The sequence below is a fragment of the Vibrio sp. GLN_1 genome (genome assembly GCF_043106015.1).
GTDB classification, from domain to species: Bacteria; Pseudomonadota; Gammaproteobacteria; order Enterobacterales; family Vibrionaceae; genus Vibrio; species Vibrio parahaemolyticus.
Map to the genome: position 1 here is coordinate 115343 of NZ_JBICMD010000035.1, position 57011 is coordinate 172353.

At 46.7% G+C, this 57011-nt stretch carries 59 protein-coding genes (2 of these 59 running past the window's edge); 43 read left to right on the top strand and 16 right to left on the bottom strand.

The genetic code is table 11. The annotated features are described in order from the left end of the window. A protein-coding gene (locus tag ACF8OV_RS15620) for a citrate synthase (protein WP_005455487.1) crosses the window boundary here: on the bottom strand, window positions 1-406 show its 5' end (the start). The gene continues 884 nt to the left of window position 1, outside the view; only the first 406 of its 1290 coding nucleotides appear in the window; the start codon lies at window positions 404-406; its stop codon lies off the left edge, out of view. Window positions 407-801: 395 nt separating this feature from the next. Here ACF8OV_RS15620 and sdhC point away from each other — a divergent pair, with 395 nt between their 5' ends. From sdhC to sucD, 8 genes are all read left to right on the top strand, one after another. Beyond that, window positions 802-1194, top strand: a complete 393-nt coding sequence (sdhC, locus tag ACF8OV_RS15625) for a succinate dehydrogenase cytochrome b556 subunit (RefSeq protein WP_005496079.1) — start codon at window positions 802-804, stop codon at window positions 1192-1194. Next, a complete protein-coding gene (gene sdhD / locus ACF8OV_RS15630) occupies window positions 1188-1532 on the top strand; it encodes a succinate dehydrogenase, hydrophobic membrane anchor protein (protein WP_005455480.1) in 345 nt (114 codons plus the stop codon). Before sdhC ends, sdhD begins: the two co-directional genes overlap by 7 nt. Further along, window positions 1533-3299, top strand: coding sequence for a succinate dehydrogenase flavoprotein subunit (sdhA, locus tag ACF8OV_RS15635; protein ID WP_005455465.1), 1767 nt, complete (start codon window positions 1533-1535; stop codon window positions 3297-3299). A 14-nt stretch (window positions 3300-3313) separates the two neighbouring features. Then, window positions 3314-4024: a succinate dehydrogenase iron-sulfur subunit gene (locus ACF8OV_RS15640; RefSeq protein WP_005455467.1), complete on the top strand. Its 711-nt coding sequence runs from the start codon at window positions 3314-3316 to the stop codon at window positions 4022-4024. A 169-nt stretch (window positions 4025-4193) separates the two neighbouring features. Beyond that, window positions 4194-7019, top strand: coding sequence for a 2-oxoglutarate dehydrogenase E1 component (gene sucA / locus ACF8OV_RS15645; RefSeq protein ID WP_392404384.1), 2826 nt, complete (start codon window positions 4194-4196; stop codon window positions 7017-7019). Window positions 7020-7047: 28 nt separating this feature from the next. Continuing rightward, window positions 7048-8253, top strand: a complete 1206-nt coding sequence (gene odhB / locus ACF8OV_RS15650; RefSeq protein ID WP_005455502.1) for a 2-oxoglutarate dehydrogenase complex dihydrolipoyllysine-residue succinyltransferase — start codon at window positions 7048-7050, stop codon at window positions 8251-8253. A 194-nt stretch (window positions 8254-8447) separates the two neighbouring features. Further along, the gene (gene sucC / locus ACF8OV_RS15655) at window positions 8448-9614 is read left to right on the top strand and encodes an ADP-forming succinate--CoA ligase subunit beta (protein ID WP_005496074.1); all 1167 of its coding nucleotides are present in this window, start codon (window positions 8448-8450) and stop codon (window positions 9612-9614) included. Continuing rightward, the gene (sucD, locus tag ACF8OV_RS15660) at window positions 9614-10486 is read left to right on the top strand and encodes a succinate--CoA ligase subunit alpha (RefSeq protein WP_005486020.1); all 873 of its coding nucleotides are present in this window, start codon (window positions 9614-9616) and stop codon (window positions 10484-10486) included. Before sucC ends, sucD begins: the two co-directional genes overlap by 1 nt. A gap of 59 nt (window positions 10487-10545) precedes the next feature. On the opposite strand, the gene purN is transcribed toward sucD, so the two are convergent. Both purN and purM read right to left on the bottom strand, forming a co-directional pair. Next, window positions 10546-11193, bottom strand: coding sequence for a phosphoribosylglycinamide formyltransferase (gene purN / locus ACF8OV_RS15665; protein ID WP_053315620.1), 648 nt, complete (start codon window positions 11191-11193; stop codon window positions 10546-10548). A 130-nt stretch (window positions 11194-11323) separates the two neighbouring features. Further along, entirely contained in the window at window positions 11324-12364 is a 1041-nt protein-coding gene (purM, locus tag ACF8OV_RS15670) for a phosphoribosylformylglycinamidine cyclo-ligase (RefSeq protein ID WP_025632486.1), read from the bottom strand. 180 nt (window positions 12365-12544) lie between these two features. On the opposite strand from purM, the gene upp reads away from it, so the two are divergent. Then, entirely contained in the window at window positions 12545-13171 is a 627-nt protein-coding gene (upp, locus tag ACF8OV_RS15675; protein WP_005457783.1) for a uracil phosphoribosyltransferase, read from the top strand. 107 nt (window positions 13172-13278) lie between these two features. Here upp and ACF8OV_RS15680 read toward each other — a convergent pair whose 3' ends face one another. Then, the gene (locus ACF8OV_RS15680; RefSeq protein WP_005457676.1) at window positions 13279-14532 is read right to left on the bottom strand and encodes a uracil-xanthine permease family protein; all 1254 of its coding nucleotides are present in this window, start codon (window positions 14530-14532) and stop codon (window positions 13279-13281) included. A 429-nt stretch (window positions 14533-14961) separates the two neighbouring features. Between ACF8OV_RS15680 and ACF8OV_RS15685 the strand changes: the two genes are divergently transcribed. Next, entirely contained in the window at window positions 14962-16164 is a 1203-nt protein-coding gene (locus ACF8OV_RS15685) for a DUF2066 domain-containing protein (RefSeq protein ID WP_015297127.1), read from the top strand. Between the two features lie 68 nt (window positions 16165-16232). On the opposite strand, the gene ACF8OV_RS15690 is transcribed toward ACF8OV_RS15685, so the two are convergent. From ACF8OV_RS15690 to ACF8OV_RS15705, 4 genes are read right to left on the bottom strand one after another with little or no spacing between them, the layout of a single operon-like run. Further along, the gene (locus ACF8OV_RS15690; RefSeq protein WP_005457718.1) at window positions 16233-16676 is read right to left on the bottom strand and encodes a DUF2069 domain-containing protein; all 444 of its coding nucleotides are present in this window, start codon (window positions 16674-16676) and stop codon (window positions 16233-16235) included. 52 nt (window positions 16677-16728) lie between these two features. Beyond that, window positions 16729-17301 (bottom strand): NAD(P)H:quinone oxidoreductase, encoded by a 573-nt coding sequence (gene wrbA / locus ACF8OV_RS15695; protein WP_005457725.1) that lies wholly within the window; start codon window positions 17299-17301, stop codon window positions 16729-16731. Next, window positions 17302-17652, bottom strand: a complete 351-nt coding sequence (gene arsC / locus ACF8OV_RS15700) for an arsenate reductase (glutaredoxin) (RefSeq protein WP_060657366.1) — start codon at window positions 17650-17652, stop codon at window positions 17302-17304. Between the two features lie 16 nt (window positions 17653-17668). Continuing rightward, the gene (locus tag ACF8OV_RS15705; protein ID WP_015297125.1) at window positions 17669-19120 is read right to left on the bottom strand and encodes a M48 family metallopeptidase; all 1452 of its coding nucleotides are present in this window, start codon (window positions 19118-19120) and stop codon (window positions 17669-17671) included. A gap of 260 nt (window positions 19121-19380) precedes the next feature. On the opposite strand from ACF8OV_RS15705, the gene ACF8OV_RS15710 reads away from it, so the two are divergent. After that, the gene (locus tag ACF8OV_RS15710; RefSeq protein WP_023624344.1) at window positions 19381-19617 is read left to right on the top strand and encodes a sulfurtransferase TusA family protein; all 237 of its coding nucleotides are present in this window, start codon (window positions 19381-19383) and stop codon (window positions 19615-19617) included. Between the two features lies 1 nt (window position 19618). Next, entirely contained in the window at window positions 19619-20689 is a 1071-nt protein-coding gene (locus ACF8OV_RS15715) for an AI-2E family transporter (protein WP_005457764.1), read from the top strand. Window positions 20690-20812: 123 nt separating this feature from the next. On the opposite strand, the gene bcp is transcribed toward ACF8OV_RS15715, so the two are convergent. Further along, window positions 20813-21283: a thioredoxin-dependent thiol peroxidase gene (gene bcp / locus ACF8OV_RS15720; protein ID WP_005481097.1), complete on the bottom strand. Its 471-nt coding sequence runs from the start codon at window positions 21281-21283 to the stop codon at window positions 20813-20815. 16 nt (window positions 21284-21299) lie between these two features. After that, window positions 21300-21842: a glycine cleavage system protein R gene (locus tag ACF8OV_RS15725; protein WP_005465166.1), complete on the bottom strand. Its 543-nt coding sequence runs from the start codon at window positions 21840-21842 to the stop codon at window positions 21300-21302. Window positions 21843-22453: 611 nt separating this feature from the next. On the opposite strand from ACF8OV_RS15725, the gene dapA reads away from it, so the two are divergent. Next, entirely contained in the window at window positions 22454-23332 is an 879-nt protein-coding gene (gene dapA, locus ACF8OV_RS15730; RefSeq protein WP_005457716.1) for a 4-hydroxy-tetrahydrodipicolinate synthase, read from the top strand. A gap of 52 nt (window positions 23333-23384) precedes the next feature. Beyond that, window positions 23385-24404, top strand: coding sequence for an outer membrane protein assembly factor BamC (gene bamC / locus ACF8OV_RS15735; RefSeq protein WP_005494324.1), 1020 nt, complete (start codon window positions 23385-23387; stop codon window positions 24402-24404). Between the two features lie 134 nt (window positions 24405-24538). Here bamC and ACF8OV_RS15740 read toward each other — a convergent pair whose 3' ends face one another. The 4 genes from ACF8OV_RS15740 to ACF8OV_RS15755 are packed head-to-tail and all read right to left on the bottom strand — an operon-like array spanning window position 24539 to window position 26979. Then, entirely contained in the window at window positions 24539-24742 is a 204-nt protein-coding gene (locus ACF8OV_RS15740; protein WP_025592195.1) for a DUF2897 family protein, read from the bottom strand. Beyond that, complete coding sequence (locus ACF8OV_RS15745; RefSeq protein ID WP_258495831.1) at window positions 24739-25440, bottom strand: M15 family metallopeptidase; 702 nt, start codon at window positions 25438-25440, stop codon at window positions 24739-24741. The genes ACF8OV_RS15740 and ACF8OV_RS15745 overlap by 4 nt, the downstream gene beginning before the upstream one ends. Window positions 25441-25472: 32 nt before the next feature. Further along, a complete protein-coding gene (gene dapE / locus ACF8OV_RS15750; protein WP_258495833.1) occupies window positions 25473-26609 on the bottom strand; it encodes a succinyl-diaminopimelate desuccinylase in 1137 nt (378 codons plus the stop codon). Between the two features lie 19 nt (window positions 26610-26628). Further along, window positions 26629-26979, bottom strand: coding sequence for an ArsC family reductase (locus tag ACF8OV_RS15755; RefSeq protein ID WP_005484501.1), 351 nt, complete (start codon window positions 26977-26979; stop codon window positions 26629-26631). Window positions 26980-27274: 295 nt separating this feature from the next. On the opposite strand from ACF8OV_RS15755, the gene ACF8OV_RS15760 reads away from it, so the two are divergent. Then, on the top strand, window positions 27275-27562 hold the full coding sequence (locus ACF8OV_RS15760) for a helix-turn-helix domain-containing protein (protein WP_005494336.1): 288 nt from the start codon (window positions 27275-27277) through the stop codon (window positions 27560-27562). Between the two features lie 34 nt (window positions 27563-27596). Here the strand turns inward: ACF8OV_RS15760 and ACF8OV_RS15765 are convergent, their stop codons facing one another. Further along, window positions 27597-27929, bottom strand: coding sequence for a DUF4156 domain-containing protein (locus tag ACF8OV_RS15765; protein ID WP_025637365.1), 333 nt, complete (start codon window positions 27927-27929; stop codon window positions 27597-27599). A 3-nt stretch (window positions 27930-27932) separates the two neighbouring features. Further along, window positions 27933-28289, bottom strand: a complete 357-nt coding sequence (locus ACF8OV_RS15770) for a DUF2956 domain-containing protein (protein WP_020838654.1) — start codon at window positions 28287-28289, stop codon at window positions 27933-27935. 144 nt (window positions 28290-28433) lie between these two features. Here ACF8OV_RS15770 and ACF8OV_RS15775 point away from each other — a divergent pair, with 144 nt between their 5' ends. From ACF8OV_RS15775 to flhA, 28 genes are all read left to right on the top strand, one after another. Beyond that, a complete protein-coding gene (locus ACF8OV_RS15775) occupies window positions 28434-28919 on the top strand; it encodes a DUF2919 domain-containing protein (RefSeq protein ID WP_029839121.1) in 486 nt (161 codons plus the stop codon). Between the two features lie 45 nt (window positions 28920-28964). Then, window positions 28965-29867, top strand: a complete 903-nt coding sequence (locus tag ACF8OV_RS15780; RefSeq protein WP_005457759.1) for a Dyp-type peroxidase — start codon at window positions 28965-28967, stop codon at window positions 29865-29867. A gap of 149 nt (window positions 29868-30016) precedes the next feature. Next, complete coding sequence (locus ACF8OV_RS15785) at window positions 30017-31150, top strand: flagellin (protein ID WP_025610744.1); 1134 nt, start codon at window positions 30017-30019, stop codon at window positions 31148-31150. Window positions 31151-31413: 263 nt separating this feature from the next. Beyond that, window positions 31414-32550 (top strand): flagellin, encoded by a 1137-nt coding sequence (locus ACF8OV_RS15790; RefSeq protein ID WP_005481079.1) that lies wholly within the window; start codon window positions 31414-31416, stop codon window positions 32548-32550. A gap of 287 nt (window positions 32551-32837) precedes the next feature. Continuing rightward, entirely contained in the window at window positions 32838-33968 is a 1131-nt protein-coding gene (locus ACF8OV_RS15795) for a flagellin (RefSeq protein WP_005457770.1), read from the top strand. A gap of 80 nt (window positions 33969-34048) precedes the next feature. Further along, window positions 34049-34483, top strand: a complete 435-nt coding sequence (flaG, locus tag ACF8OV_RS15800; protein ID WP_025623306.1) for a flagellar protein FlaG — start codon at window positions 34049-34051, stop codon at window positions 34481-34483. A gap of 20 nt (window positions 34484-34503) precedes the next feature. After that, a complete protein-coding gene (gene fliD, locus ACF8OV_RS15805; RefSeq protein WP_021822575.1) occupies window positions 34504-36504 on the top strand; it encodes a flagellar filament capping protein FliD in 2001 nt (666 codons plus the stop codon). 3 nt (window positions 36505-36507) lie between these two features. Continuing rightward, a complete protein-coding gene (locus ACF8OV_RS15810) occupies window positions 36508-36813 on the top strand; it encodes a flagellar protein FliT (RefSeq protein ID WP_005457717.1) in 306 nt (101 codons plus the stop codon). Window positions 36814-36825: 12 nt separating this feature from the next. Next, the gene (fliS, locus tag ACF8OV_RS15815) at window positions 36826-37236 is read left to right on the top strand and encodes a flagellar export chaperone FliS (protein ID WP_005433081.1); all 411 of its coding nucleotides are present in this window, start codon (window positions 36826-36828) and stop codon (window positions 37234-37236) included. A gap of 288 nt (window positions 37237-37524) precedes the next feature. Further along, window positions 37525-38991 (top strand): sigma-54 dependent transcriptional regulator, encoded by a 1467-nt coding sequence (locus ACF8OV_RS15820; RefSeq protein ID WP_005481102.1) that lies wholly within the window; start codon window positions 37525-37527, stop codon window positions 38989-38991. A 176-nt stretch (window positions 38992-39167) separates the two neighbouring features. Beyond that, the gene (locus ACF8OV_RS15825; protein ID WP_005457625.1) at window positions 39168-40199 is read left to right on the top strand and encodes a PAS domain-containing sensor histidine kinase; all 1032 of its coding nucleotides are present in this window, start codon (window positions 39168-39170) and stop codon (window positions 40197-40199) included. A gap of 36 nt (window positions 40200-40235) precedes the next feature. Further along, window positions 40236-41645 carry a sigma-54 dependent transcriptional regulator gene (locus ACF8OV_RS15830; RefSeq protein ID WP_258496249.1) on the top strand — a complete coding sequence of 470 codons (1410 nt, stop codon included), beginning with the start codon at window positions 40236-40238 and terminating at the stop codon, window positions 41643-41645. 126 nt (window positions 41646-41771) lie between these two features. Continuing rightward, on the top strand, window positions 41772-42083 hold the full coding sequence (gene fliE, locus ACF8OV_RS15835; protein ID WP_005457685.1) for a flagellar hook-basal body complex protein FliE: 312 nt from the start codon (window positions 41772-41774) through the stop codon (window positions 42081-42083). A 14-nt stretch (window positions 42084-42097) separates the two neighbouring features. Further along, window positions 42098-43840, top strand: a complete 1743-nt coding sequence (gene fliF, locus ACF8OV_RS15840) for a flagellar basal-body MS-ring/collar protein FliF (protein WP_005457713.1) — start codon at window positions 42098-42100, stop codon at window positions 43838-43840. After that, on the top strand, window positions 43833-44888 hold the full coding sequence (gene fliG, locus ACF8OV_RS15845) for a flagellar motor switch protein FliG (protein ID WP_005457745.1): 1056 nt from the start codon (window positions 43833-43835) through the stop codon (window positions 44886-44888). The genes fliF and fliG overlap by 8 nt, the downstream gene beginning before the upstream one ends. Before the next feature lie 70 nt (window positions 44889-44958). Then, the gene (gene fliH / locus ACF8OV_RS15850) at window positions 44959-45759 is read left to right on the top strand and encodes a flagellar assembly protein FliH (RefSeq protein ID WP_005457705.1); all 801 of its coding nucleotides are present in this window, start codon (window positions 44959-44961) and stop codon (window positions 45757-45759) included. Between the two features lie 3 nt (window positions 45760-45762). Next, window positions 45763-47082, top strand: coding sequence for a flagellar protein export ATPase FliI (gene fliI, locus ACF8OV_RS15855; protein WP_005457757.1), 1320 nt, complete (start codon window positions 45763-45765; stop codon window positions 47080-47082). 6 nt (window positions 47083-47088) lie between these two features. Next, complete coding sequence (gene fliJ, locus ACF8OV_RS15860) at window positions 47089-47532, top strand: flagellar export protein FliJ (protein ID WP_005457733.1); 444 nt, start codon at window positions 47089-47091, stop codon at window positions 47530-47532. 174 nt (window positions 47533-47706) lie between these two features. After that, window positions 47707-49638, top strand: a complete 1932-nt coding sequence (locus tag ACF8OV_RS15865) for a flagellar hook-length control protein FliK (protein ID WP_258496248.1) — start codon at window positions 47707-47709, stop codon at window positions 49636-49638. Window positions 49639-49687: 49 nt separating this feature from the next. Next, window positions 49688-50191 (top strand): flagellar basal body-associated protein FliL, encoded by a 504-nt coding sequence (fliL, locus tag ACF8OV_RS15870; protein WP_005457696.1) that lies wholly within the window; start codon window positions 49688-49690, stop codon window positions 50189-50191. 7 nt (window positions 50192-50198) lie between these two features. Further along, entirely contained in the window at window positions 50199-51245 is a 1047-nt protein-coding gene (gene fliM / locus ACF8OV_RS15875; RefSeq protein ID WP_005457756.1) for a flagellar motor switch protein FliM, read from the top strand. A 51-nt stretch (window positions 51246-51296) separates the two neighbouring features. Further along, a complete protein-coding gene (gene fliN / locus ACF8OV_RS15880) occupies window positions 51297-51707 on the top strand; it encodes a flagellar motor switch protein FliN (protein ID WP_005457660.1) in 411 nt (136 codons plus the stop codon). Between the two features lies 1 nt (window position 51708). Next, window positions 51709-52122, top strand: a complete 414-nt coding sequence (fliO, locus tag ACF8OV_RS15885) for a flagellar biosynthetic protein FliO (protein ID WP_005457659.1) — start codon at window positions 51709-51711, stop codon at window positions 52120-52122. Beyond that, the gene (gene fliP / locus ACF8OV_RS15890) at window positions 52109-52978 is read left to right on the top strand and encodes a flagellar type III secretion system pore protein FliP (RefSeq protein ID WP_005481091.1); all 870 of its coding nucleotides are present in this window, start codon (window positions 52109-52111) and stop codon (window positions 52976-52978) included. Before fliO ends, fliP begins: the two co-directional genes overlap by 14 nt. 26 nt (window positions 52979-53004) lie before the next feature. Next, entirely contained in the window at window positions 53005-53274 is a 270-nt protein-coding gene (gene fliQ / locus ACF8OV_RS15895; RefSeq protein ID WP_005457784.1) for a flagellar biosynthesis protein FliQ, read from the top strand. Between the two features lie 8 nt (window positions 53275-53282). Beyond that, a complete protein-coding gene (fliR, locus tag ACF8OV_RS15900) occupies window positions 53283-54065 on the top strand; it encodes a flagellar biosynthetic protein FliR (protein ID WP_005481059.1) in 783 nt (260 codons plus the stop codon). A 9-nt stretch (window positions 54066-54074) separates the two neighbouring features. Further along, window positions 54075-55205: a flagellar biosynthesis protein FlhB gene (gene flhB / locus ACF8OV_RS15905; protein WP_005457645.1), complete on the top strand. Its 1131-nt coding sequence runs from the start codon at window positions 54075-54077 to the stop codon at window positions 55203-55205. A 229-nt stretch (window positions 55206-55434) separates the two neighbouring features. Further along, window positions 55435-57011, top strand: the 5' portion of a protein-coding gene (flhA, locus tag ACF8OV_RS15910; RefSeq protein WP_258496245.1) for a flagellar biosynthesis protein FlhA. 523 nt of this gene lie beyond the right edge of the window; 1577 of the gene's 2100 nt are visible here — the first part of the coding sequence; the start codon lies at window positions 55435-55437; the stop codon falls past the right edge of the window.

A 57011-nucleotide genomic window follows, 5' to 3' on the forward strand; every position in this document is an offset into this window, starting at 1 on the left:
ACATTACTGCCATTGGGTGAGCATCACGACGGAAGCCATGGAAGAAGCTTGCGATTTGCTCGTGTACCATTGTGTGACGAGTAACAGTCGTTTTGAATTGCTCGTATTGTTCTCGGGTAGGGGCTTCACCGTAAAGAAGGATGTAACATACTTCTAGGTAATCTGCGTTATTGGCTAATTGATCAATCGGGTAACCGCGGTGCAAAAGAATACCTTTGCCGCCATCGATGTAAGTGATTGATGATTCACAAGATGCAGTGGCAAGAAAACCTGGGTCAAAAGTAAAGTAACCATTGGCTCCCAGTTTACGAACGTCAATTACAGGTGTACCTAGCGTACCGTCCATAATTGGCAGTTCGATTGGCGCTTGACCTTCAACATGAAGGGTCGCTTTCTTATCCGCCATAACAATCTCCTTTGTTTATTATTTAATCCGTCCAGGATGTTTATGTGCCATTTTTGTACTGTTGTTAAAGCTTAAAGTCAATTTTTCTCCATCTTTGTGTGCACTTGTTATGATTTTTCTCATGAAAATCGTTAAAAATCTGTTCTATGTAGCATAATTTGTTACACCAATTGTATTAGAATGTTGCTCGCCGTATATTGGCAAAGAAAATTTTAGTTAAATCCTTATAAATTCGGGGCTAGAAACAAAAGTGAGGTTTGTTTGTGGACTCCGATTGTTAACAAAGTGTTTACAATTATCTCTGAGCTTATTGTGATAATTTGTTAATCAAATGTTAACTTTTGTACGTTTGGAAGCTGAAATTGGTTATAACAATAAATGCTCAATGGAGCTGAGTGAGCAAGCCCGTGAAAGAAAGAAAGTCAAGACCTGTTAATTTAGATTTACAGACCATTCGCTTTCCTATCACAGCAATCGCATCGATCCTGCACCGTGTGTCTGGGGTAATTACGTTTGTTGCGGTGGGTATATTACTTTGGTTACTGTCCATTTCTCTGTCATCCCCTATGGGTTTTATGGAAGCCGCAGATATCGTTGATGGCTTCTTCGTAAAATTCATCCTGTGGGGTATCCTGACTGCACTTGCCTACCACATCGCTGGTGGTATTCGTCATTTGCTGATGGATCTAGGTCATTTTGAAGAACTAGATTCAGGCGCGATGAGCGCGAAAGTTGCCTTTGGTGCAACTGCAGTATTATCACTATTGGCGGGGATCTTGGTATGGTAAAACACGTATCTTCATTTGGTCGTAATGGTGTACACGATTTCCTACTGATTCGTGCAACAGCCATCATTATGACGCTATACACGATTTATCTGGTTAGCTTCTGTGCATTTTCAGATATCTCTTACGCATCATGGACCCAATTCTTTGGTGGTACTTTCACCAAAGTCTTCACCATGTTGGCGCTTGCATCTGTTCTGATTCATGCATGGATCGGTATGTGGCAAGTGTTCACCGACTACATTAAGTGCGCGAAACTTCGTGGTGCACTTCAACTTGGTGTAATTGCCGTTTTATTCGGTTATGTCTTCTCTGGTCTATTTATTCTGTGGGGTGCGTAAGTGTCTATTCCAGTTCGTGAGTTTGATGCCGTAGTAATCGGCGCTGGTGGTGCAGGTATGCGCGCTGCACTACAAATTTCGGAACAAGGCCTTTCTTGTGCTTTGTTGTCTAAAGTATTCCCAACCCGTTCTCATACTGTATCTGCTCAAGGCGGTATCACAGTTGCGCTTGGTAACTCGCATAAGGACGATTGGCAATGGCACATGTACGACACAGTAAAAGGTTCTGATTACATTGGTGACCAGAACGCGATTGAATACATGTGTAAAAATGGTCCTGAGTCAGTTATCGAGCTAGAAAAAATGGGTCTTCCATTCTCTCGTTTTGATAACGGTACAATCTACCAACGTCCATTCGGCGGTCAGTCAAAAGAGTTTGGTGGTGAGCAGGCGGCGCGCACAGCAGCTGCAGCAGACCGTACAGGTCACGCTCTTCTTCATACGCTTTACCAACAAAACGTCAAACATAAGACAACCATCTTTTCTGAATGGTACGCTTTGGATCTTGTGAAAAACCAAGATGGCGCAATCATGGGTTGTACTGCGATCTGTATGGAAACGGGTGAAATCTGTTACTTCAAATCGAAAGCAACAATTCTAGCTACTGGTGGTGCAGGTCGTATTTACGCATCGACAACTAACGCGCACATCAACACGGGTGATGGCGTTGGTATGGCACTTCGTGCAGGCGTTCCAATGCAAGACATGGAAATGTGGCAGTTCCACCCAACGGGTATTGCTGGCGCGGGTGTTCTTGTGACAGAAGGCTGTCGTGGTGAAGGTGGTTACCTTCTAAACAAAGACGGCGAACGCTTTATGGAACGTTACGCTCCAAACGCGAAAGACCTTGCTGGTCGCGACGTTGTTGCTCGCTCTATGATGATTGAAATCCGTGAAGGCCGCGGTTGTGATGGCCCTTGGGGTCCACATATCAAGTTGAAACTTGATCACCTTGGCAAAGAAGTACTTGAATCACGTTTGCCAGGTATCTGTGAACTGTCTCGTACATTCGCACACGTTGATCCAGTGAAAGAACCAATTCCAGTAATTCCAACTTGTCACTACATGATGGGTGGTGTTCCAACTCAAGTTTCTGGTCAAGCGATTAAGCAACTTGCGGATGGCAGCGAAGCGGAAGTTCAAGGTCTATACGCTTGTGGTGAAATTGCTTCTGTATCTGTACACGGTGCAAACCGTCTAGGTGGTAACTCACTACTAGACTTGGTGGTATTTGGTCGTGCAACAGGCCTACACCTAGGTGAGACTCTTGCTGCTCAAGTTGAAGCTCGCCCTGCAACTGAATCAGACATCGAAGCTTCTCTAGCGCGCACTATGCGTTGGGAAAACAGCACTGGTGGCGAAGATCCAGTACAAATCCGTAAAGACCTACAACGCTGTATGCAAAACAGCTTCTCGGTATTCCGCGAAGGTGATGCAATGGCGACGGGCCTAGAAGAGTTGAAGGTAATTCGTGAACGTTTGAAAGATGCTCACTTAGCCGACAAATCTTCTGAGTTCAACACGCAACGTATTGAGTGTCTAGAACTAGATAACCTGATGGAAACCGCGTTCTCAACAGCAGTTGCAGCAAACTACCGTACAGAAAGCCGTGGTGCTCATGCTCGCTTCGACTTCCCTGAGCGTGATGATGAGAACTGGCTATGCCACTCTATCTACAACCCGGAAACCGAAGCGATGACAAAGCGTGATGTAAACATGACGCCAGTACACCGTGACGCGTTCCCACCGAAAGTACGTACATACTAAGGGAGGATATGATTATGAAACTGAACTTCTCTTTGTACCGTTACAACCCGGACGTAGATACTAAGCCTTACATGAAAGAGTACACACTTGAGGTAGACGAAGGCTCAGACATGATGGTGCTTGATGCATTGATTCTGCTAAAAGAGCAAGATCCAAGCATCGCATTCCGTCGTTCTTGTCGTGAAGGTGTGTGTGGTTCTGATGGTTTGAACATGAACGGCAAAAATGGTCTGGCATGTATCACTCCATTATCGGCTCTACAAGGTGACAAGATCGTCATTCGTCCTCTACCGGGTCTACCTGTAGTGCGCGATCTTATCGTTGACATGACGCAGTTCTATGATAACTATGCGAAAGTTAAGCCTTTCTTAATTGATGACGGTGCTCTACCGCCATCACGCGAGAACCTGCAATCTCCAGATGAGCGTGCGCATTTGGATGGATTGTACGAATGTATCATGTGTGCATGTTGTACAACTTCTTGTCCGTCATTCTGGTGGAACCCAGATAAGTTTATTGGCCCTGCAGGCCTACTTGCGGCTTACCGCTGGTTGATTGATAGCCGAGATACGGCAACAGATGAACGTTTGTCTGATCTTGATGATGCATTTAGCGTTTTTCGTTGCCATGGCATCATGAATTGTGTAAGTGTTTGTCCTAAGGGACTAAATCCGACGAAAGCCATCGGTCACATTAAGTCGATGCTGGTGAATCGCTCGGTTTAATTACTCGCAAGCCATAAAGTTGCAGTAAAGTGAGCACGCAACGTACTGACTTTGCTGCGGCCTTCAAGCACGAGTAAAAGGATACTAAAATTGCCGGCTATTTCGGTCGGCTTTTATTAGCTCGGCGTAAGACCGAAGCAAACGTGAAAACTACTGGTTAAGGGAAAATATGCACAACGGCGTGATGAAGGCATGGCTCGAGTCTTCACACTTGGCTGGCGCCAATGCAACGTATGTAGAGGACCTCTACGAACTGTATCTAAGTGATCCCGATCTGGTAAGTGAGGAGTGGAAACGTGTTTTTGAGGGCTTGCCTAAGCCATCAGAAGAAGTGGCAGAACAGCCGCATTCACGTGTCCGTGACTACTTCCGACGACTCGCTAGAGAAACAAAGCATTACAATGTCCAAGTTAGTGACCCAGATGTCGATGCAAAACAAGTAAAAGTTCTACAGCTTATCAACGCATACCGCTTCCGCGGACACGAGGCTGCAGAATTGGATCCACTAGGTCTGTGGCAACGTCCACCTGTGGCGGAGCTAGACCCAGCATTTCATAATCTTACCGAAGACGACTTCGAAGAAACTTTCAACGTAGGTTCTTTTGCTGTTGGGCAAGAAACCATGAAGTTGAAAGACATCTACGCAGCCCTCAAGAAAACTTACTGCGGTTCCATCGGTGCTGAATACATGCACATGACTGACACAGAGCAAAAGCGTTGGATCCAACAACGTCTTGAGTCTGTCGTAGGCCAGCCATCATTCAACCAAGATGAAAAACGCACGTTCCTTGAAGAGTTGACTGCAGCGGAAGGCCTTGAGCGTTATTTAGGCGCAAAATTCCCTGGTGCGAAGCGATTCTCTCTAGAAGGTGGTGATGCGCTTATCCCAATGACGAAAGAACTGATTCGTCATGCGGGTAAGAGTGGCATGCGTGAAGTGGTTATTGGTATGGCTCACCGTGGTCGTTTGAACATGCTGGTGAACGTACTGGGTAAGAAACCACAAGATCTATTTGATGAGTTCGCGGGTAAGCACGATGAAACGTGGGGTACCGGTGACGTTAAATACCACCAAGGTTTCTCTGCAGACTTCGCAACTCCTGGTGGCGATGTTCACTTAGCGCTTGCGTTTAACCCATCTCACTTAGAAATCGTAAACCCAGTGGTTATCGGTTCCGTGCGTGCACGTCAAGACCGTTTGGGTGACAACCACTGCAGCAAAGTTCTTCCTATCACTATTCATGGTGACTCTGCGATTGCTGGCCAAGGTGTAGTGGCTGAAACGTTCAACATGTCACTTGCTCGTGGTTTCTGCGTTGGCGGTACGGTTCGTATTGTTGTAAACAACCAGGTTGGCTTTACAACGTCTAACCCGCGTGACACTCGATCAACCATGTATTGTACTGACATCGCTAAGATGGTTCAGGCGCCGATTTTCCACGTTAACGCCGATGATCCAGAAGCGGTTGCTTTTGTTACTCGCATTGCCTTGGATTACCGCAACGAGTTCAAGCGTGACGTCGTGATTGATTTGGTCTGTTACCGTCGTCATGGTCACAACGAAGCGGATGAACCGAATGCGACTCAGCCGTTGATGTACCAAAAAATCAAAAAGCACCCAACTCCTCGTAAACTGTACGCCGATGTTCTGATTGATAAGAATGAGTCGGATATTGAAACTGCAACGCAGTTGGTGAACGAGTATCGTGATGCACTTGACCGCGGTGAAGTCGTGGTGAAAGAGTGGCGTCCGATGGCATTGCATTCTGTAGACTGGTCTCCTTACTTGGGACACGAGTGGGATATGCAATGGGAGGCGACCTACGATAAGCAACGCCTTGTCGAGTTAGGTAATCGTTTATGTCAGTACCCGGAAAGCCACAAGCTGCAAAGCCGAGTAAACAAGCTGTACAACGATCGCTTAGCAATGATGACAGGTGAGAAGGCTATTGACTGGGGTATGGCTGAAACATTGGCTTACGCGACATTGGTAGACGATGGTAAGCGTATCCGTATTTCTGGTCAGGACTCAGGTCGTGGTACTTTCTTCCATCGTCACTCAGTTCTTCACAACCAATCAGATGCAAGCACTTACATCCCGCTAGCGAATATCCATGACAAGCAGGGGCCTTTCCAAGTTTTTGACTCTGTGTTGTCGGAAGAAGCTGTTCTTGCATTTGAGTACGGTTATGCAACAGCTGAACCTGGCGGTTTGACCATTTGGGAAGCGCAGTTTGGTGACTTCGCTAACGGCGCACAAGTGGTTATTGACCAATTCATTTCGTCTGGTGAGCAAAAGTGGGGACGTTTGTGCGGCCTGACGATGCTTCTGCCTCATGGTTACGAAGGCCAAGGTCCGGAGCACTCATCTGCTCGTCTAGAGCGTTACCTTCAATTGTGTGCTGAGCAAAACATGCAGGTCGTTGTACCATCAACGCCAGCTCAGGTGTACCACATGATTCGTCGTCAAGTAGTACGCCCAATGCGTCGACCATTGATTGTAATGTCTCCTAAATCATTGCTTCGTCATCCTCTTTGTACTTCGACTCTAGAAGACCTTGCAGAAGGTACGTTCCAAGCAGCGATCCCTGAAGTGGATAACTTGGAGCCAAGCAAAGTGAAACGCGTCGTGTTCTGTTCGGGTAAGGTGTATTTCGACCTTCTTGAGCAGCGTCGCAACAACGAGCAAGAAGACGTAGCAATCGTGCGTATTGAGCAGCTTTACCCATTCCCGATGGAAGAAGTACAAGCGGCTATTGCTCAATACACTAACGTTGAAGACTTCGTGTGGTGTCAGGAAGAGCCTCAGAACCAAGGTGCTTGGTACTGTAGCCAACATAACTTCCGTGCCGCTATTCCTGCAGGTGCAGATCTTAAATACGCAGGTCGCCCAGCTTCTGCTTCGCCAGCAGTTGGCTACATGTCGGTGCACTTGAAACAACAAAAAGCGTTGGTTGAAGACGCTCTGAACGTGAACTCAAAAACTTCGGACTAAGAACTAGAAGTTAAAGGAAGAAACAGATATGACAATTGAAATTCTGGTTCCAGATTTACCTGAATCAGTTGCTGATGCAACCGTGGCGACATGGCACAAACAACCAGGCGACACCGTAGAGCGTGATGAAGTTCTGGTTGATATTGAAACTGACAAAGTTGTACTAGAAGTGCCAGCTCCAGAAGCCGGCGTTTTAGAAGCCATTCTTGAAGTAGAAGGTGCAACAGTACTTTCAAAGCAACTTCTTGCTAAATTGAAAGCTGGCGCTGTTGCGGGCGAGCCAACCGCAGACAAAACAGAAGCAACAGAAGCTTCTCCAGATAAGCGTCACAAAGCGACACTGACTGAAGAAAGCAATGATGCACTTAGCCCTGCCGTTCGTCGTCTACTTGCGGAACATGGTCTAGAAGCACACCAAGTTAAAGGTACTGGTGTTGGCGGTCGTATTACTCGTGAAGATATCGAAGCGCATCTAGCAAACGCTAAAGCGGCTCCAAAAGCTGATGCTCCAGCAGTTGAAGCACCAGCAACCGCTCGTAGTGAGAAGCGTGTGCCAATGACTCGCCTACGTAAGACGGTTGCAAACCGCCTGCTGGAAGCGAAAAACAGCACCGCAATGCTAACGACGTTTAACGAAGTGAACATGAAGCCAATCATGGATCTTCGTAAGCAATACAAAGACCAGTTCGAAGAGCGTCACGGTATTCGTCTTGGCTTCATGTCTTTCTATGTGAAAGCAGTGACAGAAGCACTAAAACGTTACCCAGAAGTAAATGCATCAATCGATGGTGATGATATCGTTTACCACAATTACTTTGACATTAGCATGGCGGTATCAACGCCACGTGGTCTAGTAACTCCAGTGCTAAAAGATTGTGACAAGCTTGGTTTTGCAGATGTTGAAAAAGGCATCAAAGAGCTAGCGATCAAAGGTCGTGATGGCAAGTTAACAGTAGATGAGTTGATGGGGGGTAACTTCACTATCACTAACGGTGGTGTGTTCGGTTCTCTAATGTCTACGCCTATCATCAACCCACCGCAATCGGCAATCCTTGGTATGCATAAAATCCAAGAACGCCCGATGGCAGTAAACGGTAAAGTTGAAATCCTACCGATGATGTACCTAGCGCTATCTTACGACCACCGTTTGATCGATGGCCGTGAGTCAGTTGGCTTCCTAGTAACGATTAAAGAGCTACTAGAAGATCCAGCGCGTCTCCTATTAGACGTTTAATATCGCTAAAACGTCTAGTTACCTTGGGTGGCTAGACGTTGAAAATTTCAATGGCTAGACTAGCTCAACGTCTGGCCTTCATTTGAATCACTCAGTGATTTACTTGAGAAGACCCTACAGACGTACAAGCAGCCAAGACTGCAGCGTTATGGAAATAATAAATCCCTCAAGGGAAAAACAAACGGAATATCGAAATGAATTTGCATGAATACCAAGCCAAACAGCTGTTTGCAGAATTCGGTTTGCCTGTGCCAGAAGGCTACGCATGTGATACACCACAAGAAGCGTTTGAAGCAGCAGGCCGTATCAGCACAGCAAAGAAAGTAGTCAAGTGTCAGGTTCACGCTGGTGGCCGCGGTAAAGCGGGTGGCGTAGAGCTTCACGACACTAAAGAAGGTGTAAAAGAGTTTGCGCAAAAGTGGCTAGGTAAAAATCTAGTAACTTACCAAACAGATGCAAATGGTCAGCCAGTTACAAAAATCCTTGTTGAAGAAGCGTCAAACATTGCCAACGAACTTTACTTAGGTGCGGTAGTTGACCGTGCTAGCCGTAAGATCGTTTTCATGGCTTCTACAGAAGGCGGTGTGGAAATCGAAAAAGTTGCGGAAGAAACGCCGGAGCTAATCCACAAAGCAGCCATCGATCCACTAGTAGGCCCTCAAGCTTACCAAGGTCGTGAGCTTGCGTTCAAACTTGGTCTTGAAGGTGACCAAATCAAACAATTCGTTAAGATCTTTATGGGTCTTGGCACTATGTTCTCTCAGTACGACCTTGCTCTACTAGAGATCAACCCGCTTGTGATTACTGCTGAAGGCAACCTGCTATGTCTTGACGGTAAGATCAACATCGACTCAAACGCACTTTACCGTCAGCCTAAGCTACGTGAAATGCACGATCCATCACAAGAAGATGAGCGTGAAGCGCACGCAGCTCAATGGGAACTGAACTACGTAGCACTAGATGGCAACGTTGGCTGTATGGTTAACGGTGCAGGCCTAGCAATGGGTACGATGGATATCGTAAACCTACACGGCGGCAAACCAGCGAACTTCCTAGATGTAGGTGGCGGCGCAACTAAAGAACGCGTTGCTGAAGCATTTAAGATCATCCTATCTGATGACAACGTGAAAGCGGTACTCGTAAACATCTTCGGTGGTATCGTTCGTTGTGACATGATCGCAGAAGGTATTATCGGTGCAGTTAAAGAGGTAGGTGTAAACGTACCGGTTGTTGTTCGTCTAGAAGGTACTAACGCAGACCTAGGTCGCGAAGTGCTTGCTAATTCTGATGTTGATATCATTGCTGCTGAGTCGCTAACGGATGCTGCTCAGAAAGTTGTTGCTGCTGCGGAGGCTAAATAATGTCTGTATTAATTAACAAAGACACTAAAGTAATCTGTCAGGGTTTCACTGGTGGTCAAGGTACTTTCCACTCAGAGCAAGCTATCGCATACGGTACGCAAATGGTTGGTGGTGTGTCTCCAGGTAAAGGTGGCCAAACTCACCTAGGTCTACCTGTATTCAACACAGTACGCGAAGCAGTAGAAGCAACTGGTGCAACTGCAACAGTAATCTACGTTCCAGCACCTTTCTGTAAAGATGCAATCCTAGAAGCGATTGATGCGGGTATCGAGCTAATCGTAACCATCACTGAAGGTATTCCTACAACAGATATGATCGACGTGAAAGTGAAGCTAGAAGAAACTGGCGTTCGTATGATCGGTCCTAACTGTCCGGGTGTTATTACTCCAGATGAGTGTAAGATCGGTATCATGCCTGGTCACATCCACAAGAAAGGTAAAGTAGGTATCGTATCACGCTCTGGTACTCTAACTTACGAAGCTGTTAAACAAACTACAGATGAAGGCTTCGGTCAGTCTACGTGTGTTGGTATCGGTGGTGACCCAATCCCAGGTTCAAACTTCATTGATATCCTGAAACTGTTCCAAGAAGACCCAGAAACTGAAGCGATCGTAATGATCGGTGAAATCGGTGGCACAGCAGAAGAAGAAGCTGCAGCGTTCATTAAAGAGAATGTAACTAAGCCAGTTGTTTCTTACATCGCTGGTGTAACTGCACCTCCAGGTAAACGTATGGGCCACGCTGGTGCGATTATCTCTGGTGGTAAAGGTACTGCAGAAGACAAATTTGCTGCACTAGAAGCGGCAGGCGTTAAGACGGTTAAGTCTCTAGCAGACATCGGTCAAGGTCTACGTGAAGTAACTGGTTGGTAATTTCTGACTCGTAAAATAAAAAGCCTGGCATTGCCAGGCTTTTTTGCGTTAAAAAGTACTTATTCTTCTTCAGCGGCTGCGTAGCCATGAGGACCGAGTTCTTTGCCATCTAACCAAGCTTTGCCATCTTGCATGATTAAACGCTCTTCAACGAGCCACTTAGTCACGATAGGGTAAATGGAGTGCTCTCGAGTTTGTACACGCGCAGCGAGTGCTGCAGCATCATCATCTTCAAATACTGGCACTTTTGCTTGCAGAACTACGGGACCGCCGTCTAACTCTTCTGTGACAAAGTGAACACTTGTGCCGTGCTCTTTGTCTTTGGCGTCAATCGCGCGCTGGTGGGTGTGTAAACCCGGGTATTTAGGTAGAAGAGAAGGGTGAATGTTGATCATCTTACCGAGATAGTGCGAAACAAATGCACCGCTAAGAATGCGCATGTACCCTGCAAGAACGACAACATCGGGCTGATACTTGTCAATTTGTTGCATCAACTCGGCATCGAATGCCTCGCGTGACTCGAACGCTTTAGGGTCAACAAAGTGGCCATCAACACTAAACTGTTTTGCACGTTCTAGACCGTATGCGTCAGATTTATTAGAAAATACTGCTGCAACGTGTGCGTTAGGCATGCTGTTTTCACAAGCTTCTAAAATGGCTTGTAAGTTACTGCCGTTACCTGAAATTAGGACCACGATGTTTTTCATGATGTTGGGACTGCCTTGATATTGTAGGTTCTATAAATTTACCTACTATTAGAATGGTTTTCGATGTTCCAGATAGCAGAATGAGGACGTGGCGTCCTCATTCATTTTATTTTTTAGCGTGATTCACAAGTTAGTTGATTTCAACTTGCTCTTCATTTGCTTCTGCTTGAGCAATTTCACCAATCACCCATGCGTTTTCGCCTTCTTCTTTAAGAAGTGCAACCGCCGCGTCTGCTTGGTCTTTTGGTAGTGCAACGATTAGACCAACACCACAGTTGAACGTACGGTACATTTCGTGTGTTTCAACGTTGCCTTTCTCTTGCAGCCATTTGAAAATGATTGGCCATTCCCAGCTGTTACCGTCGATAACGGCTTTTGTGCCTTCAGGCAGTACGCGAGGGATGTTTTCCCAGAAACCACCACCCGTAATGTGAGAAATCGCGTGGATATCGTGTTTCTCAATCATCTTAAGTGCGGATTTGATGTAAATCTTCGTTGGTTCTAGTAGGTGCTCACCGATAGTGCGACCTGCTAGCTCTTCGTTTTTATCTGCGCCAGAAACTTCTAGAATCTTACGGATCAGTGAGTAACCGTTTGAGTGTGGACCGCTTGAGCCGACAGCGATAAGTGCGTCGCCTGCTGCTACTTTAGTGCCGTCAATCACGTCTTCTTTTTCCACTACGCCTACACAGAAACCCGCAACGTCGTAGTCTTCGCCTTCGTACATGCCTGGCATTTCAGCGGTTTCGCCACCGATAAGTGCACAACCAGCTTGAACACAGCCATCAGCGATACCAGAAACCACGTCTGCTGCTGTGTCTACATCTAGCTTGCCAGTCGCGTAGTAATCTAGGAAGAATAGGGGCTCGGCACCTTGAACGATTAGGTCGTTTACACACATTGCCACTAGGTCGATGCCGATAGTGTCGTGCTTGTTCATATCCAGTGCTAGGCGAAGTTTTGTGCCTACACCGTCAGTACCAGAAACCAGTACAGGTTGTTTGTATTTGGTTGGCAATTCGCATAAAGCGCCAAAACCACCGATACCACCCATCACTTCAGGGCGACGAGTACGTTTCACCGCACCCTTAATACGATCTACAAGCGCATTGCCTGCATCAATATCGACACCAGCGTCTTTATAGCTAAGAGAAGAGTTGTTACCACTCACAGGGAAGTCCTCGGTATTTAAGTTGGATATGAAAACGGCGCTATTCTACCAGTGGTTAAATACAGATAGCAAACGTTTGCGTCTGTTTTTTTCTTTAGTGATATATCCTGAAATCCCTGTGAAAATCATGTATAATCTGAAGGTTTGTTTAAATATTGCCAACTATAGCCGGAGATGGACATGAAAGTTGTTGAAGTAAAGCACCCTCTTGTAAAACACAAAATTGGTCTAATGAGAGAAGGTGATATCAGCACAAAGCGTTTTCGTGAGTTAGCGACAGAAGTCGGTAGCCTACTTACTTACGAAGCGACAGCAGACTTTGAAACAGAGAAAGTAACCATTGAAGGTTGGAACGGTCCGGTAGAAGTTGACCAAATCAAAGGTAAAAAAGTAACAGTAGTGCCAATCCTACGTGCAGGTCTAGGTATGATGGATGGCGTTCTTGAGCACATGCCAAGCGCTCGTATCAGTGTTGTTGGTATTTACCGTGATGAAGAAACACTTGAGCCAGTACCTTACTTCAACAAGCTAGCGTCTAACATTGATGAGCGTATTGCTCTAGTTGTTGACCCAATGCTAGCAACTGGCGGTTCTATGATCGCTACTATCGACCTACTAAAAGAGAAAGGCTGTCAGTCAATTAAAGTTCTTGTTCTAGTTGCTGCTCCAGAAGGTATTGAAGCACTAGAAAAAGCGCACCCAGACGTTGAGCTTTACACTGCGGCAATCGATGAGAAGCTAAACGACAAAGGCTACATCGTTCCTGGTCTTGGTGATGCAGGTGATAAGATTTTCGGTACTAAGTAATTAGTTACTCCGAATAAAAAAAGGCTTGGTTTTCACCAAGCCTTTTTTGTTGCTGTTTATTTATTTAGAAAGGTTAAAGTGCGCCACTTAAAAGTCACACAGTCGAATTACTTCGCGCTTTCTTCTTCCATTTGAGCGTTATCAACCACGTGGTTTTCACCAAGGTCGTGTGGCAGCACTAGGTTAAGAAGGATTGCCACGATACCACATAGGCTTACACCTTGTAGGCTGAACTCGCCGATACCGAAAGCCATACCACCGATACCAAATACCAGTGTTACTGCAACGATCACTAGGTTACGAGACTTGTGTAGATCAACGTTGTTTTTAATCAGCGTATTCAAACCGACGGTTGCGATAGAACCGAACAGAAGAATCATGATGCCGCCCATTACTGGCACAGGAATGGTTTGCAGAATCGCACCTAGCTTACCTACCAGCGCAAGAACAATAGCGGTAATGGCAGCCCAAGTCATGATCACTGGGTTGAAAGCTTTGGTCAGCATTACCGCGCCTGTTACTTCACTGTAAGTAGTGTTTGGCGGCGCACCAACCATTGATGCTGCAATTGTCGCGATTCCGTCACCCGCGATAGTGCGGTGTAGGCCTGGTTTCTTCAGGTAGTTTTTACCCGTTACATTAGAGATAGCCAACATGTCACCCACGTGCTCTACCGCAGGAGCGATTGCAACTGGGATCATGAATAGAATCGCGTTGATGTTGAACTCAGGCATGGTGAAGTTGGGCATTGCAAGCCAAGCTGCTTGAGCCACAGGTGTAAAGTCAACCACACCGTAGAATAGGGATACTGAATAGCCCGCCAAAATACCACCCACGATAGGAACCAGTTTTAGGAACCCTTTTGCGAACACGCTAAGTGCAATCGTCGTTAGCAGCGAAACCGCAGAGATAATGACCGCAGCATCGCCATTTACTAACTGAACCGCACCGTCGCCCGTTTTACCTACCGCCATGTTGACTGCCGTTGGCGCAAGGCCAAGGCCGATAACCATGATCACTGGGCCAACTACAACCGGTGGCAAAATCTTATGGATAAACCCTACACCACGCACTTTGATCATTGCGCCAAGCGCAACGTAAACCAAACCTGCCGCCATCAAGCCGCCCATAGTTGCACCAATACCCCAAGTTTGGATACCGAACATAATAGGAGCAATAAACGCAAAAGAAGAGGCAAGGAAGATTGGGACAGAACGTTTAGTGATTAATTGGAAGAGGAGAGTACCGACACCGGCACCAAAGAGGGCTACGTTTGGATCGAGACCAGTCAGAAGCGGCACGAGCACGAGAGCACCAAAAGCGACAAAGAGCATTTGAGCGCCTTGTAACGCATTTTTCATAATAATTCCCTATTTCAAAGATACGCAGACAAATCCGACGAATTCTATCATCCTGCAATCGTTTGCAACGTTGCTTAGATCAAACTTTCGAATGAATTTATCATCCAAACGAATGTTTTGAGAGTTGGTTGCTTGCAAAATGGACGATTTTACGAGTCCAAATTAAGCCATTCAAAGAATATCGATGTGCTGTGAGCTAATAAGCGCTCTTTAAAATGAAGCTTCAAGAGCAATGAATATCAGGTTTTATGTCTTTCAATTTGCATCGATATGAGTTCATGTTGGTGGGGTAACGTTAATTAATCACCTAGTGATGCAAAAAACGGCATTAACTTGGTCAAACTACAAACAATTCACTCAGTACGCGCCTTGCTCAAGATTTGATAGTTGCTTATTATGCGGGTTCTTGTTTAGAGGATTATGAAAACTATGCGCTATTTAGCTCTCTTACTGATCGGTTGGTTGTCCCTGCCGGTGTATGCATTAACTCAGGTAGATATCTATCGTGCCGAAGTGGTTATCGACAGTGAGCAGAACGACGGTGAGTCTGCGGCTCGTGAACAAGGTATGAAAGATGTGATTGTTCGAGCGACTGGTTCTCAATCTTCTCTAAGCAACCCTGTTATCCAAAAGGCGCTGAGTTCTAGCTCTCGCTATATTTCTCAGCTTGGGAAAAGCCAAGTTGATGGTAAAGCAAGTCTTAAAATGTTGTTTAACAGTGGGCAAATTCAATCACTTTTGACTCAAGCTCAGTTGCCTTCATGGTCACCGAATCGTGCCAACATTTTGGTTTGGCTGGTGGAAGAGCAAGATTACGACCGCGCAATTGCATGGGAACATTCTGATTCTGCCAACGTTGCTGCGTTGAAAAAAGCAACGGAAGCTCGTGGCCTTCCAATTACGATTCCTGTTGGGGATTTTGACGATGTCACGGGCGTGAACACGTCAGATCTTTGGGGCGGTTTCATTGAACCGATTAGCCAAGCCAGCCAGCGTTACCCAGCGGACGCGGTATTAATTATTCGTGCGCAAGGCGAGCAGATTCGTTGGACTTTGTATGACCAAGCGCCTGCAAAGATTATTGATGCGCAAACTTCTCCACGCAGCGGGTCGGCAACAGGTGCAGACGCTATTTCCGCAATGGTGGATGGTATCGCTGATTACTACGCAAGTAAAAACGCCGTTGTTGTCTCAGGCAAGTCTTCTAAAGCCGTGAATGTGAAAGTGTTAAATGTAACGTCTGCTGCTGATTTCTTCCGTTTAGAAAATGCACTTACCAAATTGAATTCAGTGGCGGGCACAGAAATCAAGCGTGTACAAGGCAGTGAGTTAACGCTGACTATTCATTTGCTTGCTTCACAACAAGCATTTGAGCAAGAGGCTTCGTCTATCTCACAATTGATGGAATTTGAAGATCCACTCGGTGACGTTGAAGAAGTGACGCCATCGGAAGAGCAATCGGTAGAAACTCTACCTTCAGAGGCTCAAGCTATAGAAGGGCAACCAAAAACGGTGGTTCAAGCCGTTGAGGAAACTGTGCCAGCAGTGCAAGTACAACAACCTGTTGTGATTCCTCAAGTGCAAGATCAATACGATCTGATTTATGAGTGGAATTCTACTTCGCAAAGTTAATCCGCGTTTGAGCATAGAATAAAGAAAGAGTCGCAATTGCGACTCTTTTTGTTTTTGAATCAGAGAAGTTATTTATTGAACTTCGCTTTTTCTTCTTTTTCTACTTGTGACAAGCGTTTGAGCTTAAGGCCTAGCTCCTTTCCTCGAGCACGAGCAAACAAAATATTGCCAGCAAAACCAAGAGAGGTAAGCACCAGCTCAACCGCTGCCAACCACCGTTCACCACCGTCCACATACAAGATAGTGAGGGCGTGCAAGAAATACAGCATCAAGACAAAGTTCGCCCATGCATGCGTGTAAGGTTTGCCCGCTAAGATGCCAGGTAACGGTAGCAATAACGGAATACACCATGCAATCGCGAGTGTTGTGCTACTCAGATGAGGGTGAGGAGATAAAGCGAGTTGCCAAATCGCGACCCATGCTAATAAAGCTAAGTTGCCGAACAAAGCGAGGTAGCGATACGTTTTTGCTTGAGCACCAAGAGGTGGTTGCTCTTCGAAAGAGTCAGACATCGATTCTCTATCCTTGAATTGATACCAATTCTACTGATTATTAATACTGGTATTAGTGACAAGCTTTGAGCTTTAACGCTGCTGTTGCTAGTCGTTTACCTAATTGTTGTGCCAGGCGAGTCTCCTCCGCTGTGAGACTTGGTTCGTGTCCTACACTGCTGGCACCGTAGGGTGTGCCACCAGATTGGGTCGAATGCAGCTCTGGTTCAGCGTAAGGAATACCAAGTACCATCATCCCGTGATGCAGTAATGGCGTCATCATACTTTGAAGTGTGGTCTCCTGACCGCCATGCATCGAAGATGATGAGGTAAATACACAAGCTGGCTTATCGATTAAGTCACCGCTAACCCACAAAGGGGTGGTTTGATCCCAAAAGTGCTTTAAAGGCGCTGCCATATTGCCAAACCAAACGGGACTACCGAACGCTAGACCGTCGCACTTTTTCAGTTCCTCTAGAGTAACAATTGGATCGGAAGGGGTATGTGAGTGAGGTGACAATTCTTCAACTGTACGCAAAATTGCTTGGCATTGAGGAGTCGATTCGACTCCTCTTGCTATCTGTCTTGCCAGTTGTTTTGTTGAGCCATGACGGCTGAAGTACAAAATAAGGATCTGGCAATCCATTTATAGAATATCCAACACTTGCTCTGGTGGGCGACCAATTTTAGCTTTGCCGTTTGCTACAACAACTGGACGTTCGAACAATTTTGGGTTTTGCGCCATCGCTTCGAACAATTGTTCGTCACTTACTGATGCTTCGCCTAAACCAAGTTCTTTGTAAACGTCTTCTTTTGTACGCATCATTTCACGTACTGATGAGAAACCGAGTTGAACGTATAGCGCTTTTAGTTCATCCACATTTAGTGGCGTGTCTAGGTATTTTACGACTTCCGGTGTAACACCATTTTGCTCAAGTAACTCAAGAGTTTGACGGCTCTTTGAGCAACGTGGGTTGTGATAAATCACGACTGACATGGTTTTCTCCATTTCGTTATTGTAATGCCATGAATCGATCTCGTTGGATCATGAGTTGGTCGATACGAGCATCGTATCGCGCTTGTTCTAAGCTACCCAATTCGGCCATTTTACTTGCTTCACTGTAATATTGAATCGCTTTATTCCAGTTTGCTCTTAGTGCCAGAATTTCCGCGCGTGCTGCAAGCTCTTCATCACTACGTCCAAGGGCATGATAGCCTTTCGATAATAGCTGCCAGCCATTGCTATCTTCTGGGTTATCGTGTGTATAACGCTGAAGCGTACGCACAGCTTGGTCATTTTGGTTCGCTTCAAGCAACGCGTTGGCGTAGTTAATGGTTAATACTTTGTTTTGAGGATTACGCTTTAGCGCACTATTTAGCAACTCAACGGCTTTTTGTGGCTGTTTTTTCTCGATGTATAGATCGGTCATTGCATCTAAATAGAATGGGTTTCCCGGATCTTGCGCTAACAGCTTTTTCAAAATCGGTTCTGCTTGTAATAAGCGTTTGTTGTCCAGATGAACCAGCGCTCGGCCGTAATCAAATGACGGCATGATGTCCGCTGAAGCTTTCTTTTGAGTACGCTCAAACCAACCTAGTGCGGCTTGTCCGTCGATACCGGCATATCGCGCCACAATGCGCGCGCGCGCCAAATGGTAATCGATAGAAGGTGCAATGCGCATTGGGGGATAGGCTTGTGCACGTTGACGGCTATCTGCTACACGGTCTTCTGGTAAAGGGTGAGTCAGTAGCATTGGTGGCGGTTTGCTCGCGTAGCGGTATTCATCGGCTAAACGGCCAAAGAAACGCGGCATTGCTTGCACATCAAATCCTGCTTTCGCCAAGGTTGCGATGCCGAAGCGGTCGGCTTCTTTCTCGTTTGAGCGAGTGTAGTTGATTTGGCTTTGCATGTTGCCTGCTGTTGCGGCGGTAATCGCTGCCATGCCAGCTTCTGGTGAAGCAATCGAAAGTAACAATGCACCAGCAAGCGCGGCTAAAGTCGCTGGAGAGCGCCTTGCTTGGTCTTCCATACTGCGCGCTAGGTGGCGCTGTGTTACGTGTGCAATTTCGTGCGCGACAACGGATGCGAGTTCACTTTCGCTACGAGCATGAAGAAATAGCCCTGAGTGCAATGCAACGTAACCGCCAAAAAAGGCAAAGGCGTTGATATTACGATCACGAATCATGAAGAAGTGGAACGGCGTTTTTACATCGTTCGCGTTGGCCACGAGGCGGTGTCCGAGGGAATCGATATATTCGTTGATGACCGGATCGTTGACGATAGGCTTACTGGCTCTGAGCATGCGCATGTACGCGTCGCCATAAATCAACTCTTGGTCTATAGAAAGCGTGCCGCCAGCTGCCGTACCAATATCAGGCAAGTCGATGCTATTGGCGTAAGTTGTTGGTGAACTGATTGCAGCGGCAAGGCACAAACAAACGAGCGAGCGAGTGCGTTTTAACATACGGTTTAAAGATTCTCCAAAATACCTAAGTACGTGGTTGGAGGTCGAGTACCTCACAACATCACCACTATACTTTATGGTCATCCTCTAGGATGAATAGGCTAGCACTAAGACCAAAAATAAATGAATTGGTTTCGTAAATTGTTTTATATCCGAGTCATTTCAGCATGCGGTCAAATCATGTCAGAAGTGCTAGCACCAGCTCAAAAAGCCGTTACAATACAACCCTATCATAAGTGCAGAGCAATACAATGGAATCCATGTTACTTGATTTGCGCGAGCAACGCTGCCCAATGGCGCTGTTACTTGCCAAGCGTCACGCTGCTGAGGTCTTTCAGGATGAAGAATCGCAGTATCATCACCTTGTCATTCAAGTGGTGGATAACAGCTCTAAACGAGACATTGTGAATTACCTTCGTACCCAAGGGTACGTGGTTGATTGCCAATCTACACCAGAGCACTACACATTGACTGTTTTCAATAAGGAATCCGCATAAGATGTTCGAAATGGTAAGTCGTTGGTATCAACGCCGCTTCTCAGATCCCCACGCAGTAAGCCTTGTCGCCATTTTGCTGTTTGGTTTTATCACCATTTACTTCTTTGGGCATTTGATTGCGCCATTGCTGGTGGCGATCGTATTGGCATATCTCCTAGAATGGCCAGTGGTTAAATTGTCTCGTATGGGTGTGCCTCGCACCTTATCAGTGATTATTGTTCTCTTGATTTTTATCAGCATCATGTTGATCGCCTTATTTGGCTTGGTTCCGACGATCTGGACTCAGGTTGGCAACTTAATCAACGATATTCCGAACATGTATAACGGGCTGCAAAAGTTCATCATGACGTTGCCTGAGCGCCATCCGGAGTTGGCTAACCTACAAATTGTAGAAACCGTAGTGACTAACGCGAAAAACCAAGCACTAGGTTTGGGTGAAAGCGTGGTAAAAGGCTCACTTGCATCGTTAGTCAGTATTGCCACATTGGCGGTGTACTTGATTTTGGTGCCGCTGCTGATTTTCTTCCTGCTTAAAGACAAAGAAGAAATGCTTAGAATGGCGAGCGGCATTTTGCCGAAAAACCGTAAGCTAGCGAACAAAGTTTGGCACGAGATGAACGAGCAAATCTCGAACTACATTCGCGGAAAAGTGCTGGAAATCTTGATTGTTGGTGGCGTGAGCTACGTAACATTCGCGATTCTAGACCTACGTTACTCCGCGCTCTTGGCCGTTGCTGTAGGTTTGTCGGTATTGATTCCATATATTGGTGCAGCAGCGGTAACCGTACCGGTTGCGATTGTTGGTTTGTTCCAATGGGGCATGACGCCACAATTCTACTGGTTGCTGCTGGCTTACGGCATCATCCAAGCGCTAGATGGTAATGTGCTTGTGCCAGTTCTATTTTCAGAAGCGGTTAACCTTCACCCGGTTGCGATTATTGTTGCGGTACTGGTGTTTGGCGGTTTGTGGGGATTCTGGGGAGTCTTCTTTGCGATCCCATTAGCGACGTTAGTGAAAGCCGTTTGGAATGCGCTACCAAGCACCGAAGAAAGCGAACCCGTCCAAGAGTAACGCGTTAGACATTGAGCAAAGCTCAGTAATTATTCGATTGAATAAAAAGCCCAGCAATCAATGCTGGGCTTTTTCGATTCTTAGAACGTTAACTTTTAACGTATGACTCTAAACGAGCTCGCATTAGGCGTTTTCGTTTAGGTAGTTCAGAACCACTTCGTGGTGATCTTTCGTTTTGAACTTGTTGAATACGTGCTCAATCACGCCTTCTTCATTAATTAAGAAGCTGATGCGGTGAAGGCCATCGTAAACTTTACCCATAAATTTCTTTTCGCCCCACACACCGAATTGTTCAGCAACAGCGTGGTCTTCGTCAGACAGTAGCGTGAAGTTTAGCTCATCACGTTCAATGAACTTTCCTAGGCGCTTAACTGGGTCGATACTGACACCCAGAACAACCACGTTGTGCGCATCTAGTTCTGCTTTTACATCACGCAGGCCCTTTGCTTGCGTGGTACAGCCTGGAGTCATGGCTTTTGGGTAGAAATAGAAAAGGACTTTCTTGCCTTTAAAGTCATCAAGAGTAACAGTATTGCCGTCTTGGTCGAGCAAAGAGAAGGCTGGCGCTGGCGAGCCTGCTGTCAGCGTATTCATTATAATTTCCTTTACTTTATAGTGTGTTTTTAATGAAATTCAGAGAACCTTGTACGTTGAGCGACTTACAAAGTTCATCGAAATCTTCTTGTAATTGCATCAGGTTGCAATCGGCACTGACTGATGCGGTGATCGCAATATGAAATTGGTCAGCATCAAGCTGCAGTTTGGATTTGCTAATGGTTTGTGCGCTGAGCGAATCTAAGCCAATTTGTTGGTCTGCGAAGAACTGAGTAAATTTCTCTGTCAGTCCTGGACGATCTTCAGATTCGATAAAGACTTCCATCGTGTAACTGTTGTCGAGCAGCTCGTGCGCAGACGTTCGCTTCATGATGGTGATTAGGTCATGTTCTTGCCCTAATAGTGGCAGCTGTGTTTCAACACGAGTGATGTGACTGGCATTTCCAGTCAGTAGCATGATCAGAGTAAATTCATTGCCAAAGATAGCGATGCGGCTATCAACGATGTTACAACCAGCTTGAGTCACGAGCTTAACCACTTGGTTACAAATGCCCGGACGATCCGTTCCAACTGCTGTAAGTACCAGATGTTGCTTCATAAATAAGCTTCTTGTCCTTTCTTCAATAGAGAGATGTTAGCACAGATATCGAAGAGAAATATCGAGTGAGTTCTTTTTTTAGTTCGCAGGATAATTGAGATTAAAAAAGGTGAAGTGCTAAGCAGTGAGTATGGGGTAGACTGGGACACAGAAGGCCATCGAGCAGGGAAAATGCTGAAAATAAGCACAATATGAGCAGTGAAAACTTGGCGAGCCGCTATCAGTGGTTTATTTGGCGCTAAACTAGCCTTTTTATTCACTAAAACCTGACTTGATAAATGTCGCTAAAGCGTATATTTCTGAGCGTAACAATAGGCCGCAAAAATTCTTTGGTGAAGTTACCCGTGGCCTGTCGCCTAGATAATTAAAGGGCACATATCCAAGTCATTCTCGCTAAAACAAGCCTTTTCAGGCTGCTAAGGCACAGAACCAGATAACCAAGATGATTATCAAAATTGCTGGGAATAAGACCAAATTGCGCAATTAAGTTGCTAGACCTCTAACAACTGATAATTATTCATTCATTTGTACTTTGTAAGCGAGTTTACGCTCTTGTGTTTTTCAATCGCATTACAGTACCATGCAGAAAGAGTTAAATGAGGGAGATAAACATGTTTTCAGGAAGTATCGTAGCGCTGATTACACCATTCAAAGCAGATGGTGAAGTAGATTTCGACGGTCTACAAAAGCTAGTGGAGTACCACATCGAAGCGGGTACAGACGGTATTGTGGCAGTAGGCACGACAGGTGAGTCAGCGACACTGACCATTGAAGAGCATGTAAAGGTCGTTAATAAAACTGTTGAGTTTGCCAACGGTCGCATCCCTGTGATTGCCGGCACGGGTGCAAATGCAACCCACGAAGCCGTGACATTTAGCAAATTACTCGCGGATTCTGGTATCGCAGGTTTCTTGAGTGTGACGCCTTATTACAACAAACCAACACAAGAAGGTTTGTTCCAGCATTACAAAGCGATCGCAGAAGCGAGTGACGTACCTCTAATTTTGTACAATGTACCGGGTCGTACTGCCGTAGATCTGCAACCTGAGACAGTGGCACGCTTGTCAAAGCTTGATAATATCGTTGCTCTAAAAGATGCGACGGGCGATTTGAGCCGAATTGCACTTCACCGTGAACTTTGTGGCGAAGATTTTATCTTACTAAGTGGTGATGATGCGACGGGCTTGGAATTCGTGAAACTGGGCGGCAATGGTGTTATCTCGGTAACGAACAATATTGCAGCGAAAGACATGGCAGACATGTTCCATTTGGCAAGTGAAGGTAAATTCGAAGAGGCAGAAATCATTAACCAACGTTTGATGACTCTGCATAAAAACTTATTCGTTGAATCAAGCCCGATCCCTGTAAAATGGGCAGCGCATAAGCTGGGTTTGATTGAAGAAGGTGGCTTGCGTCTTCCTTTAACCGCACTTTCTGAAAAATCGCAGCCGATCGTGGAACAGGCGTTGACAGACGCAGGTATTTACTAGGATTGAAGTTCATACTGGGGGCGATTAAGCCCTCAGTGTTTTAGGAGTATAGATGAAGCTTTCAAGCCAGTTAGTGTTAAGTTCATTAGCTGTATTCGTATTGACTGCCTGTTCAGGTGGTGCCAACCAACGTCGTCAAGCAAAAGACGATTTCGAGTATTTGAACACACCAGCTCTAGAGGCATGGAACGTTCCGCAAGGAGCTCAACCTCAGTTCTACCCAAACTATGACATTCCTCAGGGCAATTATGCGGGTGGCTTAGGGAAGTCGGTTGATATCCGTCCACCTCAGCAAGTACTTGAGTTGATTCCTGGTGCGCGCCTAGATCGCAGTAGTAACGGTGAAGTGACACTTTGGCTATTGCGCAAAGATGAGCTAGATAAAGTTTGGCAAACTGTGCAAGGCATGGTTGAAGCAAGAAAAATTCCAGTGGAAAGTCAAACTGATTCTCGAATCGAGACAGGTTGGGTAACGTGGAACTCTCCTGACGAAGAGCTAGAAATTGGTAGCCGATACGAGATCTCTCGTGCAGAAGCAAATGGCCGACACGGTTTCAAAGTGAGCTTAATTGACTGGCGTGAAGGCGATCAAGTTAAGGAAGTGACTGCGACTAACCGCGAGCGTTACAACGTGTTCATGACTAACTTAGTAACGGCTCGTTACGATCAAGAAGTTCGTGAAGAAGCGCAGCGTAAAGCTCAAGAGTTGGTGAAACAGATTCCTGTCACGATGGGCAAAGACCGCAGTGGTCTGCCTGTTATCATCGCTCGTGCGCAATACAATGTATTGTGGCAGCGTTTACCGAACATTCTGCCTAAGATGGGCTTCACGATTGAAGAGCGCAGCCAGTCACAAGGTACGGTAACAGCGAAGTATGCATCTCCAGATGATGAATTCTGGAATGAAATTGGCGTGAAGCCAGTCGACCTAAAAGCAGGTAAATACACCTTCTTGCTAGGGGACTTGGGCAACCGCACTTCTATCAACATTACCGATTCATCAGGCAAACCTGTTGAAGAAGAGTTCTTGAAATCACTGGTGCCAGTTCTTGGTGCGGTGGTGAAAGAGTAAGTTAGATTGTTGAATTGAAAAGAAAAAAGGGACCATTCGGTCCCTTTTTTGATCGTTTTTCATTGCTCGGAGCACAGTTGAAATTACAGCATTCAAATGCATAACTCAATTAGCAAGAGCGACTAGAAAGCCGCTTATTTTTGTTCGTGCTTGCTACTTTCATTGTTGCCATAACGCTCTTTATCTAGCTCGTTTAGACGATCTAAATCGTTCTTGCGACCTTTATCCATTTGGTTGAACTTCATTTTGGCGGTGTACTTCAGAGCGGCAATGTTCCCGATGATCACACTCAATACCACAATGATGATCACCCAAGGGTTGGTAAGAAATTCGATCATAACGCCTCCGGCGGTGGGGTGATATTGCGAATATAGGTAGATAAGATGCTATCTAAATTATTCAGTATCGATTCTAACCCTGCAATGTTGTGTTGTTGATTTTGTCGAACCAGCTCATCTTTTAGCATTTCGGTGTTCAGTTGAGCAGCACATTGTTGACCGATGGCTTTGTGGCTAATGTGCCAAGGTTCAATGGCGACGCCACCTAAATCTTGAAGATAGGGGAAGAAAAAGCCGAACTCATCAATGTGATCTTTTAGCCAACAATAAAACGCCAGCTGATGACCTTCTAGATATTCCCAAGGTTCCAATTGCAACTTGGTGCCTGGTGGAAGTAAATTGCGAGCATACACATCGAAATCACATCCCCAATGATGGCGACTTCCTCCTGGCAAAGCCGACCAGCGAAGAATGGCCTTTAGTTTTTCTTCGTCACTTAACGCAGCCTTATTTAAAGGCAGCGAGTTAGAATCTAAAATCGGCAACTCACCTTCGAACTTCCCATTCCAAATTGCTCGCTGGCGAGAAAAGTCTCGAAAGCCACTGGCAATTTCCATTTTAAATCCCGCTTTTGTTGCTGCTTCGATCATATTGAGCAGATCGTTCGCGACATCGGGATGCATTAAAAAAGCCTTCTGACCAACCATGGTTGATTGAAGGTGAGAATCGGTCGTTCCGGTGAGTTGCGCAGGAGTCATGGTATGCTCATCAATGGGTTAACTACGTGCGATTACTTCGCGAGTAGGTGTTTTAAGGTGTTTTCGTACATGTCAGTCAACTTCTCAAGATCGTCCACTTTTACGCATTCGTTCACTTTGTGAATCGTGGCATTGACAGGTCCAAGCTCAACGACTTGACCGCCCATGCGAGCAATGAAACGTCCGTCTGACGTCCCCCCCGTTGTGAGCAGCGCTGGTTTGGTGTTGTTCACTTCCGCTACTGCAGCGACCACAGCATCAAGTAGGGCACCTGTGTCCGTTAAGAACGGGTCGCCGTTGAATGTCCAATGTAGTTCGTAGTTGAGATCATGCTTATCCAGTGTTTCTGTTACGCGCTGGACGATAGTGTCATTGTTCAGTTCGGTGCTAAAACGTAGGTTGAATTGAACGTTGAACTCGCCAGGAATCACGTTAGATGCCCCTGTACCCGCAGATACATTGGGAATCTGGAAGCTTGTTGGCGGGAAGTAATCATTGCCTTTATCCCACTCTGTTGTTGCCAGTTCGTGGATGGCAAGTAGCGATGCGTGAACAGGGTTATTAGCGAGGTGAGGATAGGCCACATGGCCTTGCGTGCCTTTTACAGTTAGGTCTCCGGTAATCGAACCACGGCGGCCATTTTTCACAACATCGCCCACAATTTCTGTACTAGAAGGCTCACCAACGATGCACATATCGATGTTCTCACCACGTTCCATCAGCGCTTCTACGACGCGAACGGTACCGTTAATGAAAGGACCTTCCTCATCAGAAGTGATCAAAAAGCCAATCGAGCCTTTGTGATCTGGGTGCTCGGCAATAAAGCGTTCAACGGCCACTACCATCGCCGCCAAAGAGCCTTTCATATCGGCCGCACCACGACCATGAAGGTAGCCATCGATGATGGTTGGCTCGAACGGTGGTGTACCCCATTGTTCTAGCTTGCCTGCGGGTACGACATCTGTGTGACCTGCGAAAGCAAACAATGGCGCTTCGTTACCGCGACGCGCCCAAAAGTTGGTGGTGTCTTCAAACACCATAACTTCAATTTCAAAACCGAGCGCTTTTAAACGTTCGATCATTAGGTCCTGACAACCTGCATCTTCAGGTGTTACGGACTGGCGGCTGATCAGGTCTTTTGCAAGTGCCAGTACTGGACTGTCTGTCATCCTTGAGTCTTCCTTACATTTATGAATTAAAAATCGTAGCGTATTGGTCTGCTTTGAAACCGATATGGAGTTGGCCGTCTACGTTCAGAATTGGGCGCTTAATCATCGCTGGGTTGTCAACCAACAGCGCAATAGCATTTTCTTCGTTAAGCGTGTCTTTTTGTTCTTGAGTCAGTTGGCGGAACGTGGTGCCACGTTTGTTGAGAACTTGTTCCCAGCCTAGCGCCTGACAAAATTCAGTCACCATTTGAGCATCAATACCTTGTTTGCGGTAGTCGTGAAAATCAAACGCAATGTTTTCAGCTTCCAACCATTTCTTTGCTTTTTTGATGGTGTCGCAGTTTGGAATGCCGAACATGGTAATTGTCATAATGTTTCCCTTTTTTATTCTGTTTTTACTCTCTAGAGCGCAACGCGCTTTGGGGAGGTATTTCTTGGCTGATTCAGCATCCTATCAAGAAGCAATCAAACTGACAAAACGCTGTGGAGAATAATTTTCATATAGAAGTAGATAACTGGTCTCACATGCCAAAACAGAACTTAATTTGGCATAAAGCGGATAAAAAAACGCCTAAATCAAGTGGAAAAGTCGAGTTATTGATCAAACGCAACATCTTACTTGGCAAAAACGAAATAATGATTCAGCACAATTTTAGGAGGTGTCAATGGAATTGAGTCCTGTTTTTGCAAGGCGGCTATATTTGGCCTTGTTGGTGGAAAACCTAGAAAGGCCGAATGTGCCAAAGTTGATCGAAAAAACGGGGTGGCCTCGTCGTACAATTCAAGATGTACTAAAGGCATTACCGGGGATCGGCATTGAACTCATATTCGTTCAAGATGGCCGACGTCATAATGACGGCTATTACCAACTTTCGGATTGGGGACCTTTTGATAGCCAATGGGTTTTAGATCGGGAGAGAGATATCGCTAGCAGTCTTGGATTTCGTGCATAAGCCAGCAATCGCTGGCTTTTTTCATTTCTAGGCGTCACTCATTGCAGAGGTAAGCAGAACCCAGCACGCTAAATGAGGTGATGAAATCTTGCGGAGAAACCATGAACACTGTGTCCGCGCCGATGGCCTCAGCATTGTTTTTTAAATCATTCATCGCCCCTTGCATCATCGCGTCATTGGTCATGAAAATGTAGTTATACCAATGGCCCTCGCTTCCAGTGACTTCACCTTTGTATTCGCATCGCTCAGGGTTGAACTGACCGTCAATGCGAATATGAACATCTTGGCTTTGAGCATGAATCACGTGAGAAGGCATCGTACACCCAGCGAGAAGTACGACAAAAAATCCAAGTAATACCTGTTTCATCCGTTATTTACCCAACATAATGTAAGCCGCAAAGCCAATCCAACTTAACGCAAGTAGCGCCCAAGGCAGCTTACTTGAGAAGTGGTTTGGCGAATCATCCGTGATGTTATCTGACTCGATAACATCTTCTTCATGTTGGCGCAGCTTTTCACGCTGCTGTTTTTTCTTTGCTTTATCTGCTTGACGATTTCGCTCTTTTTGCTGTTTTTTGTATTGAGCGATGCCTTTTTCGATACCTTGAGCAATCAGTTTGGTTTGTTCTTTCGTTTGACCCGGTTTCTGTGTCGCTTTTGCGATCTTCATGGCTTCGGTTTGAGTTTCTAGAGAAGGAACTGGGGTTGCAGGGGTTCTTTTTTTCATGTTTCTCATCGACGTCACTGTAAATCTGCGTTTAGTTTACCTGTGTAAGATGATGAAATGAACTTTAGTTCTCATCTTTGCTTGCTTGCAACTCTGAATCGATCGGTTAAAGTGGCGTTTTTATGAAACTAAGAAGACGATATTGTGCGCTACTCATTTGACCAATATGACGCTCATGGATTTTTGAAAGCGCCTATTCTTGTTTGGCTAGGATGGATGTTTCTGGCTCGCTCTTGGGTGGTTTTTGCAATGGCGGGTGTCAGCCGAGAAAGCGGCAGCAAGCTTTTGTCCATTGTCTATCCTGATTCCAGCACGTTGTATTTAGGTTTGTCGATTGGTATTCCAAGCCTGTTATTGATGTGGCTGATGGGATTGCGTCACCCAGATCGTGGTTGGGTAAATCAAATAACGCGATATGGCCGTGAGATGACTTTGATCTTGTGCGGTATTCAACTCGCTCAGACCATGTATCATGTGTACCTAGAACATGGTGTATTCAATTGGGCAAATGCCCTAACCATCACCTTATTAACTTGGTTTATGATCTATCTTCTCAACGGAAGATGGGTAAAAGACTGTTTTAACGTGCCACAGCTTAAGCACGATGCGAAACAGCCTTCAAAAAATTAAAAACAATAATTTCCCGCAATGGGGCAAAGTATAGAGGATACCTCAATGTCACAAGCTCAAACGGCGATCGTGCCAGAAGCAGGGCCATTTGCACTGTACACTCAACTAAAAGTGAACCAAAACCGTGAAAACGTATTGGCGAAACTGAAAGCGCTTCCTGAGCTGGTTAAAGACTTAAACAACAGTCAACCGGGCGCTAATCTGACGATTTCCATCGCATTCACCAAATCATTCTGGCAGCACCTAAATATTGACGCACCAGAAGAGCTGATTGATTTCCCACAACTTGGTGAAGGCGACATTATTGCACCAACAACAGATGTTGATGTGCTTATTCACTGCCATTCTACTCGCCACGATTTGCACTTTTACGTATTGCGCAAATTCCTAACCGATATTGCAGAAGATGTGACGGTCGTGGATGAAACGTACGGCTACCGCTACCTAGATGCACGTGACATGACGGACTTTATCGATGGCACAGAAAACCCGAAAGGGGACGCTCGCGCTGACGTAGCATTGGTAAAAGATGGCCCATATGCTGGTGGTAGCTATGTTATGGTTCAACGTTTTGAGCACAACTTGCCAGCTTGGAATCGCCTAAATATCAAAGCTCAAGAGAAAGTTATTGGTCGCACCAAACCAGATTCAGTCGAGCTAGAAGACGTACCGGCAGCATCTCACGTTGGTCGAGTTGATATTAAAGAAGAAGGTAAAGGTTTGAAGATTGTTCGTCATAGCTTGCCATACGGCACAGTGACTGGCGCGCACGGTCTGTTGTTCATCTCTTACTGCAATACCCTTCACAATATCAAAGTGATGCTAGAGAGCATGTACGGCGTAACCGACGGTAAAACAGACCAACTGCTTCGCTTCACTAAAGCGGTAACAGGTGCGTACTTCTTCGCTCCTTCACAAGAAATGCTAGCAGAATTGGCCATTAAGTAATTAATAGTTAAAAGTTTCCAAAGCCCTCCATTCGGAGGGTTTTTTGTTTTCTATTCTCTCATTCCAATCTCTTTTCAAAAAACACTAAATCTTTCTGTTTCTTGGTCGATAAGTATCCAAAGCCTTAATTTATTTGGAGTCTGTGTCTCTTGGCTATCACCGTTAATACCAATGTTGCAGCACTTGTCGCACAACGTCATTTGACCAGTGCAACGGATATGCTGAATCAATCCATGGAGCGTTTGTCTTCAGGGAAGCGTATTAACAGCGCAAAAGATGACGCGGCAGGCCTGCAAATCTCCAATCGTCTGCAATCACAAATGCGTGGTTTGGATGTGGCGGTTCGTAACGCTAATGATGGCATCTCTATCATGCAAACCGCAGAAGGCGCGATGAATGAGGTGACGAACATCATGCAACGTATGCGTGATTTGTCGCTTCAGTCGGCTAATGGCTCAAACAGCCAAGCCGAGCGTACCGCGTTGCAAGAAGAAGTCACCGCGTTAAACGATGAGTTGAACCGCATTGCGGAAACCACATCTTTTGGTGGACGCAAACTGTTGAATGGCACATTCGGCAAATCGTCTTTTCAAATCGGTGCTGCTTCTGGTGAAGCCGTACAGATTGAGTTGAAATCGATGCGTACTGACGGGTTGGACATGGGGGGCTTTAGTTATGTTGCTCAAGGGCGTGCTGATTCTGATTGGCAGGTAAAAGAGAACGCCAATGATCTGACGATGTCTTTCACCAACCGTTCTGGCGAGACGAAAAAAATCCAAATCAATGCCAAAGCCGGTGATGATATTGAAGAACTCGCGACCTACATTAATGGTCAAACCGACAAAGTGACGGCTTCTGTTAATGAAAAAGGCCAGTTACAGATCTTTATGGCAGGAGAAGAAACCGCCGGAACGATTTCATTCTCAGGAGATCTTGCGAGTGAGCTTGGGATGTCGTTGAAAGGTTATGATGCGGTCAATAACTTGAACATCACAACCGTTGGTGGGGCGCAGCAAGCTGTCGCTGTACTAGACACGGCGATGAAATTTGTCGATAGCCAACGTGCCGAGTTAGGTGCATATCAAAATCGCTTCAATCATGCGATCAATAATCTAGATAACATCCACGAAAATTTAGCGGCATCGAACAGTCGTATTCAAGATACTGATTACGCCAAAGAAACCACGCAAATGGTGAAGCAGCAGATCTTGCAACAAGTCAGTACCACTATTTTAGCCCAAGCTAAACAGGCGCCAAATCTCGCTCTTACCTTGCTTGGTTAGGTGATTTGGATTCTTAATTTCAACGCAAAATCAGGTTGTATCGACAGCTCGAAAAGAAGCTTTAGCGAAAAATTGAAGTTTTTTTGCTTTTTTATCTGCTTCATCACGATTCCCTTTCCAAACGAACTTTTTTCAAAAAAATCCAAAAAATTCCCTAAAGAAATCAGGTTGAGCGCCGTTAATAAAAGTAACTTTGAGAGAACTACTTGGTTTTCCGAGACGTCGGAAACCGCTACATCGGAAAATCAATTGGAGAAATCACCATGGCAGTGAATGTAAACACTAACGTATCAGCGATGACCGCTCAGCGTTACCTAAACAACGCAAACTCAGCACAACAAACCTCAATGGAGCGTTTGTCTTCGGGTTTCAAAATCAACAGCGCAAAAGATGACGCTGCGGGTCTACAAATCTCGAACCGTTTGAACGTACAAAGCCGTGGCCTGGATGTGGCTGTTCGCAACGCGAACGACGGTATCTCTATTGCACAAACTGCTGAAGGTGCAATGAACGAGACAACCAACATCCTACAACGTATGCGTGACCTGTCTCTACAATCAGCAAACGGCTCAAACTCGAAAGCAGAGCGCGTTGCGATTCAAGAAGAAGTGACAGCACTAAACGACGAACTAAACCGTATCGCAGAAACCACATCTTTTGGTGGTAACAAGCTACTAAACGGCACACATGGTGCGAAATCGTTCCAAATCGGTGCTGATAACGGTGAAGCAGTAATGCTTGAGCTTAAAGACATGCGTTCAGACAACAAAATGATGGGTGGTGTGAGCTACCAAGCTGAAAGCGGTAAAGGCAAAGACTGGAACGTTGCACAAGGCAAAAACGACCTAAAAATCAGCCTAACTGACAGCTTTGGTCAAGAGCAAGAAATCAACATCAACGCGAAAGCGGGCGATGACATCGAAGAGCTAGCAACGTACATCAACGGTCAAACAGACCTAGTGAAAGCGTCAGTAGACCAAGATGGCAAACTGCAAATCTTTGCTGGTAACAACAAAGTAGAAGGCGAAGTGTCATTCTCTGGCGGTCTGTCTGGTGAACTAGGCCTAGGCGACGACAAGAAAAACGTTACGGTTGATACTATCGACGTAACTTCAGTTGGCGGCGCACAAGAATCAGTCGCGATCATTGATGCGGCACTGAAATACGTAGACAGTCACCGTGCAGAGCTGGGTGCATTCCAGAACCGTTTCAACCATGCAATCAGTAACTTGGACAACATTAACGAAAACGTGAATGCGTCGAAGAGCCGTATCAAAGATACCGACTTCGCGAAAGAAACGACGGCAATGACCAAGTCACAAATTCTATCGCAAGCGTCAAGCTCAATCCTTGCGCAAGCGAAACAAGCGCCAAACTCAGCGCTAAGTCTTCTAGGTTAATTTTAAACCTAAGACGAGAACCTCATTGGCTCGTGGTGAGAGATGAGCGAGTAAACCCAGCTTCGGCTGGGTTTTTTTCTGCCTTTAAAAGAGCGAAGGTATTCATCAAAGACAATATTAGAGCTCCATCACACTTCAGTAAGCCAAAGAAAATAATCGCAAAAAATTGAAAATTTCTCCTAAAGGATATGCATACGTCGCCGTTAAAGGGACTGAGAGAAATGAGATGTACCTAAGTGAGGTGAGAGACACGACGGTACATTCACTAAGCCTTAAGGAGATCAATTATGGCGATTAACGTTAATACTAACGTTTCTGCGATGACCGCACAGCGTTACCTAAACCACGCGGCTGAAGGTCAACAAAAATCAATGGAGCGTTTGTCTTCGGGTTATAAAATCAATAGCGCGAAAGATGATGCTGCTGGTCTACAGATTTCAAACCGTTTGAACGCTCAAAGCCGTGGCCTAGACATGGCGGTGAAAAACGCGAACGACGGTATCTCCATTGCACAGGTTGCTGAAGGTGCAATGAATGAATCTACCAACATCCTACAACGTATGCGTGACCTATCGCTTCAATCTGCGAACGGTTCTAACTCAAAAGCAGAACGTGTAGCGATCCAAGAAGAAGTAACAGCGCTAAACGACGAACTAAACCGTATCGCTGAAACAACCTCTTTCGGTGGTAACAAACTGCTTAACGGTACGTACGGTACTCAATCTTTCCAAATCGGTGCGGACTCTGGCGAAGCAGTAATGCTTTCTATGGGCAGCCTACGTTCTGATACTTCAGCAATGGGTGGTAAGAGCTACTCAGCAGAAGAAGGTAAAGATGCATCTTGGACAGTTGGTGATAAAACTGAGCTTAAAATGAGCTACACCAACAAACAAGGTGAAGAGAAAGAACTTACCATCAAGGCTAAGCAAGGCGACGACATCGAGCAGCTAGCAACTTACATCAACGGTCAAAGCGAAGATGTTAAAGCGTCTGTTGGTGAAGACGGCAAGCTACAAGTATTTGCTTCTACTCAGAAAGTAAATGGTGAAGTTGAGTTCTCTGGCAACCTAGCTGGCGAGATCGGTTTTGGTGATGCGAAAGACGTAACGGTTAAAGACATCGATGTAACAACGGTTGCAGGCTCTCAAGAAGCTGTAGCAGTTATCGACGGTGCACTTAAATCAGTAGACAGCCAACGTGCGTCACTAGGTGCTTTCCAGAACCGTTTCAACCACGCAATCAGCAACCTAGACAACATTAACGAAAACGTTAATGCATCTAACAGCCGTATTAAAGATACTGATTACGCGAAAGAAACAACAGCGATGACTAAGTCGCAAATTCTTCAGCAAGCAAGTACTTCAATCCTGGCTCAAGCGAAGCAGTCACCATCTGCAGCGCTAAGCTTGTTGGGCTAACAAGGTCGACCCAGCCTAGTGCTTAGGTCACCAAAACGATAGATCCTATCGTTAGCTCATAAGGTGGAAGGGAGATTGTAATGGAAATATCCTCCTACGCATCGAACATCCAGCCTTACGGCACACCGAATGGCACAAATGTTGCAAATAAAAATGGCAACGGCATAGGTACGCCTAGCACAGCAAGTTCAACCGGTGACGTTTCGCCGCAAAAAGCGAAAGGCACCGAGCACGACTTCTCTGTTCAAGCGGCAATCGAGATGGCGGAAAGCCGTCAGGAGCTAAACAGAGAAGAACGTGAAAAAATGGTCGAACAAATGAATGAGTTTGTCTCGTCCATCAACAAAGGAGTAGCGTTTCGTGTGGATGAAGAATCCGGCAGAGACGTTGTGACGATTTACGAAGCCAATACTGGTGATGTGATTCGTCAATTTCCTGATGAAGAACTGCTAGTGGTATTGCGTCGCCTAGCTGAGCACACAGCTAACAGCGGTTTGTTAGTTGAAAAAGTGTAAGTCGTTTTTGAGGTGATTTAATGAGTTTAGGCCCTGTGGGGATGTCTGGCGGCATGGATATTAATTCCATGGTCAGCAAAATTGTGGATGCGGAACGTGTGCCTAAGCAGCAACGCATCGACAACGATCGCACGACAATCAATGCCAGTATCAGTGCCTATGGGCGACTCAGAGAATCGTTGGATACGATGAAAAATCTCATGGCGAACTTTCGTCAGGAGAAAGCGTTTGCCGTCCGCACGGTTGAAACCACGGACGACAATATCGTATCGGCCACCGCAACCACTGACGCTATAGCCGGTAAGTATGCTATCGATGTGTTGCAGCTTGCACAGAGCCACAAAGTCGCTTCTGATGTATTGCCAGAAGACGCAAAATTTGGTCCTGGTAAGCTGCAGATTTCGCTTGGTGATGACCGTTTTAATATCGAGGTTCGTTCTCGATCTAAGCTCATCGATGTCGTACGCGGCATCAATGGCGCTAAAGACAACCCTGGCGTTCGTGCTTCCGTCATTAATGATGTCGAAGGACCGCGTCTCATCCTTGCCTCAAACCTCTCTGGTAAGGATCATCAAATCAAAGTCAGCGTGGAAGCCGAAAGAGGCAACCCTCTGAAATATTTCGAATACCAAACACTTGAAGACCGAGTTAACGCGCTTGAAGAAGCACGTGCCGCGGCAGAAGAAGTGTTAGGGCCATTACAAGCTCCGCAACAACCGGATCAACCAGAAATTCTGGATGAGAACGGCAACCCTCTACCTCCAGAAGCGCAAAAAGCGGCAGATAATGCACAAGATGATGCATCGCAAGAGCCGATCTCTGCTGCTGGTGCAGAGGCTGCTAAAGCCGGACAAGAAGCCATTGATAAGGCCAATCAACGCTCGAGCTTGCGACCTGAGGAGCGCATTCCAGGTTGGACAGAAACTGCGTCAGGCACCTTACTGGATTCATACGAAGAGCCAGAACTGGAACTGGACGAAAAGGCGATAGAGAAAGCGCCGGATGTTCCAGGTTGGAATAATGCCGCCTCAGGCACATTGACGGATTCTTACGTTACGACCAAAGAAGCTAAGCAGCTCCTAGAACAAGAAAAAGCAGAAATCGAGCAGAAAATTGCGGATGAAAAGCAAGAACTCGACGCAAAAGTCGAACGTGGTGAGCTTTCCGAAGAGCAAGCCAAGCAAATTCATCGTGCGAAACTCGATCCTCAAGAGCGTGAACGTCTAGAAAAAATCGACGAAGCAGAAGCCAAAATCGCAAAAGCGCAATCCTCATTCGAAGAATACCTTGGTATGACAGAGGTACAAGCAGGGCAAGACTCTGAAGTGCTGCTTGATGGCGTGGCAAAACTTTCAAGCCATAACAACGTAATTGAAGACGCCATTGAAGGCGTAGATTTGACACTTAAAGGCAAGTCAGAACCAAACAAGCCGCCTGCAGAAATCGGTGTCGAGTACGACCGTCAAAGTGTACGCAGCGACATCGAAAACTTTGTTTCGGCGTACAACTCGTTTTACCAAACTTCGCAAGCACTCTCGAGTGTGGACCCAACTACCGGCCAAAAAGGGCCGCTAGCTGGTGACAGCACGGTGCGAAGTGCCGATTCACGATTGAAAGCCGTCTTTTCAAGCCGAATCGATCAAGCACCAGAAAATCTGAAATCATTGACAGAATTTGGCATTACCACGACGCGTCAAGGCACGCTTGAAATCAACTATGACATGCTTGACCGTCAGTTGAATAATAACTTCAACGAGTTAGAAAAATTTTTCGGTGGTAACACTGGTTTTGCGAAGCGTATCGAAGATGCGATTCACGGCATCACCGGTATTACGGGCAGCATTCGTACGCGAGAGAAAAGTCTCACAGAACAAAACTACCGTTTGAATGATGACCAAGCGGCATTAGATCGCCGCATGGAAGGGCTGGAAAAGCGTACCCATGCGAAATTTACCGCGATGCAAGACGCGACAGGTAAGATGCAGGGGCAACTTGGGGCTCTTATGAGTGCGTTAGGTTAATAAATGCAAAATGAACTCATAGAAATTAGTGATATAGATCAACTAATTACGCAAGAGCTGGAAAAAGTTGACTTTAATACTGAAGAAATTCTTCGCTTGGTCGATATCAGGGAACGGTTATTGCAAAACCTGTTACCAATTATTCAACAAAATCCCTTGGTAAAGCAGGATGCAGAGTGGCAAGACTTGCTGACTCGTACCAAAAGAATTGTCGAGCTGATGCAATCAGAAACGTCAAAGGTCGGAAAAGAGCTTCACAAATTCCGTTATGGCCAACGTTCGCTTCAGCAGTACAAAAAATTTATTTAAAAGAGGATTACTATGCGCGGTTCTTTGCAAGCATACAAAAAAGTATCAGTCGACAGCCAGCTGAGCGCGGCTTCTCCGCACAAAGTCATTCAAATGCTTATGGCTGGTGCAATTGAGCGCCTTATTCAAGGCAAAGCAGCCATGCAAGCAGGCAATATCCCAGCAAAAGGCGAGCGTTTAGGTAAAGCACTCGACATTATTATTGCGCTACGCAGCTGTTTGTCGATGGAAGATGGTGGTGACATCGCTTCAAACTTAGATTCATTGTATGAGTTTATGATCACGCAGATTTCTGCGGCAAACCACCAGAATGATCCACAGCCGATCGACGACGTTATTGACATTATTCGTGAGATTAAATCCGCTTGGGATCAGATCCCAACAGAGTTCCACAACTTGACGGCAGCAGAAGTCGGCATTTAATAATCAAAACAATGCTTTAGGATCGACTTAAAACATTAAGACTGCATTAGCAACAAGTTGCGCATGAAAGTTACAATCGAGCTCACACCTCTATATTGCTTGGTTGCCTTATTTTCATATTCAAATAAAATAGAAGCCATTAGTAGCCCTAATGGCTTTTTTTGTTGCTGATTTTCCTATTTTGTCGATCGTAAATTGAGTGTGGTGTTTCCGCCTTCTTTAGCACCCAATTGCGCAAATCCAGGTTTGGCCGCAACGCACCTAAAATAAAGGCAATCATTCTTACTTATGCAAGGTTTGGCAAAGCTGCTTGTAATTGATGATGACGCATCAAGTCGTTTGAATTTAAGCAATATATTGGAATTTGTTGGAGAAAGTTGCGAAGCTGTCGGTTCTGAACAGCTAGGCGATGTTGATTGGTCTAGCGTATGGTCAGGCTGTATCGTTGGCAATATCTCAGCAGGTCGAGCGGCAACTGCCGTGATGGCTCGTCTCAACGATGCATACCATATCCCACTTCTTGTCTTGGGCAGCTTTCCTTTGCCTGTGGACGATCTCCCAAACTTTGTTGGCGAATTAGAGCAACCGCTAAATTACCCACAGCTTAGTGAAGCGTTACGTCACTGCAAAGATTTTCTTGGCCGTAAAGGGGTCAATGTTGTTGCTAGTGCGCGTAAAAACACGCTGTTTCGTAGCTTAGTAGGGCAGAGTCGCGGTATTCAAGAAGTTCGTCATCTTATTGAGCAAGTATCGGGTACAGAAGCCAATGTCTTGATCCTTGGTGAATCGGGTACGGGTAAAGAAGTGGTAGCACGTAACATTCACTACCATTCGTCATACCGCAATGGTGCGTTTGTGCCAATTAACTGTGGTGCAATCCCACCGGAGCTACTCGAAAGCGAATTGTTTGGCCACGAAAAAGGCGCGTTTACTGGTGCGTTAACGGCGCGTAAAGGTCGATTTGAATTAGCAGACGGTGGCACGATCTTCCTTGATGAGATTGGTGACATGCCAATGTCGATGCAAGTGAAGTTATTGCGTGTACTTCAAGAACGTTGTTTTGAGCGAGTTGGCGGAAACTCGACAATCAAAGTCAACGTGCGTGTGGTCGCTGCGACACACCGTAATTTGGAAAGCATGATCGAAGAAGGCACGTTCCGTGAAGATTTGTTCTATCGTTTGAACGTTTTCCCAATCGAAATGCCAGCGCTAAAAGAGCGTAAGCAAGATATCCCATTGTTATTGCAGGAGCTGATGACACGTCTGGAAGCCGAAGGCGGCCAGCCAATCTGTTTCACGCCGCGTGCGATCAACTCTTTGATGGAACACCACTGGCCGGGTAACGTGCGCGAGTTAGCTAACCTTGTTGAGCGCATGATCATTTTGTACCCAAACAGTCTGGTTGATGTGAACCATCTTCCGACGAAATATCGCTACAGTGATATTCCAGAGTTCCAACCTGAAGGTAATCCGTTCACTTCGATTGAAGAGCAAGAGCGCGATGTGTTCCAAGACATCTTCTCGGAAGATTTCAGCTTTGACGAGCAAAGCGATCTGGATCACAACATGAATGCGCCTCAAGCGTTGCCACCAGAAGGGGTGAACCTAAAAGAGCTGTTGGCAGATTTGGAAGTCAACATGATCAGCCAAGCGTTAGAAGCGCAAGGTGGGGTCGTTGCAAGAGCTGCAGATATGCTGGGTATGCGCCGTACAACGTTGGTTGAGAAAATGCGCAAGTATAATTTACAGCGTTAGATCGAGCTTCAGTTCAATCACAAAAGTTATCTTTTCTGACATTAAAATCAGACATTTCTCGGTGTCAACTTATTGTCGATAACATAACGTCATGATAAATATAAAAAATAGCTTGGTACGCTAATTGCTTACCAAGCTATTTTACTTTTTAGTGGCGATATTTCGACAGGCAGTGAATGGACAATAACACCAACCAATCCCATTTAGACTCAGTAGAAAACCAAGTTGAGCGCTATAAGCAGGTATTGGATGTGATGCCCGCAGGGGTTATTTTGCTCGACACGTATGGTGTTGTGCGAGAAGCCAACCCCGAGGCGCACCGAATTCTAGAAATCCCACTGGTTAACGAGAAATGGTTCAACATCATTCAAGCGGCTTTTGATCCGCGTGAAGATGATGGCCACGAAGTGTCACTGCGTAATGGCCGCAAAGTGCGTTTGGCGATTTCTGCCTCCGCGACAGGGCAGCTGATCCTCATCACCGACTTAACCGAAACCCGTTTACTGCAAGCTCGTGTGAGTGATCTACAACGTCTTTCTTCATTAGGTCGTATGGTTGCATCGCTAGCGCATCAAGTGAGAACGCCGTTGTCGAGCGCAATGTTGTACGCCTCTAATTTGGGCGCGCCTAATCTTCCGCCAGCGACCAGAGAGCGCTTCCAAAGTAAATTAATGGATCGACTGCACGATTTGGAGAAGCAGGTTAATGATATGCTGCTTTTTGCCAAAGGTGGTGATAATAAAGTCATTAAGCCATTTACGATTGCTCAATTGGTTGCTGAATACCAACCAATGGTCGAAACTGCTCTTAAAAACAACAACATTGATTACTTCCTCGAAGTAGAAGAAGAACAGACCGAACTGCTTGGCAACGCGAATGCTATCGCCTCTGCACTGAGTAACTTGGTGATGAACGCGATTCAAATGTCAGGCAAAGAGTCGCAAATCGACATCTTTTTCCGCCCGGTGAACGGTGAACTGCGCATTTCTGTGCAAGACAGCGGCCCGGGTGTACCACAAGAACTACAGGCCAAAATTATGGAGCCATTTTTTACCACGCGTTCTCAAGGAACCGGGTTAGGGCTGGCTGTCGTTCAAATGGTTTGCCGTGCCCATGACGGCCGATTGGAACTTATTTCAGAGCAGGGTGATGGAGCCTGCTTTACCATGTGCATTCCGCTGGAGCGAGTGCAATCAGAAGCGCAATAAGCGGCTTCTGGTAATAACAATTACTGGAGAATCAGAATGGCGCAAAGCAAAGTGCTGATCGTAGAAGACGACGAAGGTCTTCGTGAAGCCCTCGTGGATACTCTGGCTCTGGCAGGGTATGAATGGTTAGAAGCCGATAGTGCAGAAGACGCATTAGTAAAGCTGAAATCAAATGCGGTTGATATCGTGGTATCTGACGTGCAAATGGCAGGTATGGGTGGCTTAGCGCTGCTTCGTAACATCAAACAAAATTGGCCGAACTTACCAGTGTTGCTAATGACGGCTTACGCCAATATCGAAGATGCCGTTTCTGCAATGAAAGATGGCGCGATTGATTACATGGCGAAACCATTTGCACCAGAAGTGCTGCTTAATATGGTAAGCCGTTATGCTCCTATCAAAAGTGATGACAACGGTGATGCTGTCGTTGCTGATGAAAAGAGTCTGCGCTTACTTGCTTTGGCTGACAAAGTGGCTCGCACGGATGCGAACGTGATGATCTTAGGCCCAAGCGGTTCGGGTAAAGAAGTGATGTCGCGTTACATTCACAAAGCATCAAACCGTAAAGACGGCCCATTCGTTGCGATTAACTGTGCGGCGATTCCTGACAACATGCTGGAAGCGACGCTATTCGGTTACGAAAAAGGTGCATTCACTGGTGCTGTTCAAGCGTGTCCGGGTAAGTTCGAGCAAGCGCAAGGCGGCACAATCTTACTTGATGAAATCAGCGAGATGGACTTAAACCTGCAAGCGAAGTTATTGCGTGTTTTGCAAGAGCGCGAAGTAGAGCGTCTTGGTAGCCGTAAGAGCATCAAGCTAGATGTTCGTGTGTTAGCCACCAGTAACCGTGATCTCAAACAGTATGTGTCGGAAGGTAACTTCCGTGAAGACTTGTACTACCGCCTGAATGTGTTCCCAATCGCATGGCCAGCGCTGAATGAGCGTAAAGGGGACATTGCGCCACTTGCGAAGCATCTTGCCGAGCGTCACTGTAGCAAAATGGGTATGCCTGTTCCTCAGTTCTCGCCAGTTGCAGTGGAAAAACTATTGCAGTACCCATGGCCAGGTAATGTTCGAGAGCTGGATAACGTTGTACAACGCGCGCTGATTTTGAGTGAAAACGGCGATATCGGTGCAGAGCACATCTTGCTAGAAGGCGTGGATTGGCAAGATGCCAACAGCTTGCAATACGTTGTGCAAAGTGCAGAAGCATTGGTCCCTGATGTCAAGCCTGTTGCTCAAGCTGAATCCGTCAACCGCGTTAACACTGGCGGCGAGGGGTTGGGTGGCGAGCTGCGCGATCAAGAGTACGCGATCATTCTAGAAACCTTGGTGGAATGTAGTGGCCGACGCAAAGAAATGGCAGAGAAATTGGGCATAAGCCCACGTACTCTGCGCTACAAACTTGCCAAAATGCGTGACGCGGGTATAGATATTCCGAGTTAGGTTTCACACGCGTAGCCATAAGACAAAAGTGTGAGTAAACTATACTGCTGGCGTCTTATGGCACATAAATTGCTGTGTCAATATTTAGTTTAAATAGATAGTCAAACTTTTGGCTCAGAGGTGATAATGAAAGTTGATGGTATTCAGGCCGAAATGCGCGCCATGATGGTTGAAGCGACCAACACCACTCCGACAGGAACGGGTGCGAAAGTGGGTGCAGATTTCAATGATCTCCTAACCAAAGCCATCAATAACGTAAACTCACTTCAAAAATCATCTGGCGATCTACAAACGCGTTTTGATCGTGGTGATGCCGATGTTTCCTTATCTGACGTCATGATTGCTCGTAACAAATCCAGTGTTGCTTTTGAAGCCACTGTTCAAATCCGCAATAAGCTCGTTGAGGCCTACAAAGACCTCATGAACATGCCAGTGTAATTTAGGTAATAAGTGTGGCAGACAAGTCTACAGATTTAACCGTCACTGATGGCGGCTCAGATGGCGCACTGGTTTCTAGCTCCGATATGGATGTGGAAAGCCAAAATCCAGATTTAGAAGAGCGCAGTGCATCAAAATTCGATATGGCCGTGGGCGACCTCGATTTGCTTCGACAGGTCGTGCTTGTGCTATCGATCTCTATCTGTGTTGCGTTAATCGTTATGTTGTTCTTCTGGGTAAAAGAACCAGAAATGCGTCCGCTTGGCGCTTACGACACTGAAGAACTGATCCCTGTTCTGGATTACCTTGACCAGCAAAAAATCAATTACAAACTCGATGGTAATACCGTTTCGGTGGAGTCGAGCGAGTACAACTCAATCAAATTAGGCATGGTGCGTTCGGGCGTCAATCAAGCGACCGAAGCGGGCGATGACATTCTGCTGCAAGACATGGGCTTTGGTGTTTCTCAGCGCCTAGAGCAAGAACGTCTTAAGCTCAGCCGTGAGCGTCAGCTAGCTCAAGCCATAGAAGAAATGAAGCAGGTTCGCAAAGCGCGAGTGTTATTGGCGTTGCCGAAACACAGTGTGTTTGTGCGTCATAACCAAGAAGCTTCCGCCTCAGTATTTTTGACGCTATCGACAGGCGCCAACCTCAAGCAGCAAGAAGTGGACTCGATTGTCGATATGGTCGCGAGTGCCGTTCCAGGCATGAAGACATCGCGCATTACCGTCACGGATCAGCATGGCCGTTTGTTGAGCTCTGGTTCGCAGGATCCGGCGTCTGCAGCGCGTCGTAAAGAGCAAGAGTTAGAACGCAGCCAAGAACAAGCATTGCGTGAAAAAATCGACTCTGTTCTACTGCCTATTCTTGGTTTTGGTAACTACACCGCGCAAGTGGATATCCAAATGGATTTCAGTGCGGTTGAGCAAACTCGTAAACGTTTCGACCCAAATACGCCATCGACCCGCAGTGAGTACGCGCTAGAAGATTACAACAACGGCAACATGGTAGCAGGCATTCCGGGTGCGCTTAGTAATCAGCCTCCGGCGGATGCTTCTATTCCGCAAGACGTCGCGCAAATGAAAGACGGCTCGGTAATGGGGCAAGGCTCTGTACGTAAAGAATCGACCCGCAACTTCGAGCTAGATACCACGATTAGCCATGAGCGTAAGCAAACGGGCACCGTGGCGCGCCAGACTGTTTCGGTTGCCATCAAAGACCGTCGCCAAGTTAATCCAGACACAGGTGAAGTGACCTACACACCAATGTCGGAAGGTGAAATCAACGCGATTCGTCAGGTGTTGATTGGCACCGTCGGCTTTGATCAATCTCGTGGTGATTTACTTAACGTATTGAGCGTCAAGTTTGCCGAGCCAGAAACCGAGCAGCTTGTTGACCAACCAATTTGGGAACACCCGAACTTCAACGATTGGGTTCGTTGGTTCGCCAGCGCTTTAGTTATCATCGTGGTTGTGCTTGTACTGGTTCGCCCTGCAATGAAGAAACTGCTTAACCCAGCTGGTGATGACGACGATGAAATGTACGGCCCAGACGGCTTGCCAATTGGTGCCGATGGCGAAACCAGCCTAATTGGTAGCGACATTGAAAGCAGTGAGCTGTTTGAATTTGGTTCAAGTATCGATCTGCCTAACCTTCATAAAGATGAAGACGTACTGAAAGCGGTTCGTGCACTTGTAGCGAACGAACCAGAGCTAGCGGCTCAAGTTGTGAAAAACTGGATGAACGAAAATGGCTAACGATATCGTACCTCAAGATGAAAACGGCGCAGGCATGCCAGTTGAGTTTGATGCCTCCACCATTACTGGTGAAGAGAAAGCGGCCATTTTGTTATTAAGTCTGAATGAGCAAGATGCGGCTGGCATCATCCGTCATTTAGAACCGAAACAAGTACAGCGCGTTGGTAGTGCAATGGCGCGTGCAAAAGATTTAAGCCAAGAGAAAGTATCGGCGGTGCACCGTACGTTTTTGGAAGATATCCAGAAATACACCAACATTGGTATGGGCAGCGAAGACTTTATGCGTAATGCCTTGGTGGCCGCGCTGGGTGAAGACAAAGCGAACAACTTGGTTGATCAAATTCTGCTGGGTACCGGTTCGAAAGGTCTGGATTCATTGAAATGGATGGACCCACGCCAAGTGGCAAGCATTATCGTCAACGAACACCCGCAAATTCAAACCATCGTATTGTCGTACTTGGAAGCGGATCAGTCAGCGGAAATTCTTTCTCAGTTCCCAGAGCGTGTGCGTTTGGATCTGATGATGCGTATTGCCAACCTTGAAGAGGTTCAGCCATCAGCATTGGCAGAGTTAAACGAGATCATGGAGAAGCAGTTCGCGGGTCAAGCGGGTGCACAAGCAGCCAAGATTGGCGGCCTGAAGGCAGCAGCCGAGATCATGAACTACCTAGACAACAACGTCGAAGGTATCTTGATGGAGCAAATCCGCGACCAAGACGAAGACATGGCGACGCAAATCCAAGATCTTATGTTCGTCTTCGAGAACTTGGTCGAAGTGGACGACCAAGGTATTCAGAAATTGCTGCGTGATGTACCGCAAGACGTTCTACAAAAAGCACTTAAAGGTGCCGATGATTCTCTACGTGAGAAAGTCTTCAAGAACATGTCTAAGCGTGCCGCTGAGATGATGCGTGACGACATCGAAGCGATGCCACCAGTGCGTGTGGCAGACGTAGAAGCGGCGCAGAAAGAAATCCTGGCGATTGCTCGTCGTATGGCAGACGCTGGCGAAATCATGCTTTCTGGCGGCGCAGACGAGTTCTTATAATCTCTATAGCCTTGCGACCTTCTTGTTGCGGGGCACCTTCACTTCAAATCTAATACACAGTAGGTAACCCATGGCTGGCGATAGAAAACGTGGATTTATCCGTCCTGATGAAGATGATGCGCTGATTGAACCGCAACGTTGGGGTTTACCCGACTATGGCGATTCAAAGGAAAAAAAAGCCAAACAGACTGCGTTTAACTACGATCCTAGCTGGGTGCCAAACTTTGACGAGCCAGAAGAAGAGCAAGCTCTTGAACTGACAGAAGAACAGATTGAACTGATCAAGCAAGGCGCTTATCAAGAAGGTTTGTACCAAGGTCAAGAAGCTGGCTTTAAGCAAGGGTACGACAAAGGCAAAGAAGAAGGCTTGCAAGCAGGCCATGCTGAGGGCTTAGAGCTGGGTAAAGCAGAAGGCGTTTCTGCTGGCCAAGAGTTTATTCAACAGCAGGTTGAAGTGTTTATGAATCTCGCCAACCAGTTTGCTCAACCTTTGGAGCTGATGAATGCTCAGGTAGAGAAGCAACTGGTGGACATGGTGCTGTGCTTAGTCAAAGAAGTGGTGCATGTCGAGGTTCAAACCAATCCACAAATTATTCTCGATACGGTTAAGCAGTCGGTAGAAGCGCTGCCGATTTCTGGCCATCCAATCACATTGCATCTCAACCCTGAAGATGTTGCCATCATTCGCTCTGCGTATGGTGAAGAAGATTTAGATTGCCGTAACTGGACACTGGTTTCTGAGCCATCACTTAATCGTGGCGATGTGCAAATCGAAGCAGGCGAATCGAGTATTAACTACCGCATGGAAGAGCGCATCAAGAGTGTGCTGCACAGCTTTTGTGGCGCGAACCGTCACCAAGAGGGTGAGTAATCCATGCAAGCTTTGGCCGATCGTCTCAAAAACTACAAAGTCGAAGGCTTAACCACGCGCCCGGTCGCTTCTGGCAAATTGGTGCGCGTTGTTGGTTTGACCTTAGAAGCAACGGGCTGTCGTGCGCCGATCGGCAGTCTATGTTTGGTTGAAACCATGTCTGGTCACATGGAAGCCGAAGTGGTTGGTTTTTCTGGTGATAACTTGTATTTGATGCCGAGTGAGCAAATCACCGGTATTTTGCCCGGTGCAAAAGTGACGCCACTTACCAGCGAAGCAGGTTTGCCTGTTGGTATGGAATTGCTTGGCCGCGTTATTGATGGCGTGGGCAATCCGCTGGATGGACTTGGCCCGATTTACACTGAGCACCGTGCGTCATTTAATGCGGAACCCATCAACCCACTGGCACGAAAACCGATCTCTGAACCACTCGATGTTGGCTTAAAAGCGATCAACGGTTTGTTGACGGTAGGCAAAGGCCAGCGTATTGGCTTGTTTGCGGGTTCTGGTGTGGGTAAATCGGTCACGCTAGGCATGATGACACGAGGCACCACGGCGCAAGTGGTGGTGGTAGGTCTGATTGGTGAACGTGGACGCGAAGTTAAAGAATTTATTGAAGAAATTTTGGGCGAAGACGGACGTCGTCGCTCAGTTGTGGTGGCTGCACCAGCTGATGCATCTCCGTTGATGCGTTTGAAGGGGTGTCAAACGGCACTTACGATTGCCGAGTACTTCCGCGACCAAGGTTTGGATGTACTGTTGCTGATGGATTCACTGACCCGTTTTGCTCAAGCGCAGCGTGAGATTGCCTTGTCGGTTGGTGAACCGCCAGCCACCAAAGGTTATCCGCCTTCGGTATTTGCCAAGTTGCCTGCGCTGGTAGAACGTGCGGGTAATGGCAGCCCAGAGCAAGGCTCGATCACCGCTTTCTTTACCGTTTTAACCGAAGGTGACGATCTGCAAGACCCGATCGCCGATGCGTCTCGTGCCATTCTCGATGGTCACATTGTTTTGTCGCGTGAAATGGCAGACGCGGGCCATTACCCTGCGATTGACGTCGAGAAATCGGTCAGCCGTGTGATGCCTCAGATCACCACCGAAGAACATGTGTTGATGTCGAAAGCGGTACGTCAGGTCTTGTCTATATGTCGCAAAAATCAAGATTTGGTGTCGATTGGGGCGTACAAGCCAGGCACCGATCCGGCTATCGATGGCGCATTTACATTAAAGCCGAAGCTAGACGAATACTTGCAGCAGCGTATGAAAGAATCGGTGCCATACGATATGTGCGTCAATATGCTCAGAAATATTTTGGGTGGGTAATAGCGTATGAATAATGCGATGGAATTCCTACTTGAGCAGACCAAAGAGCGCGAAGACCAAGCCGTACTTGCGCTGAACAAAGCGCGCTCTGAGCTTGAAGACTATTACCGTCAGGTTGAGCAAATCGAAAAGTATCGTCTCGATTACTGCCAACAGTTGGTGGATCGTGGTCAAGCGGGTTTAACCGCCAGCCAATACGGGCATCTCAACCGATTCTTATGTCAGCTTGACGAGACACTGTCAAAGCAAAAGCAAGCAGAGCATCACTTCAAAGAACAAGTCGAAAACTGCAAAGACTACTGGCTCAAGATGCGCCAAGAACGCATGTCTTACGAGTGGATGATCGAAAAAAAAGCGAAAGAAAAGCAAATCGCGGAAGCCAAACGTGAGCAAAAGCAGATGGATGAGTTTTCCACGTTGTTGTTTAGCCGTAAGGCCAAGCCGTTCTAATTTTTGTTGAAGTTGATCTCGCTTCCACTCTGTTCGTGTGCGTTGTTCGTCAGGAAAATAGCCGTATGCGTTGGCGTGATTTTTGCAAATTCATGGTTTAATTATCTAATTTTGCCTCTGATGGGCAATCTGGTCACGCCATAAAAAGGCGTAGCTAAAAACGAGAAAGTTTTTATGAATGTGAATTTGTCTAATGTTTCTGCGACTAGCAAGACCTCAACTTCTGAGTCTTCCGCACAAGCACCTACAGAAAGCTCTGAAAGCAAAGGTTTTTTTGAAACCTTAGCGGGAGTTTTTACAGGTTCACAAAAAGCAGAAAAAGCGGTCACTCAAACAGCAAGTACAGATGCAAAGACCGACGTTAGCGCCACAGAAGGTGAAGCGGTCGAGAAGAATGGCGAGAGCCAAGAATCAGTCGCGAACCGTGAGAGTGTCGACGGAAAAGCGGCTGATGCATTGCTAGAGCATGAAGGCGTAAAAGCCGTTGCTGACGAATCCGAGCAAACTTCGGAAGCATTTCAAGAAGAAGGTAAAGCCCCCGTCGCAGCGAAGCAAGCTTTGTCGCCAATGGAGTCAGAGGCTCAGTTGGATTCAAAACAAAGCGCTCAGAACACAGACTCGCAAGATAAGATAGCGGTGGCCAGTGCGATGGGAGAAGGTCAGCAACTACTCGGTCGTATTGAACAAGCGAATCAAGCATTGCAAACCAATGATTCTTTTGTTGATAGCGGCAAGGGTTTGCCTCTACAGACGACGCAAGCAACCTCTTTCTCTGCTCCAGTGTCGAAACTGGTCGAAACAGATGACGCAAAAGCGCTAGCAGCGTTGCAATCGACGCTTTCTGTTGAGCAAGTGAATTTGGCGGCCGAGCAGCAACTGGAACCAATCTTAGATGCCAATGGAAAGCCGATTGATATTGAGAAGCTACAATCTCAATCAACAGAATGGCAAAACCTGACTGCGCCTCCTGTAATGGATGCTTCAGCAATGCAACAAGCTCAGGCGAACACCTCAGGTGCATTGGATGGTTCGGTGTCACTTGACCCTGCGACGGTCGGCTTTGAAGGTAAGGCGGTTCAGCTGGTTTCAATTGATGAGCTGGAAGTTATTGATACCAAGTTGGCGCAAGGCAAACCTCTGAGCGAACAAGAAATCGATGTCATTGAAGGTTTGAGATCGGGTGACGTCGTCGCGGATATTCCTGAGCAAGAGCTAGCCCAGTTGGTTGCGCTGCCAACGGACGTGAAAGCCATTCTTGCGGAGCAAAATACAACGCAGCATAACAATGTACGAAACGGCAGCGAACGAACAGCCGCTACAGTCGCGATGGGGCAACAAGCACAATACGTAAACGCGCAAGAGATGAAGCACGCCGCTGCGCAAGCGCCAATGGCTCAACATGCCGATAAACTTGCGTCCGCACCAATGCCGGATGCGCTGGTGGCGAATAATTTCAACCCAGCAGTTCAAATGGCTGCTAACGGGGAAGTGAGCCACAAAGCGATCAATGCTGCGTTAAGTGCAGGTGCGTTGAAAGCTACGGCGAGCCAGCAAGATAAGCCAGAGTCGCAATACGGATTAGCAGGACAGCTGCAAGCGGCAGCAGGTCAACAAGGTGTAACAGCCCAACAGCAAACCCGAGCGGAAGCCGCTCAGCAAGCGCAACTGCCTCTGCAATTAACAAAAGAGCTCGCTAATGAGCAAGTGGCGGAAAAAGTACAAATGATGATGTCGAAGAACTTGAAGAACCTCGACATCCGACTTGACCCACCAGAGCTTGGCCGTATGCAAATTCGCATGACGATGAACAACGATTTGGCCAACGTGCATTTTACGGTTACCAACCCCCAAGCGCGTGACATTATTGAACAAACGTTGCCTCGTTTACGTGAAATGTTGGCTCAACAAGGGATGCAACTGGTGGATTCCTCGGTTCAGCAGCAAAGCAGTGGACAACAGCAAAGTGGCTACGCAGCGGCTGAACAACATGGCCAAGGCACGTCTGGACGCGGTTTTTCTGGCCAGTCAGACGAAAACTTTGATGCCGAAGTGAATCTTGATTTGAATGTGGTTTCAAAGCGTGATGGAATTAGTTTTTACGCCTAATGTCGTAACCTCAACCATCTTGAACAAGAACAAATAACTAGAGAAAACAATGGCAGAAGAACAGCTACAAGGTGCCGATGCACCAAAAGGTAAAAGCAAGCTACTGATCATCATTATTGCAGTCGTGGTTCTGCTCGGTGGTGGTGGCGCGGCGGCGTTCTTTTTAATGGGATCGGATGATTCGGCTCAAGCCGCAGAGGCAGAGTCACAGCAAACACAGGCCGCAGCGGCTAACCCAATTGCGTACGTGAATCTTCCGCAACCGTTCATTTTTAACGTGACGGGTGACCGTCGCGATAGACTGGTGCAAATCAAAGCGCAGCTTATGGTACGAGGCTCTGAGAATGAGCAGTTGGCGCGTTACCATTCTCCGTTGGTTGAGAGCTCTTTGTTATCAACATTTGCATCGGCAACGGTAGAGCAGCTTCGTTCTCCAACGGGGCGAGTGGAACTGCGAGACCGAGCTTCCGAAGATATTAAAGCAGCTTTAAATGCTGCGGTCGGCAAGCCAGTGATTGAAAAAGTACTGTTTACAGATTTTGTTATTCAATAGGTAAAACGTGACCGATCTATTAAGCCAAGACGAAATTGATGCGCTACTGCACGGGGTTGATGATGTTGATGACATTGACGAGCCCTTAGATAACGACACGGAAGGTGCCGTCAGTTTCGATTTCTCGTCTCAAGACAGGATTGTCCGTGGTCGCATGCCAACGCTCGAACTGATTAACGAGCGTTTTGCACGACACATGCGGATCAGTCTGTTTAACATGCTGCGCAAAACGGCTGAAGTGTCGATCAACGGCGTACAGATGATGAAGTTTGGCGAGTACCAAAATACGTTGTACGTGCCAACCAGTTTGAACATGGTTCGCTTCCGTCCTCTTAAAGGTACGGCATTGATTACCATGGAAGCGCGTCTTGTCTTCATTCTGGTAGAAAACTTCTTTGGTGGCGATGGCCGCTTCCACGCCAAAATCGAAGGCCGTGAATTTACGCCAACTGAGCGTCGCATTATCCAGCTACTGCTGAAAATCGTATTTGAAGACTACAAAGAAGCGTGGTCGCCAGTCATGGGCGTCGAGTTTGAATACCTCGATTCTGAAGTAAACCCAAGCATGGCAAACATCGTGAGCCCAACCGAAGTGATTGTCGTGAGCTCATTTCATATTGAAGTGGATGGCGGTGGCGGTGACTTCCATGTCGTAATGCCGTATTCCATGGTCGAGCCAATCCGCGAGTTGCTCGATGCTGGTGTTCAGTCGGACAAGATGGAAACTGACGTACGTTGGAGTTCAGCGCTGCGCGAAGAGATCATGGACTGTCCGGTGAACTTCCGAGTGAATTTGCTGGAAAAAGACATATCGTTGCGCGATTTGATGGAGCTGCAACCAGGCGACATTATTCCGATTGAAATGCCTGAGCACGCAACCATGTTCATCGAAGATTTACCGACTTACCGCGTAAAAATGGGTCGCTCTGAAGACAAGCTTGCCGTGCAAGTCTCTCAAGAGATTGAACGCCCACACGTAGTGAAAACTGATTTAGCCTTCTTGGGCAAAGACATCATGTCTGAGCTTGAGAATGACGATGATAGAGATGATTAAGACTCCTTACTCGTTGATTTGATTGAGTAAGGCTTAACACAGGATAGAAAAATGGAACCAAGTGACGATCAAAAGCTAGCAGATGAATGGGCAGCCGCTCTTGGCGAAGACCCGTCTGCACCTTCTATTGATGTAGATGAAGTATTGGCAGCGCCACTGGAAGAGCTGAAAGATACTTCTCGACCAATTACCGACGATGAACGTCGTAAACTCGATACCATCATGGACATTCCCGTTACCATCTCGATGGAAGTGGGACGTTCGCAAATCAGCATTCGTAACCTATTGCAATTGAACCAAGGTTCGGTCGTAGAGCTAGACCGCCTAGCGGGTGAATCGCTTGATGTCTTGGTTAACGGTACGTTGATTGCGCACGGCGAAGTCGTGGTAGTGAACGACAAGTTTGGTATCCGTTTGACTGATGTGATCAGCCAAACTGAACGCATCAAAAAGCTGCGTTAATATGACAAGTTCAATCACAAAGAGATTGAAGCAAATCACAGGAGCACTCGGTTTAATGCTGAGTGCTCCTTATGCATTTGCGGCTGCACCCAGTAATCTCGATTTAGCGACCACCTTGGGTTCACTTGTGCTGGTTATTGGTGTCATTTTGCTGTTGGCATGGTTGCTTAAACGCATGCAAGTGCCGGCGTTAGGGCAGCAAAAAGGTTTACGCATCGTGAGCCAATTACCTGTCGGCACCAAAGAGCGAATCGCTGTGGTTCAGGTTGGAGAAGAGCAGTTTTTGGTGGGCATCACCAGTCAATCGATCCAAACCTTAGCCAAGCTAGAAAAGCCATTGAAAGAGGAAGAGTTGGCGACCAATGCTTTTGCCAGTCAGTTCAGCCAACTGATCAAGAAAAATGACAAAGGGTAATCCAATCCGTCTGCTTTTTAGCACTTTGGTGCTACTGGTTGGCGTGCTGTTTTCTTCATTTTCGTTTGCTGCGGCAGAGGAATCACCGCTGCCTGCGAATTTAGCAGAAGGGAGCAGTGTGACGGTTCAAGCCATGCAAAGCGATACCGGAGCCAGTCGCTCTATGTCGGTTGGCAACGGTGCTGGTATTCCAGCTTTCACCATGACCACCAATCCGGATGGCAGTGAAGACTATTCTGTTACATTGCAAATTCTTGCCTTAATGACCATGCTGGGCTTCTTGCCAGCAATGGTGATTTTGATGACGTCTTTCACCCGAATTGTGGTGGTAATGTCGATTCTGCGTCAGGCGATGGGCTTACAACAAACACCATCGAATCAGGTGATCATTGGCATCGCGCTTTTCTTGACCTTCTTTGTCATGTCTCCTGTGCTCAACGAAATCAATGACACGGCTATCCAGCCATACCTCAACGAACAAGTGACAGCGCGCGAAGCATTCGATGCAGCGCAAGTGCCGATGAAGGCCTTCATGCTTAAGCAAACGCGTATTAAGGATTTGGAAACCTTCGTAAATATGTCGGGCGAGCAAGTAACCAATCCAGAAGATGTCTCGATGGCGGTGTTGATTCCCGCTTTTATCACCTCGGAGCTGAAAACGGCGTTCCAAATCGGTTTTATGTTGTTTCTGCCGTTCTTGATCATCGACTTGGTGGTGGCATCGGTTTTGATGGCCATGGGTATGATGATGCTATCGCCAATGATTGTATCGCTGCCGTTTAAGTTAATGCTGTTTGTGTTGGTGGATGGTTGGAACTTGATATTGTCGACCTTAGCCGGCAGTTTTGCCCTTTAGATTGGCACAGAGAAAAGAGGTAAGACATGACTCCTGAAATGTTTGTCGAGCTTTTCCGTGAGGCACTGTGGATGGTGTTGATCATGGTCTGTGCCATTATTATCCCTAGTTTGCTCATCGGTTTGGTCGTGGCGATTTTTCAAGCCGCGACGTCAATTAACGAACAGACATTAAGCTTCTTACCTCGTTTGATCGTGACTTTGTTAGCTTTGATGCTGTTTGGTCACTGGATGACGCAAATGCTGATGGAATATTTCTTCGGCTTGATTGAGCGCTTGCCTCAGGTTCTGTACTAGAGGCTGGTATGGAGTATCCCACTCAAATCATCTTAGACTGGATAGCCAATTATTTTTGGCCGTACGTTCGTATCTCGTCGATGTTGATGGTAATGACCGTTACTGGCGCTCGCTTTGTTTCTCCTCGTATTCGTTTGTATCTCGGCCTTGCGATTACTTTTGCCGTGATGCCCGCTATTCCGGCTGTTCCGCAAGACATTCAACTGCTCTCATTTCGTGGTTTTATGACCATCGCAGAGCAGATGATCATTGGCGTCGCGATGGGCATGGTGACGCAATTTATGATCCAAACGTTTGTGTTGCTCGGGCAAATTCTTGGTATGCAATCGAGCTTGGGTTTCGCGTCGATGGTCGATCCTGCCAATGGTCAGAACACGCCATTGCTTGGTCAATTATTCATGTTCTTGACCACCATGTTTTTCCTCGCAACCGATGGTCACTTAAAAATGCTGCAACTGGTGGTGTTCAGCTTTAAAACCCTACCGATAGGGTCGGGCACGCTTACCGCGGTGGATTTTCGTGATATGGCGGGTTGGCTTGGCATTATGTTCAAAACTGCTCTGAGTATGTCGCTATCAGGCATCATCGCGCTGCTTACTATCAACTTGTCGTTTGGTGTAATGACGCGTGCCGCGCCTCAGCTGAACATTTTCTCGCTCGGCTTTGCGTTTGCATTGATGGTGGGTCTATTGATTTGCTGGTACATCTTGGCTGGTCTATACAGTCATTATGAATTGTATTGGGCATTGGGTGAGGAGCAGATTTGTAGCCTCATTCGCTTGGATTGTTAGGAGGCTAGTTTGGCAGAGTCAGACGGTCAGGAACGCACCGAAGAAGCCACGCCCCGACGGTTACAACAAGCCAGAGAAAAGGGGCAGGTCGCACGCTCAAAAGAGCTCGCATCGGCGTCAGTGCTAATTGTGGGTGCTATAGCTCTGATGTGGTTTGGCGAGTCACTCGCACGTTCGCTGTTTTCCATCATGAGTCGTTTGTTCGACCTCAAACGCGATGAAATCTTTGACACAACAAAGCTGTTTGATATCGCATTAGGCGCAATGACAGATTTGCTTTTTCCACTGTTTCTCATCCTTATCACGTTGTTTGTGGCGGCGACGATTGGTGCTGCAGGGGTTGGGGGCATTAGCTTTTCTGCCGAAGCGGCAATGCCTAAGCTGTCCAAAATGAACCCTCTGAGCGGTTTAAAACGCATGGTGGGCATGCAAAGTTGGGTTGAACTGATCAAATCGATCTTGAAAGTGGTGTTGGTGACAGGCGTTGCCATGTATTTGATCCAAGCATCGCAAGCAGATTTGATCCAACTTAGCATGGATGTTTACCCGCAGAATATTTTCCACGCGCTGGATATTTTGCTCAACTTCATCTTGTTGATCAGCTGCTCGTTATTGATTGTTGTGGCCATCGATATACCGTTCCAGATTTGGCAGCACGCCGATCAGTTGAAGATGACCAAGCAAGAAGTGAAAGACGAATACAAAGAAACCGAAGGTAAGCCAGAGGTGAAAGGTCGTATTCGTATGCTGCAAAGGGAGGCGGCACAACGCCGGATGATGGCCGATGTACCTCAAGCAGACGTTATTGTCACCAACCCGGAGCACTATTCAGTGGCGCTGCGTTATAAGCAGAAAACAGATCGTGCGCCAGTCGTGATTGCGAAAGGTACGGATCATATGGCGATGAAAATTCGAGAAGTGGCACGCGAGCACGACATTACGATTGTGCCTGCTCCACCACTTGCACGTGCGCTTTACCATACCACTGAGTTGGAACAAGAAATTCCTGACGGTCTGTTTACCGCGGTCGCGCAAGTGCTGGCGTTTGTGTTCCAGTTAAAACAGTACCGCAAACGTGGTGGTCAGCGACCGAAAATTCAAGATTATGACTTGCCAATCCCGCCGGAACATCGTCATTAATCGTACAAAAAGCAAAATTAAGAAAAATATAAAACAATCAATGGATTGTGCTGTTATTTAGCTTTGAGTCATTATTTTGGCGTTGATTTTGGTACATAGATTGCTTAAGTCGACTAATTATCAACTATACCTAAACTTTTAGGCGAAAGTGGTCGCGTATAAACATTAGACATACGTATTAAAGTGCGTATTCGCGTGACGCTTCAATTCGATTGAGATACCTCGCAGTATGAAGTTAAGCCTGCCGTTTGCAGATAAATTGCCACGAATTCGTCAGCGTGAGATGCCAGCTATTGGCGCGCCTGTCATGGTTTTGGCCACCCTTGCGATGGTGGTATTACCTATACCCGCGTTCCTACTGGATATGTTCTTCACCTTTAACATCGCCTTAGCCATGGTGGTGTTGTTGGTGACGGTATACACACGCCGTCCGTTAGATTTCGCCGCGTTCCCAACGGTGCTGCTGATCGCGACGTTGTTGCGTTTGGCGCTGAACGTTGCGTCCACCCGTGTCGTGTTACTTCACGGCCATGAAGGGGGCAATGCAGCAGGTAACGTTATCGAGGCGTTTGGTAACGTTGTAATTGGCGGTAACTACGCAGTCGGTTTAGTCGTCTTCCTCATCTTGATGATCATTAACTTTATGGTTGTGACCAAAGGTGCGGGGCGTATTTCGGAGGTGAGCGCTCGTTTCACCCTTGATGCGTTGCCTGGTAAACAGATGGCGATTGACGCGGACTTAAACGCAGGCCTTATCGACCAAGAGCAAGCGCGCGTGCGTCGTTTTGAAGTGACCAAAGAGGCAGATTTCTACGGCTCAATGGATGGTGCGTCCAAGTTTGTAAAAGGCGATGCGATAGCCGGTATTTTGATTCTGTTTATCAACATCATCGGCGGTCTGTCGATTGGTATGGCGCAGTACGGGTTAGGCTTTGGTGAAGCGATCCAAATCTATACCTTGCTAACGATTGGTGATGGTCTGGTTGCTCAAATTCCATCGTTATTGCTGTCGATTGCAGCGGCGATGATGGTAACGCGCCAAAACACCGATGAAGACATGGGCGAGCAGCTGGTTTTCCAAATGTTCGACAACCCGAAAGCGTTGATGATCACGGCGGCAATTTTGGGCGTGATGGGTATCGTACCGGGCATGCCGCATTTTGCTTTCTTAACGTTGGCCGTTGCTGCTGGCACGGGCGCTTACTTAATTGACAAGCGTCAGAAGCAGAAAGCAAAAGAACCAGCATTACCTACGAAAGCAGAAGATGGCAGCGAGCCGATTTCTCAACGTGAGTTGTCGTGGGATGACGTTCAACCTGTTGATATTATTGGTTTAGAAGTGGGCTATCGATTAATCCCGCTGGTGGATCGTGACCAAGGCGGAGAGTTATTAGAGCGCGTGAAAGGCGTTCGTAAAAAGCTCTCACAAGATTTTGGTTTCTTGATCCCAGCTGTACACATTCGCGACAACCTTGAGCTGACGCCAAACAGCTACAGAATTACCCTGATGGGCGTTGCGGTGGGTGAAGCGGAAATTCGCCCAGACCAAGAATTGGCGATTAACCCTGGTCAGGTTTATGGCATGATTGATGGCGAACCGACCATGGACCCGGCATTCGGCCTAGAAGCCGTGTGGATTCGTGAAGAGCAGCGCGAGCACGCTCAGGCTCTCGGTTATACCGTGGTGGATTCATCGACGGTATTGGCAACGCATCTAAGTCAGTTATTAACCAACAACGCATCGCAGTTGATTGGTCATGAAGAAGTACAGAATTTATTGGAGATGCTAGGCCGAAGTGCACCGAA

Excerpts from the sequence above, each read along its gene's own strand:
- dapA (WP_005457716.1), top strand. The coding sequence starts at position 22,454 with ATGTTTTCAGGAAGTATCGTAGCGCTGATTACACCATTCAAAGCAGAT.
- ACF8OV_RS15770 (WP_020838654.1), bottom strand. The coding sequence starts at position 28,289 with ATGAAAAAAAGAACCCCTGCAACCCCAGTTCCTTCTCTAGAAACTCAA.
- dapE (WP_258495833.1), bottom strand. The coding sequence starts at position 26,609 with ATGACAGACAGTCCAGTACTGGCACTTGCAAAAGACCTGATCAGCCGC.
- fliS (WP_005433081.1), top strand. The coding sequence starts at position 36,826 with ATGCGCGGTTCTTTGCAAGCATACAAAAAAGTATCAGTCGACAGCCAG.
- fliQ (WP_005457784.1), top strand. The coding sequence starts at position 53,005 with ATGACTCCTGAAATGTTTGTCGAGCTTTTCCGTGAGGCACTGTGGATG.
- ACF8OV_RS15640 (WP_005455467.1), top strand. The coding sequence starts at position 3,314 with ATGAAACTGAACTTCTCTTTGTACCGTTACAACCCGGACGTAGATACT.
- fliO (WP_005457659.1), top strand. The coding sequence starts at position 51,709 with ATGACAAGTTCAATCACAAAGAGATTGAAGCAAATCACAGGAGCACTC.
- fliG (WP_005457745.1), top strand. The coding sequence starts at position 43,833 with ATGGCTAACGATATCGTACCTCAAGATGAAAACGGCGCAGGCATGCCA.
- sucD (WP_005486020.1), top strand. The coding sequence starts at position 9,614 with ATGTCTGTATTAATTAACAAAGACACTAAAGTAATCTGTCAGGGTTTC.
- ACF8OV_RS15725 (WP_005465166.1), bottom strand. The coding sequence starts at position 21,842 with ATGAAGCAACATCTGGTACTTACAGCAGTTGGAACGGATCGTCCGGGC.
- ACF8OV_RS15745 (WP_258495831.1), bottom strand. The coding sequence starts at position 25,440 with ATGACTCCTGCGCAACTCACCGGAACGACCGATTCTCACCTTCAATCA.
- bcp (WP_005481097.1), bottom strand. The coding sequence starts at position 21,283 with ATGAATACGCTGACAGCAGGCTCGCCAGCGCCAGCCTTCTCTTTGCTC.
- upp (WP_005457783.1), top strand. The coding sequence starts at position 12,545 with ATGAAAGTTGTTGAAGTAAAGCACCCTCTTGTAAAACACAAAATTGGT.
- ACF8OV_RS15755 (WP_005484501.1), bottom strand. The coding sequence starts at position 26,979 with ATGACAATTACCATGTTCGGCATTCCAAACTGCGACACCATCAAAAAA.
- odhB (WP_005455502.1), top strand. The coding sequence starts at position 7,048 with ATGACAATTGAAATTCTGGTTCCAGATTTACCTGAATCAGTTGCTGAT.
- ACF8OV_RS15685 (WP_015297127.1), top strand. The coding sequence starts at position 14,962 with ATGCGCTATTTAGCTCTCTTACTGATCGGTTGGTTGTCCCTGCCGGTG.
- ACF8OV_RS15710 (WP_023624344.1), top strand. The coding sequence starts at position 19,381 with ATGTTACTTGATTTGCGCGAGCAACGCTGCCCAATGGCGCTGTTACTT.
- ACF8OV_RS15825 (WP_005457625.1), top strand. The coding sequence starts at position 39,168 with ATGGACAATAACACCAACCAATCCCATTTAGACTCAGTAGAAAACCAA.
- fliJ (WP_005457733.1), top strand. The coding sequence starts at position 47,089 with ATGAATAATGCGATGGAATTCCTACTTGAGCAGACCAAAGAGCGCGAA.
- ACF8OV_RS15790 (WP_005481079.1), top strand. The coding sequence starts at position 31,414 with ATGGCAGTGAATGTAAACACTAACGTATCAGCGATGACCGCTCAGCGT.
- fliN (WP_005457660.1), top strand. The coding sequence starts at position 51,297 with ATGGAACCAAGTGACGATCAAAAGCTAGCAGATGAATGGGCAGCCGCT.
- wrbA (WP_005457725.1), bottom strand. The coding sequence starts at position 17,301 with ATGGATTGCCAGATCCTTATTTTGTACTTCAGCCGTCATGGCTCAACA.
- ACF8OV_RS15765 (WP_025637365.1), bottom strand. The coding sequence starts at position 27,929 with ATGAAACAGGTATTACTTGGATTTTTTGTCGTACTTCTCGCTGGGTGT.
- ACF8OV_RS15865 (WP_258496248.1), top strand. The coding sequence starts at position 47,707 with ATGAATGTGAATTTGTCTAATGTTTCTGCGACTAGCAAGACCTCAACT.
- ACF8OV_RS15820 (WP_005481102.1), top strand. The coding sequence starts at position 37,525 with ATGCAAGGTTTGGCAAAGCTGCTTGTAATTGATGATGACGCATCAAGT.
- bamC (WP_005494324.1), top strand. The coding sequence starts at position 23,385 with ATGAAGCTTTCAAGCCAGTTAGTGTTAAGTTCATTAGCTGTATTCGTA.
- ACF8OV_RS15830 (WP_258496249.1), top strand. The coding sequence starts at position 40,236 with ATGGCGCAAAGCAAAGTGCTGATCGTAGAAGACGACGAAGGTCTTCGT.
- fliR (WP_005481059.1), top strand. The coding sequence starts at position 53,283 with ATGGAGTATCCCACTCAAATCATCTTAGACTGGATAGCCAATTATTTT.
- flaG (WP_025623306.1), top strand. The coding sequence starts at position 34,049 with ATGGAAATATCCTCCTACGCATCGAACATCCAGCCTTACGGCACACCG.
- purN (WP_053315620.1), bottom strand. The coding sequence starts at position 11,193 with ATGAAAAACATCGTGGTCCTAATTTCAGGTAACGGCAGTAACTTACAA.
- fliH (WP_005457705.1), top strand. The coding sequence starts at position 44,959 with ATGGCTGGCGATAGAAAACGTGGATTTATCCGTCCTGATGAAGATGAT.
- arsC (WP_060657366.1), bottom strand. The coding sequence starts at position 17,652 with ATGTCAGTCGTGATTTATCACAACCCACGTTGCTCAAAGAGCCGTCAA.
- ACF8OV_RS15690 (WP_005457718.1), bottom strand. The coding sequence starts at position 16,676 with ATGTCTGACTCTTTCGAAGAGCAACCACCTCTTGGTGCTCAAGCAAAA.
- ACF8OV_RS15760 (WP_005494336.1), top strand. The coding sequence starts at position 27,275 with ATGGAATTGAGTCCTGTTTTTGCAAGGCGGCTATATTTGGCCTTGTTG.
- sucA (WP_392404384.1), top strand. The coding sequence starts at position 4,194 with ATGCACAACGGCGTGATGAAGGCATGGCTCGAGTCTTCACACTTGGCT.
- ACF8OV_RS15705 (WP_015297125.1), bottom strand. The coding sequence starts at position 19,120 with ATGTTAAAACGCACTCGCTCGCTCGTTTGTTTGTGCCTTGCCGCTGCA.
- fliP (WP_005481091.1), top strand. The coding sequence starts at position 52,109 with ATGACAAAGGGTAATCCAATCCGTCTGCTTTTTAGCACTTTGGTGCTA.
- fliE (WP_005457685.1), top strand. The coding sequence starts at position 41,772 with ATGAAAGTTGATGGTATTCAGGCCGAAATGCGCGCCATGATGGTTGAA.
- ACF8OV_RS15810 (WP_005457717.1), top strand. The coding sequence starts at position 36,508 with ATGCAAAATGAACTCATAGAAATTAGTGATATAGATCAACTAATTACG.
- fliD (WP_021822575.1), top strand. The coding sequence starts at position 34,504 with ATGAGTTTAGGCCCTGTGGGGATGTCTGGCGGCATGGATATTAATTCC.
- ACF8OV_RS15680 (WP_005457676.1), bottom strand. The coding sequence starts at position 14,532 with ATGAAAAATGCGTTACAAGGCGCTCAAATGCTCTTTGTCGCTTTTGGT.
- ACF8OV_RS15740 (WP_025592195.1), bottom strand. The coding sequence starts at position 24,742 with ATGATCGAATTTCTTACCAACCCTTGGGTGATCATCATTGTGGTATTG.
- fliI (WP_005457757.1), top strand. The coding sequence starts at position 45,763 with ATGCAAGCTTTGGCCGATCGTCTCAAAAACTACAAAGTCGAAGGCTTA.
- fliL (WP_005457696.1), top strand. The coding sequence starts at position 49,688 with ATGGCAGAAGAACAGCTACAAGGTGCCGATGCACCAAAAGGTAAAAGC.
- sdhD (WP_005455480.1), top strand. The coding sequence starts at position 1,188 with ATGGTAAAACACGTATCTTCATTTGGTCGTAATGGTGTACACGATTTC.
- ACF8OV_RS15780 (WP_005457759.1), top strand. The coding sequence starts at position 28,965 with ATGTCACAAGCTCAAACGGCGATCGTGCCAGAAGCAGGGCCATTTGCA.
- sucC (WP_005496074.1), top strand. The coding sequence starts at position 8,448 with ATGAATTTGCATGAATACCAAGCCAAACAGCTGTTTGCAGAATTCGGT.
- ACF8OV_RS15715 (WP_005457764.1), top strand. The coding sequence starts at position 19,619 with ATGTTCGAAATGGTAAGTCGTTGGTATCAACGCCGCTTCTCAGATCCC.
- ACF8OV_RS15795 (WP_005457770.1), top strand. The coding sequence starts at position 32,838 with ATGGCGATTAACGTTAATACTAACGTTTCTGCGATGACCGCACAGCGT.